Genomic DNA, 47,862 nt, shown 5'->3' with positions numbered 1-47,862 from the left:
CGTCGAGGAAATCGGAACAACCCACCGGACCCAGCAGCACCGCCCCCAGCAGGGCGATTTTGCTCACTTTACTAACTATATGTTTCATCGTCAACTGTCTTTTGAATACCTTTTAATCAATTAAAACCCAATCTGCAGACCGAACATGTACGTGGTCGGTTTCGGATAGTTGTGCCAGATCATGCCTTGTGAGAAGGCACTGTTGCCATCACCCTGGTTGGTCGGCGTCACTTCCGGATCACCTACGATCTTGTCGTCAACGAGCAGGAAGAAGTTCTGCACGGTTGCGTAAGCCCGCAGGCGGTTCAGTTTGAGTTTGTTGGTTACGTTGCTCGGGAAGGTGTAGCCGAACAACAGGTTGCGGCCCCGCAGGAATGAACCATCCTTGATCCAGTGGCTGTCTACGTTGGTGACATAACCAGCGCGGGTATCCCGGATTTCAGCAATCATCGTATTCTGGTTGGTCGGGGTCCAGGCGTTCAATACCGAAGTGTAGCTGTTGGCCAGCGCCTGACGGTCTTCGCTTGGGTGCAGGTTCATCAACATGACGTCATTGCCATACGAGAACTGCAATTCCAGCGTCAGGTCGAAGTTTTTGTAACGGAAGTTGTTGGTCATAGCACCCCATGATTTCGGGCTACCGTTCCCAATGATACTCCGGTCGGCATCCGTGATGGCGCGGTCGCCGTTCACATCCAGGTATTTGATGTCACCCGGCAGCATCGTCAAACCGTTCCGGTAGCTGGTGAAACGGGCGGCTTCTTCGCGTTCGGCTTCGCTCCAGACACCCACCCGGGTCAGACCCCAGAATGCGCCAACCGGCTCGCCGATGCGGATTACGTTCGTTGGATTCGTAAAGTTCGGCCCACCCACATTGAAGATGTCCGACGGCGTCGCCAGAGCCAATACTTTGTTGCGGTTGAACGAGATATTGAAGGTCGTGTTCCACTGGAAACCACCGGCATCGATGTTGACCGTGTTCAGACCGAATTCAAAGCCTTTGTTCTGCATTGAACCCACGTTCCGGCGAATCGTGGCATATCCACTTGTGCGCGGAACCGGCGCATCCAACAGCATGTCGGTCGTCTTGCGATAGTAGTAATCCGCTTCCAAGGAAATCCGTCCTTTCAGCAAGCCCAGTTCCACACCAAAGTCGGTCTGAGCGGTTTTTTCCCAACGCAGATCCGGGTTCGCCAGACGGCTGATCCCCGTACCCGACACCCGCGCATCGCCATAAATGGTTGCGTAGTTCGAGCTGAGCAGCGACAACGACGAGTAAGGCGGTATTTCGGAGTTCCCCGTCAAACCGAAGCTGGTCCGTACTTTCAGGTTCGAGATGATGGAATTGCCTTTCAGAAACTCTTCTTCCGATGCCCGCCACGCCAGAGCTGCCGAGGGGAAGAATGCAAATTTGTGGTTTTCACCAAATTTCGAAGACCCATCGGCCCGACCGGTAACGGTGAACAGATACTTATCCATCAGGCTGTAGTTGATCCGACCGAAGTAGGAGTTAAACGCCGAACGGGAAGCACCTGATCCAACACCCGGGTTGGTAGCCCCTGCACCGAGGTTGTTGAATGTAAAATAATCGGTGGCAAAGTTGTTGACTGCCGCACTGATGCTGAACACATCCGTTTCCTGCCAAGAAATACCCAACAGGGCGTTGATGGCGTTTTTCTCGTTGATCTGCTTGTTGTAGGTCAGGTAGTTTTCCAGTGACCAGAACGTTTCTTTCCGGTTACTAGCCGATGCGTTCCCGTTTCCGCCGATGTTCAGCGTCCGGGTTTGGGACTGGTTGTTTTCCTGGGTTTGTACGTTAGCACCCAAAATCGTCCGCATTTCCAGTCCTTTCGCCAGCGTAATGTTGGAGTACAGGCTACCGATCGTCGTTTGGGTGTTCAGAATGTATTTCCGACCCATCAGGCGGTGAACCGAGCTCATGGTTCCTTCTGCAAACGGGAAATCCCGGTTGTTGGCGTAGGTTCCGTCTTCGTATTTAACCGGCAGGAACGGAAAATCTTCCACAATCTGGCGGGCAACGGCATCGCCCTGATCCACAATGTTTTCCGACTGGTTGTTGTAGCTCAGCGTACCACCCACTTTCAACCACGATTTCACTTGATCGTCGATCGTAAACCGGCCCGAATACCGTTTCATGTACGAGGTTTTAATCAACCCCTGATCATCGCGGTAACCCAGTGAAACCGAGTATTGCGTGCGGTCGTTACCCCCGCTGAAACCCAACTGGTGGTTTTGCGACAATTTGTTTTGAGTCGATTCTTCCAGCCAGTTCGTATCGAACTTGGGGCTTCCGTCGGAATTCCAGACCCGGGGGTCGATCCGGCGCAGTTTGGGGTTCAGATACGCCCATTTACCGGCTGCCCAGCCAACGGGATCGTATTTCGCCATGTTGGCCCAGGCCAGATCTTCTACCGCCATATATTGGGCAGTGTTCAATACTTCCGGCCGGTTGGGTCCGATCGTGTTTACGCTGAAATCGACGTTGTAAGTCACCTGACCTTCACCGGATTTCCCTTTTTTCGTTGTTACCAGAATAACCCCGTTGGCACCCCGCGCTCCGTAAATGGCGGTCGAGGAGGCATCTTTCAACACTTCCACCGAAACGATGTCGTTCGGGTTGATGTAGTCGATGGCCGAGCTAAACTGGTTCTGGTTCCCCTGCGGCAGCATCACGCCGTCGACCACATACAGTGGGTTGTTCGAGGAGTTGATGGAGCTAAACCCGCGAACGCGAATGGTGGTCCGACCGCCGGGACGACCCGAGTTGGTGTTAACCTGCACACCCGGCATCCGGCCCGACAACGCCTGCGTTAGCGAAGCCGCCGGGCGTTCCTTCAGTTCGGCTTCTTTCACGGAACCGACGGCCCCCGTCAAGTCGCTTTTCTTCGCCGTACCGTACCCGATGACGACGATTTCTTCCAGCACTTTGTTGTCGGCTTTCAGGCTGACATCAACCGAACTCTGAGCGCCAACACTCACTTCCTGAGACAGATACCCAACGAAAGAGAAAACCAGCGTTGCGCCCCGCTCGGGAACTTCGATTTTGTACTGACCATTAGCGTCAGTCACCGTACCCCGTTGGGTTCCTTTCAGAACAATACTGACACCCGGTAAGGGAGAACTCGTCTCATCGGTTACTTTGCCGGAGAGGGTTCTGTCAACCGTACTGGCTGCCAAAGCGTTTTTAGATGAAGCGCCCGCGTTGGGGTCTTTCGCTGCGAGAGCGACATTCGTGCAGACAAAAGCCAGCAGGAGTTGAGGAATGGATAATCTCATCATCCTGACAAGCCGGGCTTGCGGTAGTAAGAGTTTTACCATAGATGTTGTGAACCGTTGACACGGAGGTTTATTAGAGTGGTAGAATTAGTAAGAAAGAAACATGATTATCTTTTGCAAAACTAATAAATAGTAAGGTTCAAATTGCCTACGATTAGCCACTATTAATAAAAAATATTAATAAATTAATAGTGGCCTGTTTATTTGAAATTTTGAATCCGATTTATTTTATTTCCGCAGGGGTCAGTCAGGAAAGAAATCCATTCCTAAATACTCCAAAAAACACACAATATAATACTAACAATCAATCACTTAACAAATAACAGAATCGAGCATTGACTCTACAACTGCCATTTTGGCCGACTTGCTTTTGTCCATTTTTTACTTGAATGTACACCATAACAATTCGTTTTTTTTACTTAGGCAATCAAAAAAAAATACATATCGATTTGCTCATTTGTTAAAAATCAGGGCCACATTTTCCGCTCAGGCAAGTCCTGAAGAACTCCAAAAACCGCATCTGTTTATCTCGCTACCGTCCGCGTCGTGATCTGAATCCGGTCTTCCGCAACCTGATGGGGCGGTATCGTGCACCGCAGGGCCGTCAGGGTTTCGGTCAGTGAACCCACCAGAAGGGCATACCCGTTTTCATGCCGCAAATACAGTCGGGAATTCGGTTTGGCCGGAATCGGGCAAAATGCCGTTTGGCTGGCATACGCCAGCAGGTATTCCGTTCCGAAAGGTTCGGCGCAGAAAAACGACGCGTCCGGAGCAATCGGAACATACCGATTGACCTGATCCGCCCTGATTTCGAAATCATTTTCCAGCAGGGTTTTCGTGCCATCCGCCAGTACATACAGCAGCCGCAAATGACCGGGACGGTTTACCCGGGCTTCGATCGTGATCTGATTCCCCGGCCAATATTCGACCCCGGTTCGGCCCCGGTCTGTTCGAATTTCCACCGTTAGTGGCGTTGCACCGGCCACGAAATGCTGCCGGAGCGTATCCTGAAAAGCCAGCACCTGCTGGTACTGCGCTGGTTTCAGCCGAAGGTTTTGCCCACTGATCCACGCCAGCGGCAACGTAGTATTCTCAATTTTTGCCAGAACCCGATTCGTACGGGCATCAAACACCTCCGCAACGAGTCGCAGGTTGTTCAGATCTTCCCGGTAATAGCCCCGAATCCACAGCAACGAGTCGGTGCGATGCGTTGTCGGAACGACCGCCACAGCCGCCTGTTTTTGCAGACAACTGTGCAGCGTGGCAAAAATCCGGTCCGACAACGGGTCGTTGATCCCGCAGCGGTTGTAGGTAAACCGGTCCAGACCCAGCCGGGTAGAACCAGCCGGAAGCACTTTCTTTAAGCTTTCCGTGATGGACGTCAGGGTTGTAAACAGGTCGTTTTCGTTTTTCTCGGCCTGCTCCAGATCACCCGGTTTCAAGGCAAAAGCGTCAGATGGCCAGGCGTCAACTTTGGTGATGCCGGCAATTTTAAACGAATGAAACGCATTCAACGCCGGGTCGAATACAAACCGAATCCGAAATTCGACCTGGTTCTGAAATCGAAACGTCTTTCCCTGTTTACCCACACCCTGCACCCGTTTCTCGACGTATAGACTGACGAACGGAAAACCGTCTTGCGTTCGACTGATTCGGTAGCGTGCCTCATCCAGCGTCAGGGTATTGGTCACCGGTTTCCCGGACGAAAAAATACGGGCATCTTTCACGTATTCCTCAACAGTGGTGTAGGCATTAGACCCCGGTCGAAACTCATTGTATACCAGCACTTCCCGGTTCCGAAACGCATCTTTCAGCAAGCCGTTGAGCTGGCTTTGCAACACCTCAAACGGCTGGTTGGCCTCGTAATGCGTCAAAACCTCCAAATTGGTCAGATAGCGGTCACGCACCAGCCGACGGGCATTATCGGCAATTTTCAGTTGGTCGGCCCGCGAGTACGTCTGCGCCAACGCCGACCCAAACGCAGCAAAGACACTGAAAAACAGGACGATCCGAAAAGCCGCTTTACTCATTTTAAAGGCTGGAGATGCGTGTATCGAACGTTCCCGGTTACGGGCGTTTACTTTTTTTTTCGTCTTTTTTCTCACTTCTACTTTCTTTATTCCCGATTCCAATCCCTTTTTCCACGAGCCTGACATCACCCAGCAGCACCGTCCAGCGGTTTTCTTCGTAGAAAGGGTCTTTCCGGGTTTGCAGATCGACCGCCATCTGCTTGGCGGTTTTGGCCGCAAACAGTAGCTGCCCTTTTGGATTAAAAGCCTGAAAATGTTGAAAGTACGTCGCCGTGGTTTCATAACCGCTGACGGTTTTTTCCCAGTCGGCCACCAACGCCAGATCATAGAACGCAATGTCGATGTCGAAATACCGCTTTTCCAGGTTTTTCAGCCTTCTGAGGTAAATCGCGAGCGGGTAGGTTTTCACCGTCGCTTTGGGATTGGACGAACCGACCTGCATGGTGGCATCGGGCAAAAACAGCAGCAGGGCATTTTCAATGGCCAGTTCCCGGATGTTGTCTTGTTGCTCAGGATCGGCAATAACCGATAAATACCGCTGAAATTCGGTCACTTTCTGTTCCGTTAACGCCCGAAAATCAAGGAGTTGCTTTTCGGTAAGCTGGTTTTCCTCCACCACACCCTCCTGGTTCAACAAGGGCTGTTCCGGCGACGCATACACCGTCAGCCGACCCGCCGACGACCGGTTTTCGCGCAGGTTGGCTTCATACAGCGATTGTTTGAAACGCGTGGCGACGTAGCGGGACAGTTGCGTCTGGGTGTTTTTCAGCACGGTTTCCCACGACAGTTCCGCTCCTGAACGAGCCGCCAACTCCAGCACTTCATCGAATGCGCGCGTATAGAAACTGCCCGAATCCGGGTGCGCACAGGCTTCCTGCGGGGGGCGGCTGCTGGCAATCAGGACGTCGCCGGTGACGTCCAGCAGGAGTTTCCGGTACGCCTGATTCAGGGAATCGTTGGTCAGCACCAGCGGCTTTGGTGGAATCCGTTTGCGCCCGGTGGTACGGGTGGCATCAATCACTTCGTTGCAGCAATCCCCCAGGGTTATACACAGCCGCGCTCCTTTCTTTTTCAGCAGGGTATGTAGGTTCAACAGGCTCGGATTCTGCCCGGCCAGCGCATCATCCTTTTCCAGCATCAGAATCGGAAACCGGTCGGTGCGGTTTTTCAGGTTGTAGCCGTGGCCGGTATAATACAGGAAAAGAATGTCGTTCGGTTGGGGGTTGATTTCCTGCAACACGGCCTGGAGCTGTTTTTGGCCGAAATCATCCTGAGCCACAATCCGCTCGTCCAGAGGGTATTGAATGGCAGCCGCCATCTGAACAAACTGCCGGTGCATCACGTCCAGGTCCCGTTTGCAGGCATCGGTCAAAAGCGGGTCTTTGGTGTCAGCCACCACAAGGGCATAAAACGTCTGAGCTTGGCCGAATGGGCTAAAAATCAGCCAGAACAGAACTGTTGGTACGAAACAATTACCCGTTTTCATGGCATTTGAAAGAAAAATTTCCCCCGCAACCGGCCCTCGATGTAGGGTGGCTGTTTAAAACCGCGTTCTTCCAGGCCCCGATCGATCCGGTCGACCATCTCAAAAATATCGAGGTTGGGCTGGCCGATGTGTTTGACCAGTTCGCTCGTAAAAAGCCCATTTTCTTCATTGCCGTCGTAAGCGGCTTTCCCCGGCTCGGTGGCGTAGATGATCAGCGTTCCGACGGCGGGCTGAACAGGTGCAAAAGTCGGCTCGCCCGCGCCCCGGTGCCACGACCGGTAGGGATTATTCCGGCAGGCATCCCAGAAAATGACATTCGATCCCATCGGATTGGTGCCGGCCATTCGGGCCACGAGCCTCCGCAGCGGGTAACACTCAAACTCGACATCGGGCTCAGCAGTCGGGTCGGCGTCCACCGGCTGCACGTAGTTCTCGCCGTTGACCATCAAACCGTGTCCGGCGTAGTAGAAAAGCCCGATGTTGTGGTTTCCCAATTCGGCCAGAAAGGTATCGAAGCTGGTTTTCAGTTCCCGAAGCGGCAGATTTTCTTTGTAGGTAACCGCAAATCCCAGGCTTTCGAGTTGCGTTTTAACCGCTTTGCCGTCGTTTGTCGGATTTTTGAGCGGGTATTTTGCATACTTTCCGTTGGCAATGATGAGCGCCAGCCGTTTGGGAGCCGCCGACTTGGCGGCAATCTCCGTTTTTTCAGGCTGGTTGATAATCAGCCGCGTCTCCGATGTAGTCGTTCCGGCGGCATTGGTAGCCACCACATAGACCTCATTGGCACCGCTCACCAGTTGAATTTCTTCTGCGTATTCCATACCGCAGGCCACTTTGATGATACCCCGCTGTAAGCCGTTGATTTCTTTGTCGTTGTGAAAAAACAGAAGTTTGGTAACGGGCTCCGCCGACTCGATGCACACACTCAGTCGGTAAACCGGCTTGGACTCCGAAACCCGCCGGGTCAGCGGAGTTCGCCAGGTGATGCGTGGCGCGACGGCGGACGGTTTGGTCATTTTCACCCAATCGCTCTGCGCCGAAACCGCCGGAGGCTGTTGGGCCATTCCGGTTCCGGAGACGATCAGAAAGAGGAGCAGAGAACGTAACGTGTTTTTCATAAGTGATGGTCCAAATCCCGGTACAGAGCATATCTTCTAAATAGACAAAAGGTTATCAGCGGTTTTTAAAACCGCATCGAAAACCCCAGGGTTGGCGTCGTTCCCACCCAACCGGCCACGACTTTCCGGACGGATGCCCGCTTTTTCTTCCCGTTTTTCATCCCCTTCAAAAAGGCATACGTCACATCGGCGGCCCAAACCACAGCCGCCACCCGCGTCGCCACCAGATACCGGTGATGGTGCTGCGTTGCCCGGTTGTAATACGGTTCCGCCTGCGGTTCGCTGGTCTGGCTTTCGTAGGTCTGATAAGCCTCTTTCGACCGGCTGCGTTGCACCAGGCCGTAGGCGAGCAACCCGCCATAGGTTGCCGTGATGACCGGTCGCCAGCCGGTTTTCCGATTGGGCTGAACCAGTATGCTTCCCAAACCGGGTACCAGTGCCGACAGCAGCGCGTTGGCAGGACCTCCACCCGAAACCGACAGTACCACCGGTTTGGCCAGAACCGTTACCCGAATCTCATCTTCAATATTGACCCCATCCAGGCGGTAATCCCAGTAGATCGTTTGGTTGGCTCCCGATGAAACGCCTTTCCCAACGGCGCCGGTCACGGTTTTGGGCTTGAAAAACCCATTCCGGCGGCTTTCCACCTGGATGTATACCGAATCGGTCGCGATCAGATTCGCCACATCATAGACAATTTTTACCCGCTGCGTATCCAGTTCGACCCGAACGTTGGAAACCGTCAGCCGGGTATTTCCCGGAGATTGCCCGTAGGCGGTGCCGGTCAGGAGGAGAGCGAGCAAGAGGAAGAGCCGGTTCACTGCTGATAAAGGTCTTTAATTTCAGAATCCGTCAGAGCGCGGTTGTAGATGCGGATGTCGTCCATCAACCCACTGAATTCATTGAGATCGCCCTCCCACGCCACGCCGAAGCGCAACGGGCCACCCGAACAGGAGTCGATCGGACCATCCTTAAATTCTGTACTGGAAATTTGTTTTTGCCCATTCAGGTAAAAGGTGCCGGTTTTGCCTTCAAAAACGGTGACGATGTGCACCCACTGATTCAGTTGAAAGCCTGGATCAAAATACAAAACCCGCTTTTTGGTTTTGTCCTCCTGCTCACAATTGCCGTCCTGCTCAATATCCGCGATGATTTCGTACCCCGTTGTCGAACCGGTCGTGTAAGGTGGGGTAATGCGGGCCGTATATTGGTTGTTGACGTTGTCTTTAAAAACCGCTTTCGAATAGATCTGGGTCGTCGATGTGACGCGCTGCGGTTTTATCCAGAGGCTGATGGACAGGACCGCGGGCCGCAGCAGCACGTTGTCGGGAATTTCAAAATAATCGTCGATGCCGTCCAGCAACAGGGCCGAGTTTGCGTTCGATTTCCGATCCAGCCCGTACGTGGCACCGTTTTTCAGGACCCCGTGCAGGTTGTTTCCACTGGCATCGAGCGTACTGCCGTTGAGTGGATAGTTGCCTACCGGCCCCGTTGCCACCACAAATTGTTTACGCGGCAACACCCAGGCATCACAACTGAACAACAGCAGGACCACCCAAAGTACGCAAAGCGACTTTAGCGATTGGTTGCCAATGAATTGCCTGATCATAAGCTGGTTGCGGCCTTGTTTTCTGTCAGTATCTAAGGTAGTACAAAATAAAAGATAATACCTATTTTATCTTGTAATCAGACAAAAATTTAGATACAGTCTATTTCCTGTAAAAACAAAAAACCGCCCCTGGCGTCAGGGCGGTTTTTATATCGATGTGTTCACTCGAACGATGAGGTTATTGGCCGCGTAGCGACGGTCGGCCGTTGCCGTCGAATGTCTGTAGCAAATGAGACGTGTCAACGGCCCGTATTCGACTCATTATAAACTACCTAATCTCATGGTTCGCATTGAGTTATTTTACAAATTTTGTTCTTCGACATTCACTTCGACCTGCTTCTGGCTGCCGGTCAGTTCGTTCAGGAGTTCCTGCACATTGACGGTGGCGAAGCTGCTGGCGTAGTCCGACATGGCGTACGGAATGATGAGTTCATTGCCGTTGATCAGGCCCCCGCAACTGTACACGACGTTCGGTACATACCCTTCGCGTTCATTTTCGTCGGGACTCAGCAACGGTTCGGTCAGGCGGCCAATCACTTTGCCGGGATCGTTCAGATCGAGTAAAAAGGCACTGATGGCGTATTTCCGCATGGGCCCCACGCCGTGACTCAATACCAGCCAACCAGCCTCAGTTTCGATGGGCGATCCGCAGTTACCGAGTTGAACGAACTCCCAGTGGTAGGTCGGTTTCAGCAGTATTTCTTTCGTTTGCCAGAAATAGAGGTCATCCGAATACATGATGTAAATATTCTCCCCGTCCTGACGGGAAAGCATCACATACCGTCCGTTGATTTTTCGGGGAAACAACGCCATGCCTTTGTTTTGCACCTCGGCCCCGTTCAACGTACTGATGCTGAAGTGGGTAAAGTCCCGGGTAAGCAGCAATTGCGGAAAAGTAACCTGGCCGTTATAGGCGGTATAGGTCGCGTAATACGTCACTTCGCCGTCGTCTTCGACAAATCGCACGAAGCGCGCATCTTCAATTCCGTTGGTTTCATTGGGCGATGTCGGGAAAATGCACCGTTCGTCCAGGCTCTGGTCTTCGTCAAAGTCCAGTTCGTAATTGGAGCGGGCCAGCGTACGCAAACTGCTTGCAATAGCCTCGTACTCAGCATGATGCCGGTATTGACTCAAAACCCGTTTCAGCCGGTCTTCCATCTCTTCGAGCGCAAATTCCTCACCCAAACCAGTCATCATCATTTCCGAAATGGGATTCGACAACCGGAGTTCGTAGAGTTTCCGTTCAAACTGCGCCCGGTTGAACCGGTGGTTCGGCACGATTTCCGGGGAGGTCACGTAGCGCGACGGTTTTCGCAGGATGATTTTGCTGTCCTGATCGATGTAACCCATGCGAAAGGTGATCGACGAAATGTGGCCTTCGCCCGTCGCCCGCATGCTCAGAATAAACCGTTTGAAACCCGGCGGAACGTTGGTCTGGTCGGGGTGCCATACCATCGACGGATTGAACAAAGCCGCCGATTCCAGCGAGTATTCCATCGTGAAATACGCGCCCAGCAGCAGTTTCCGCTCCAGTGTCAACGGCTCGTCGGTCAGGAGCTGGGATTTAATGTGGTTGAAGCGTTTCAGAAAAAACCGCTCCAGTTTGTAATGTCGGCTGCCAAATTCGCGAATCACCTCGCCTAACTTCCGCTCGGCTTCTTCCTCAGTCATGGCATTGACCCGGGCAATAATTTTCAGGGTTCGCGTTGAGCTACTGTGTTCAAAGGGCCGGAAGAGAACGCGCGTTGGGTCAGGGCGCAGGACAATGCCGGTACGGGTTGCCTTTATCATAAGTACTAAAAGGTTGACAGACAGCAGGGTTATGGAATGAGGGAATGAACGCCTGTTTTTGAAGCAGTGCGTTTCATTCCCTCATTGTCTCTGCCTTCAACGTTTAAACTAACAAGGTTAGTGCCGTATTTGCAATTTCAGCGTCGGAAATTTGTTTTTGGGTTAAATGCAGCTCAGTCAGCGCCATTAAATACGCGAGTGTCGATTCAGCACCCTGGTTCTGGTTGACCCGGTCGACGTGCAGGCCATCGCGGCAACCACCCGTGTTGGGATCATAAACCGACAGACCCAGATCGTTATGACCGGTAAACCACTTGAATATCTTCGTGGCCCTTTTCAGCCAGACGGCTTCGCGGGTGATCCGGTAGGCCGCCAGACAGGCTGAAACCGACCCCTGCACTTCCACCGGCTGCTGATCGAAATACGCCCGTTTCCCACCTTTGGTATAAAAACCGTTGGAACCGATGGGCTGAAAATAACCGGTGCTGGCGATGCCATTCCCCGTCATCTGCAAACTGATCAGCCATTCCAGTGTTTTGATACCCAGATCGGTCACCTTCGCGTCCTGCAACGTTTCTCCGGCACAAATCAGCGCGTGGGACAATTTCGCATTGTCGTAGGTCAGATACCCTTCAAACCACGGCCAGTCTTTGGATTTACCATCCTGATACCGGAGCAGCAATTTGTCCACCAATTGCTGTAAAATGGTTTTTACCAGCCGGTCATTCCCGAAGCGTTTGAGGTACTCACAGGCGCCCATGATGCCGAAAGCCCAGGCCCGGGGTGAGGGCAGGTCGACCAGCGAAGGCAGTGCCTGGTGTAAAATCGGCATCGCCCAGGTAATCAGGTTTTTATCGGCCGAACGACCGACGCAGGTTCCCAGCGCCCAGATGGCGCGGCCCGTGCTGTCGTCGGACCCCACTTCTTCGAGCCAACGGCGGTCGTAGCCCATAAAATTCCGGAACTGACCCCGCCCCTGCAGGTAAGCATAGTTGAGAAATGCCGCAAAATCGTCGGTGAGTTTGGCCAGTTTCCGATCGCCCATACCAGCCTCTTCCACCATCACGGTCAGAATCAGCGCGCGGGCGTTGTCATCGGTGCAATAGCCTTCTTCGTAGTGCGGCAAATGGTAGCGGGCGTGCTGAATGATTCCCGTTGAATCGGTCAGGCGGTACAGGTGGTCGAGCCGAATCGGCGGCAACTTGTACGTCCCTCCCCCATTGCCATTGATCAACGCCAGCGGGCTCCCCGGTAACGCAATCGGCTGTTGACGCGCCTGTACGAACGACTGAACGTAGCGTTCCATCACGCGTTCCCAGATCATGCTGCGCCCGAGCATATACGCTTTTTTGCGCATTCCGTGCCGCAGGGGTTCATCACTCATCAGCTTGATAATGGCATCGGCAACGGCTTCCGAGTCGTTGAACGGCACCAGAACACCCCGGCCGTCGGCCAGCAATTCTTCGGCATGCCAGTAGGGCGTCGAAACCACCGCCTTGCCACAGCCAAAAGCGTAGGAAAGCGTTCCGGACGTTATCTGGGCCGCATTCAGATAGGGCGTGATGTAAATATCAGCCGCGCCCAGAAACTCAATCAGATTGTCCAGCTCAACGAACTGATTGAAAAACAGCACGTTGTTTTTGACGCCACAGTCGGCGGCCAGTTTTTTCAAACTGTCGCGATACACTTCACCCTGATCCCGGATGAGGTTGGGGTGCGTCGCGCCCAGCACGATGTAGACGGTATTCGGAAACTGGTCGACAATGCGGGGCAATGCCTTGATGACGTTTTCAATGCCCTTGTTGGGCGACAGCAACCCGAAGGTCAGCAACACCTGCTTGCCTTCGATGCCAAACCGGTCTTTGTGAAAATGCGGATCGACAAACGGCATATCGGGAATCCCGTGCGCAATGACGTCGATCTTGTCTTCAGGAACTTCATAAATATCTTTCAGGAACTGACGTCCTTTCTCGGTCATCACCACCACCCGCGCCGACAGATCAGCGATGGTTTTCAGCACCATGAGCTGGTCCTGATCCGGATTGCGCAACACGGTATGAAAGGTTGTTACCACCGGCATTGTGAGATTCCGAAGCAGGGTCAAAATATAGTTGCCCGCCGTTCCACCGTAAATACCGTACTCGTGCTGCAGGCAGACCACCTCGGTGTTCATGGAATTCAGAAATTCGGCGGCTTTTTTGTAGGAATTCAGATCGTGCTGATAAAATTCATACCGTACCTCATCCGGATAATCGTAGCCTTCCGGCACGTCGTTGACCGACACGACCATCGCCGACGATTCCGGATAATACGTTGTAAATGATTTGTATAGATCAGAAGTAAAGGTGGCAATCCCACACTTTCGGGGTAAGTAATCGCCTATAAATGCCACACTGGTGGGCATGTGCACACTAGGGGATACGTTTTGTAAGGTAGCAAGATTCATAATTATTCTTGGAAATAATGGTATAGAAATAATCCTGGCGCACTTGTAATTTAACTAAGCAAAGAATGACCGACCTTTTATGTGTGGACGCTTATAGATTAACTCCAAATAGCAAGACTTGTTTAATATATTTACGGGCGAAGTTATCCTACACCCGGTTTCCATGAAGAGACCGTACCTTTAAAGCCGAACGTTCGACCTGGGTTTTCAAAAACACACCCAAATTTTGTACCTTGCGCGCTTAACTTCTGTTCTGGCTTGATGTTCTGGCACCGCGTTTCGGATTTCATCTTAAAAAATCGCATTCTCCTGCTCATTGTTATTTTCGTAGGGACGGTATTTATGGCGTATCAGGCCACCCGCATCCAGCTTTCCTACGAAATTGCCCGGATTCTTCCTTCCAACGACCCCGACTTTGCACTCTACGAATCCTTTAAGAAACGGTTTGGCGAAGACGGCAGCGTGATGGTCATCGGGATTGAAACACCTAACCTCTATACGTTACCGGTTTTTAACGGCTGGTATGCGTTGAATCAGGCCATTAAAAAATCGGATGGCGTCCAGAACGTATTGTCGGCTGCCAGTCTGTTCCACATCGTCCGCAACGACAGCATCAAACAGTTTCAGTTTTTGCCCCTTGTTCCCCAGCCACCTACCACGCAGGCCGAGGTAGACAGCCTCCGTTTAAAAGTGGCTAACCTGCCTTTTTACAAGGGTTTTGTCGCCGACAGTGCCGGTCGGTCGCACCTGATGGCCGTCACGTTCGATCAGAAGAAGCTGAATACCAAAGACCGCATCGGGATTGTGCTGGAGATTGAGAAAAAAGTAAGAGCCTTCGGAGCCAGGCACAACATCCCGGTTCACATGTCCGGTATGCCCTACATCCGTACCAAATTTACGGGCAAAGTCAGCAACGAAATGGTGCTGTTTATGGCACTGGCGTTCGGCGTAACGGCCATCATTCTGCTCTTTTTCTTCCGGTCCATCGTAGCCGTTCTGGCGGCCATTAGCATCGTCGGGGTGGGGGTTGTCTGGTCGCTGGGCTTTCTGGTGCTCTTTGGCTACAAAATCACCTTGCTAACCGGTTTGCTGCCGCCCCTCATCATCGTCATCGGCATTCCGAACACCATCTTTCTCATCAATAAATACTTCGAAGAATTCAGCCACCACGGCGACAAAATCAAAGCGTTGAATACCGCCACGGAAGCCATCGGTGAAATGACGTTTTTTGCCAACGTCACCACCGCCATCGGTTTTTTCGTCTTCTATTTCGCCAGCAGTCCGATGCTGGCCCAGTTTGGGTTGGTGGCTTCGCTGGGGGTGGTCGTGACCTACGCGCTGTGTCTGGTGCTGATTCCGATCGTCTTCGGCTATTTGCCCGAGCCGTCGTCGCGGCAGCGTGGTCATCTGGAAAGCCGTTGGGTGGTTTCGTTTCTGAACTGGGTCAATCACACGGTTCACCACCGCCGTCGGGCCATATATGCCTTCATCGGTATTCTGGTGATCGTCAGCCTGATTGGAGCCATGCGCATCCAGGCGGTTGGCTACGTGGTCGATGATTTGCCGAAAAACGACCCGATTTATACTGATCTGAAATTTTTCGAGAAAAACTTCCGGGGCGTTCTGCCTTTCGAAGTATCCATCGACACCCGCCAGCCGGGGCGGGTTTTGACGCCCCAGACGCTGACCAAGATGCGGCTTTTGCAGCGCGAGTTTGAGAAATATCCGGAGTTCACGCGCCCGCTGTCGGTGGTCGAAGCGGCCAAGTTTCTGTACCAGGCCTATCGCGGGGGCGAGCCGAAATATTACGTCCTGCCCGGTGCGCTGGAAATGGCCAAAGTGGCCAGCTATGCGCCCCAGATGAAAGGAAAAGCCAATCTGTTCAAAGGATTTATCGACAGCACGAGCCGCTACACCCGCGTGAGTTTTCAGATGGCCGACGTCGGCACGGTGCGCATCCGGGAGTTGCTGACCACCCTCCAACCCCGGGTCGATTCCATTTTTAACATCGATCGCGAAACCGGTAAACGCGTTTCCAACGGCGATATGTACGACGTCCGGCTGACGGGCAGCAGCAGCATTTTCACGAAAGGCAACGAGTACCTGGTGGATAACCTGAAGGAAAGTGTGTACCTGGCGGTAATTCTGATCACCGCACTGCTGGCCCTTTTACTCCGCGACGTCCGAACGATCATCATCTGTTCGCTGCCCCGCATTGTTCCGCTGATCATCACGGCGGGAATCATGGGCTATTTCGGGATTCGGCTCAAACCATCGACCATCCTGATTTTCAGCGTTGCGTTTGGGATTGCGTCCGACGGCACGATCTATTTCATCGCCCGGTATCGCGAAGAACTCCGGCGGGGCCTCAGCATTTCCAAAGCCATCACCAACACCATCCACCAGGCCGGTATCAGCATGATTTACACGGCCTTTATCCTCTTCGCCGGTTTCGCCATTTTCGCCTTCTCGACCTTTCAGGGAACCGTAGCGCTCGGTGTTCTGGTGTCGATCACCCTGCTGATGGGCATGGCCGCCAACCTGATTCTACTCCCCGCCTTCCTGCTCTCGCTCGACAAACGCAAGAGCCGGAAGGAACTGCTGAACAATGAAAGTGCAGTGTAGTAATCTGTTTACAGTATTCGGTTTACCGTTTACGGTGGCTGACGCATTCAAAAATCACGAATGTCGAATGTATAATGCGTCAGCCACCGTAAACGGTAAACCGAATACCGTAAACCCTTTTCAAACTTCCTCCAGCAAACTCTGGAACGAGACGAACTGATTCCCAAACCGCTCCTGGATTTTATCCATCAGTTCATCGCCGTGGTATTTCTGAAAGCGGTAAAAATCCAGTTTGATTCGAAAGGAATACTGGAAGGTATACGTCGCGCCGTTGTTATCGACTTCGGTGAGCAAATGCAAAATTTTGTAGCTCAGCGGCAGGCCGGTTGCCATGACGGCCGGCACGTGTTCGGCCTTCATCCAGTGTAACCACTCCCGCTCAACGGTTTTGTCGATGTTAATCGTCAGGTTGTAAAGAATCATGTTTTAGAGATAAGAGAGGAGTCAAGAGATCAGTAAAAGGGTCTCTCCATCCGAATGCAACCGCAATTTCGTGCTTTTTGTCCGTAATCTTGCGGCAATTCTCATTCGTCTTAGCCACAAATGTTGTTTCTTTGCCCTACGACAAACTTACTCACTCTATGTTCTATACTATACTGGTTCGTGCCCACTCGGGTCTTCGCTGGGTTGTATTGATTCTGTTGCTTGCCGCCATCGTCACCGCATTTCGGAAATGGCAGGGCCGCGATGAATACACGCCGGGAGATAACACGCTGTACCTTTTTACCTTAATTGCCACCCATACGCAGTTTTTGATTGGTTTAATTCTGTATTTTATCAGCCCCAAAGTGCCCCTTTTTGATGCAGGAATCGATATGGGCACTATCATGAAAACAGCGTTGTACCGGTTTTACACCATCGAACACATTACCGGAATGCTGATTGCCGTGGTGCTGATCACGATTGGTCGCTCCAAATCGCGCCGGATCAGCGGCCCCGTTCAGAAACACCGGACGGTTTTCATCTTCTTTGGATTGGGACTGCTTGCCATTCTGATTTCGATCCCGTGGCCCTTCCGCATTCCCGGCGCAGGCTGGTTTTGAGAAGTGGCCAATGAACCACCGACGATTCTTGTTAATTCAGACGTTGTTCATTGGTCATTTTTCAGTAATTTCCCTGTATGCATCCCGCGCCCCAGCACCGAACCATCCTGAACTGGATTCAGCCTTCCGACGCTGAACGGTACGAGATTTATTCGGAACTGGGACTTCCGCAGGCGGTTTTAACCATCGAAGCGCACCAGTACGCAACGCTCGACTCCCGCTTTGGCAGCTACCGAATACACCGCCAGACGCCGGCCACCACCATCGCCGTGACCGACGCGGGCGGAGTATCCATTGCCACCATTCGCACCGGCTGGTGGGGTCGTCTTTCCCTGACGTTTGACGATGGGCGTGAACTGCGCTTCAATTCCTCCAGCGTGTTTCGCAGCCGCTGGCTCTGGAGCAATGCCAACGGCGAACCGCGGGCGGTTGTGCAACGCAGCCGGATTTTCTTCGCCCCCGAATGGCCCATTCGTGAAGGACTTTCGGCCCTGCTGGCCGGGCTAACCATCTATTTTATCGTCACCCGACCCAAATCGGTATTCGGTTTACGGCTTTCCGTTTTCGCCGGGCCAACGTTTTGGTAGCTGACGCATTCGTATCGCTCGCTAGTTCCGTGAACGAAAAACCGTATACCGCAAACCACAACAACTATGATCAACACCCGCTCTTTACCGGTTTCGCCGGATCAGCAACTCCGCAATATTGGCTGGAACTGGATGCTTGGAACCGACACGCTGTCGTACCTGACCAACGAAGTCGTTGTGGTAAGCCCGGCCGAAGCCGATGCCTATTATGAAGCCGGAAATCAGTTGTTTACCATGCTGGTAGAAGCCGGGCAACATGTCATCGACACCAACCGGTTCAGCGAGCTGGGAATTCCGGACAACCTCATCGACCTCATCAAACTATCCTGGAGCGACGACCGGCACATTCAGCTCTACGGGCGTTTCGACCTCGCGGGCGGCATTGACGGCCAGCCCATCAAACTGATCGAGTTCAATGCCGACACGGCGACCTGCATCCCCGAAACGGCGGTGGTTCAATACGCCCACCTACGGGCCAACGGGCTGGATGAAGAACAGCAATTCAACTCCGTTTATGAAACGCTGGTAGAGCAATTCCGCGACATCCTGCTGCACAACGAAGACAAACAACCGACGCTGTTGCTATCCGCCATGCGCGGTTTTCCGGAAGATGACAGCAACCTGGCGGTTTTGGGCGAAGCGGCCCGGGAAGCTGGTTTTACAGTCGAATTCGAGTACATCGACAAAGTTGAATTCTCGGTCGATGAAGGCATTTTCAAACAGAATCCGGAGAATGGTCAATTCGACAAATTTGATTTCTGGTTCAAGCTGGTGCCCTGGGAATACATCGGCCATGAGGAATCCGACCTGGCCCACATCCTGACCGAAGCCGTGCGCCGTCGGCAGGTGGTGATCCTCAATCCGGCGTATTCGCTTTTGTTTCAGTCGAAATACATCCTGAAAATTCTGTGGGAACTGTATCCGTTTCACCCGTTGCTGCTGAAAACCGACACCCAGTCCCTCACCGACCGGATGTACGTCGAGAAAGTGTTGTTTGGTCGCGAAGGGGCCAACGTCCGCATTCTGGACGAGCAGGGACGTGTGCAGGCCGAAGCCGATGGGGAGTATGACGACTACCCAAAAATTTACCAGGAATACGTGGCGCTACCCACCGACGGAACCGGCAAACGCTACCAGGCCGGGGTGTTTTACGTCGGCGAAAGCTGCGGTTTGGGTTTCCGGCGCGGGGGAGCTATTTTGGACAATGGCGCGCAGTTTGTCGGACATCTGATCGGCTGACCGATCAGCCCATCAGCAACGACTCCCCGCCGTCGATCCAGATGGGTGTGCCGGTAATGTGACTGGCCCGGTCGGAAGCCAGAAAAGCGACCACTTCGGCCACCTGCTCACTGGTGCCGGGAACACCGTCGGTCAGCGGAATAACGCCTTCCGGAAACTCGACCGGTTCCCGGGCCGACTCCAGTTTGCGTTTTTCGGTGCTATCATTGATTTCGGTTTCGATGGCGCCGGGGCAAACGACATTCACCCGGATCCGGTGTTTGGCGAGTTCCAGCGCGGCCATTTTGGCAAAGGCCAGTTGACCGGCTTTGGTGGTTGAATAGGCCGTAGCTCCGGTATTGCTAAAAATCCGTGTGCCGTTCACCGAAGCCGTGATGATCACCGAACCGCCGTTTTCTTTTAACATGGGAATGGCGTATTTGACGGTCAGAAACGTACCGCGCAGGTTGATGTTCATGGTTTTGTCCCACTCATCCGGTTGCAGGTCTTCAATGGGCGCCCACACGCCGTTGACACCCGCATTGGCGAAAACGATGTGCAACCCGCCAAACTGGCTTTTGATGGCTTCGAATGCCTTTTGCATGTCCTCCGGTTTTGAGATATCGGCCAGCAAAGCGATGGCGTCTCCGCCCTCCTTCCGGATTTGCTGCACGGTTTCCTGCAACTCACTGTCCGTTCGGCCCAAAGCTACCAGTTTTGCGCCGTTTCGGGCCAGAAGCAGGGCGGTCGCCTTTCCAATTCCCGAACCGGCACCGGTTACCAACGCTACTTTTCCGGTAAATTCCTTATCTTGACTGCTCATGTTGCCAATCGATTACGTTTCTTCTGACTTATCTACCTGCAGTTTGTCTCTTTTGTTAGAAAAATCAGCAAATTCTTTCCAACTCTTCCCGTAAATGCACTTTTCAGGATTCATTCAAAACCCAGGTTGTTCACCCCAAAACCGCACTCCCCGTTCATGAACAACCTGAGTCTTTACGCCATTGCCGCCGTCTACATCGTGTCGGGAATCCTGCACTTCATCCGCCCCGAACCCTACCTCCGCATCATGCCGCCCTACATTCCCTACCACCCGTTGATGGTGATTCTCAGCGGTATTGCCGAACTGGTACTGGGCCTTGGTCTGCTGTTTCCGATCACCCGGTCGCTGGCTGCCTGGGGGTTGATTCTGCTGTTGATCGCCATTTTTCCGGCTAATCTGTACATGGCGACGGCCGACAAATTTTCGTCTATACCGGCCTGGATTCGCTGGGGGCGGCTACCGTTGCAGGGCGTCCTGATCTGGTGGGCCTGGCGCTATACCTGAACCGGCGGTTGCAAACGGCGTCGTTCCCAGCGCACCCCTTCTTCCACGGCACCAACCAACTGAAAACCGTTTTTCTGCAACACCCGCTGCGATGAAATGTGTTGGGTGGGCGTATCGGCCACGACCGACTTCACATCCGGATGTTGGAAAATCCAGTCCAGAAAACAGGCAACGGCTTCGGTGGTAAATTGTTGACCCTCAAACTTTTGGTCCATAAAATAGCCAATCATCGTTTGACCCGTAGCATCCGGTGTTCCGGCTACGCCAATCCCGCCGATGGTCAGATTGAGTTCGCGATGGACGACCAGCCAGTGGGTATACCAAAACCAGTGGTCAGGGTGAGCTTTAACCTGAGGGATGATGTACTGCGGCAGTGCTACATCAAATTCCGCCATAAAATCGTGATTCCCACTCAGACTAAGGTTCGAAATTTTTAACCCACGGACCGTTTCCAGGGCAGTCCGGCTCATCGCCAGTTGCTCGAGGCTCGTGAGGGGCAATGGAATTAATTGCAGGCGTGTTGAGAAAAGAGAAGTCATTGTGGTAACTGGTAAATGATTGAAAATAAAGACAATAGAATATCACACCATCCGCATGGTGATGCGTTATCCGGACGAATCAATCAATAAACCAGTCCAGGCAGGAAGCCGGAAAGCAGTGAAGTATTCAGAGGCAGTTGTGTTAAACCGTCGTAAAGATAGAACCAAATTGATTCTTTTTCCAGTGGTTCCCGGCGAATAGGGGTAAGCCTGAGGACGCTACCGGGCCAGAAGCCCCAAAATTATACCAACGGTCAATATCACCCAATTTACGGTAGGAATAGACAGTAGTAAAAAAGTTACTTTTACCCCTTTCTGTTTGAGTCAACGAACAAACTAGTCTATGAAACTTCCAAAATCTCTCCTGCTGGCCATCGGCGGAATGGCATGGCTCACGGCCTGCAAAACTGAAAAAGACGAGACCGCCCGGACGGTATTTTTCGATAAATCGGGCATGGATACCACCGTTGTCCCCGGCAATGATTTCTTTTCGTATGCCAATGGAGGTTGGGTTAAAAACACCAAAATCCCGGAGGATCAGACCGGCTGGGGTTCCTTTTACGAGCTTCAAGAGGAAAATCAGAAAAAAACGAAGTCTATTCTGGATGAAGCAGCCGCCAGCGGAGCTGCCAACGGCAGTGTTGAGCAGAAAGTAGGGGATTTTTACGCCAGCGGTATGGATACCGTTGCCATCGAAAAACGGGGTTTCGAACCCCTGAAAGCCGAACTGGCGAAGATTGCGGGTCTGAAAGACTACAAGGAAGCCCTGCTTTACATGGCCTCCGACGAAACCAACCGGGGGGGCGTTTTGTTCGGCATGGGCGTTGGACCCGACGACCGCCAGAGCACGATCAACCGGCTGAGTTTCGGCCAGAGCGGGTTGAGTTTGCCGGAGAAAGAGTATTATTTCAAAACCGACGATGAAACGAAGAAAATCCGGGCGGCTTTTGTCGCCTACGTTACCAAACTTTTTGTACTGACCGGCACGGACTCAACGACGGCCCGGAAAAAAGCCGACGGCATTCTGGCGTTTGAAACCACCCTGGCGAATGCCCACAAAGCCGCAGCCGACCTCCGCGACCCGATCAAAAACTACCACAAACTGTCGGTAGACGAACTCAATCAACGCACGCCCAACATCAACTGGAAATCGTTTCTGACCGCGATGACGGTAAAAACCGACACGGTTCTGGTGGGGCAACCGGAATATTACCAGGCGCTGAGTGCGGCTCTGCCCGCGACGCCCATCGACGTCATCAAAGACAAAGCGGCTTTTGGCTACATCGACTTCAATGCGTCTTTGTTGAGCCGCCCGTTTGTACAGGCTAAATTTGACTTCTACAATAAAACACTCTACGGACAACCCGTTCAGTCGGAACGTTGGAAGCGGATTTCCCAAAATGTCGATGCTTATCTAGGGGAATTGCTGGGGCAGTTGTGGGTCAAAAAACATTTTACGCCCGAAGCCAAAGAACGGATGCTGACGCTGGTCACCAACCTTCAGAAAGCTTACCGGAACCGGATTGAAAAGCTGGACTGGATGTCGCCGGAAACCAAAAAAATTGCGCTGGTCAAATTGGACGGGATCATGAATAAAATTGGCTACCCGGATAAGTGGAAAGATTATTCGGATGTTACCATCAAGCGCGATGCCTATTTTGAAAACGTGCAGTCAGCCCGCCTTCATGCCTCGAAAGAAAGTTTTGCCAAAATCGATAAAACCGTCGACCGCACCGAATGGATGATGACCCCGCCGGAAGTGAATGCCTACGCCAATCCATCGTTCAACGAAATCGTGTTCCCGGCCGGAATTCTGCAGTTTCCGTTTTTCGACAAAGACGCCGACGATGCCATCAATTACGGCGCTATCGGCATGGTGATCGGTCACGAGCTCACGCACCTTTTCGACGATCAGGGCCGTCAGTATGATGTTCAGGGGAACTTGCGCGACTGGTGGCAAAAGTCGGATGCTGATAAGTTTACGGCCAAAGCCAATCAGGTGGTCGATCAGTATAACAACTACACGGTGTTGGACAACCTGAAACTCAACGGACGTTTGACGTTGGGCGAAAACCTGGCCGATCTCGGCGGATTAGCCATTGCCTTCGATGCGTTTAAGCTGACTGATCAGAGCAAAAGTGATGAAAAAATCGACGGTTTCACGCCCCAGCAACGGTTTTTTCTGGGATTTGCGCAGGTCTGGCGCATCAAAATCCGGGATGAAACCCAGCGGGCCTACGTACAGGTCGATCCACACTCACCGGCGAAATACCGGGTCAATGGCCCCCTGAGCAATTTTGCACCCTTCTACCAGGCCTTTAACGTCAAACCGGGGGAACGAATGTACAAGCCGGAAGTGGATCAAACCCGGGTTTGGTAAGTTCGTCAGCGGCCAAAGTGCAGATTGGCGCCCAGTTTGATTTGCGGGCCGCGGTTGTGGCCCGCAAATACCGGGGCCTTGTCGTAGTAGTTGTTCTCGATCATGAGTTCGAAGCTCAGCTTTTCCATCGCTTTTACGCCCAGACCCAGACCAATGTTCAGGCTGCTAAAACCCCGGTTATCGTTGGGACCGACGTCGCTGGAACGAAATTTTCCAATATTAAAACCGCCTTCGCCAAAGACGTAAAAGTTGTTTCGAACCGGGTAATACCGAACAAAGGCTCCCCCGGAATTGGCACGGTAGCTGGTGGAGGCCCGGCTTTCGAACGCGCCCCGCAGGCCGACGGACAGTCCCTGCTGAATGAAGAAACTGGCGCGGGGATTAAAAGCCGTATACAAACCCTGCCCTTTTCCCGTAGCAAAACCCAGAGCGGCACCCAGCATAAAGGCCCCCTTTTGAAACCACGGCAAGCCAGGCCGTCGGAAATAGGAAGGTTTTACGTCCGAAAATACTTCCCGGGAACGATATGTCGTATCTGGTAATGGCGTAGTGGGAATATCCCGTCGGAGGGTGTCGGTTTCCTGCGCTTGTACAACAACGGTTGTGAACAGGCAAAAAACAATCAGATGGGCCAGTCGGTTAGAGTACGGTTTCATGGAATTACGCTGAGTTGTCTTCGTAAAACCAGTTTGAGGGAATAAAGTTTATTTAAATGCAAATAGCACCGGTTTTGAACAGAAAATCCTCACAAAACGCGGGGATAGTCTGGCCCAAACCGGTGCTAATTCGTTTATCAAAAAACTAGACGTTACCCAACACCTCGATCAATCGGCCGATCTGCTCCGCATCGGTCGCCGGAAAGTTGGCAATCCGGATCTGGGTGTCTTTTAACTGTCCGTACCCACTGCCCACAACCATTCCGGATTCTTTTACTTTGCTAATGATCTCCGACGACGGTTTTTGCGTGTTAGCCACCACCACCGTCCGCGAACGGTGCCGGTCGTTTTTCACAAAAGGCGAGAATTGCGGGTGACTCTCCACAAATTTGTACAGCATTTTCGCCTTCTCCTCCGTCTCCCTCCGCAGATTTTCGACGCCGACCCGGTTAAAATCCTGTGCAATTTTACCCAGCAGGTAGATGAACAGAACGTTGGGCGTAGCCGGTGTCTCAAACGTTTTGTAGTTTTTCCAGAGCGTTGGCAAGTTGTTGTGGGCGCCAATGTGCTGATCACCGTGTTTCAGGGTTTCGGCTTTTTCGAGGCATTTCTCATTGGCAATCCACACCCCCAAACCGGCCGGCATACCAAACGCTTTCTGAACGGAGAAAAAAGCCGTGTCGATGAGCGAGAAATCCAGATCGGGAAATGGTGCCGACGACACCATATCGACCGCAATCAGTTTTTTGGCATGACTACGCTTCAGCTTATGAATGTCGACCGGTCGCATCTGTACGCCCGAGCTCGTTTCGTTGTGCGTCACCGCGATCAGTTCGGCATATTCCGGCACCTCGATCTCGCTGTAATCGAACCCTTCGCCAAACGGTTTTTCCTGCTTGTGGGCGTATTTCTGCAAAGCGGTCGCGTAATCGCAGAATTTCTTCGAAAAAGATCCGTTCACCAGGTGAAAACTTTCGTGCTCGACGCAATTGAGCAGAATGCGTTCCCATACTTCAGAAGCCGAGCCGGTGAAGAAAATTCCGTGCGATTCCGGAATCGTCAGTAGCTCGCGCAACTGTTCGTCACAAAACTGATAGATACTCCGGAACTTGGCGCTCCGGTGCGAAATCGACCCGATCTGCTCGTCCATCGCCGTCTGAAGGTGTTGGTAAACAGTGGGATACAGTTCCGCTGGCCCGGCGGTGAAGTAGGTTTGTTTCATAATTGATCAATAAAAATACTGACTAGTCCAAATCAAGCTATCCGGAAATGTAAGTCCGAAATGTCCAAACTGTTCTTCGGTTGAAAGCACAACTCCATTTGACGGATTGTTTTTTTCATAAATAACCGGCAATGGCTTTTCCAGTAATGAATGGAGCTGCCATTCCGTCAAGGAATGAAAAGCACGGCATTTCTCCGTAAATGATTTTCCATTAATCAAATACCGCACCTCGGCGCGGTAGATCCGTCTTCGATACCGGGTTTGACCGGTTTCAATACGCGATATGGTTCCTACGACAAAAGCGGGTTCTTTCCGAATCTGCCTCCGTTCGTAAATCGTATACAGCTTCGGTATGGTAGCCAGAAGGAGCAGGAGAGGAATAAACGCAATCAGAAGAGCTTTTGAAGGCGGCCATTCCATTTGCTTTTTCTTTACCTCCTCTTCCATTCCTTTTCACTAATATAAAAGTCTGAATTTGATCGTATTATCGATATTCCGCAGTTCGTTGACCACTTCGTCCGAATAATCCTTGGCGATGTCGGTTATCACATAGCCAACCTGTTCGGTTGTTTTCAGGTATTGCCCCTGAATGTTGATGTGATAGTTGGCAAAAATAGCGTTGATCTTCGCCAGAATACCCGGCACGTTGGCGTGAATATGCAACAAACGGTGCGAGTCTTTCAACAGCGGCAATTGCACTTCCGGGAAATTGACGCTGCCGTAGGTACTGCCGTTGTTGATGTATTCCAGAAGTTTTCCGGGCACAAAATTACCGATGTTTTCCTGCGCTTCTTCCGTACTACCGCCGATGTGTGGGCTCAGAATGACATTCGGCAAACCGCGTAACTCGTTGATAAACTCCTCGTTATTGGTTTTCGGTTCATACGGAAACACGTCGATTCCCGCACCTGCTACGTGGCCACTCTTGATCGCATCCACCAATGCTGCAATGTCGACAATGTGTCCGCGCGACAGATTCAGGAAAATGACCCCTTCTTTCATCAGCGAAAACTCCCGGGCACCAATCAGATTTTTGTTGCTGGCGCGGCCGTCGGTATGCAGGCTAAGAAAATCAGAAATGGCGAGCAATTCGTCCAGGGTTTTGCATTTGCGGGCATTCCCCAGCGCCAGTTTATCGACAATGTCGTAGAAATACACTTCCATGCCCAGTGCTTCGGCTACCACCGACAATTGGGTGCCGATGTTGCCATAGCCTACCAGACCCAGTTTTTTCCCCCGGACTTCGAAGCTATTTTTGGCTGATTTGTCCCAAACGCCTTCGTGCATTTTATTGCTTTTCGGGACAATGTTCCGCACCAGCATGATGATTTCGCCGATGGCCAGTTCGACCACGGAGCGGGTGTTGCTATAGGGCGCGTTGAAAACCGCAATGCCTTTTTCGGTACAGGTTTTGAGGTCGATCTGGTTGGTACCGATGCAGAATGCGCCGACGCACATCAGTTTGTTGGCGTGTTCGAGCACGCGGCTGGTCACCTGCGTTTTGGAGCGAATGCCGAGAATGGAAACGTCCCGGATTTTCTCGATCAGCTCGTCTTCATCCAGGGCCCCTTTCAGAATTTCCACATTGAATCCTTCCCCTTCAAACAGTTTTACCGCTACGGGGTGTACGTTTTCGAGCAACAGAACTTTAATGCGGCTTTTGGGATACGATTGGCTGCGACTCAGCTTGTTGTGGTATAAAAACTCGTCGAGTGACGGCGCCACATGGTCAGCTTTTTCAATGACCTTCGGTCGCATGACATTCTCAGTAAAGGCGTAAAACCGGTTGGCTAAACCTGACTCCCGAATTTCGTAGTCGGTGTAGCCGTCGCCGATGACATAAATGTCGCCTTCGAGTTTCAGATCCCGAATCAGCTTCACTTTTCCTTTGTCGGTTGAGAGCGGGTTTTCACAATCGCAGCTCACGATGTTGCCAGCGGCATCGTAGACGAACGTATTGGCAAATACATTCTCTTCCTTGATGCCCAGCGACGTCACAATCGGGACGATAAATTCTTTAAAACCGCTCGACACGATGTAAATCTGGTCGGCATGTTCCGCCAGGAATTCCCGGTTCCGTTGAAACGAGTCCGAGATTTCGGTCTTCAGCGTTTCAATCAGCGCAGGCAAATGATCCCGGTGCGCCTGCAACAGTTCGAGCCGCAATTCGATGGATTTCGACAGCGAAATCTCGCCCGACATGCCCCGGTCGGTGATGATCTTGATTTTTTCGAGAATCGCTTCCCGGTCGCGGTGACCCGCCAGGGAGATTTCTCCCAGTACATCCAGGGCTTCGACTTTGGTAAAGGTGCTGTCGAAGTCAATGACGAAATACGTCTGTTCGAGTGTTTTGGTTAACATAATTGAGGACTGCTTTCAACCCTTTTTAATGATAAATGTTAAATGGCGAATGCAAAATGTAAAAGTGCTTCAAACTCACATTCGTTACTTTTACATTCATTATTTAACATTTTACATTTGTAATTAGAAAATCAATTTAACAGCGGCTAGCTGCATTGGTACTATACATTTATTGCTTCAAAAACCGCAAGGCTCGTTCTTCCGACCAGTACACGGTTTTATTGGACCCGGTGGGTGTAAAACCGCAATGGCCGCCCTGGGTCGGAAATTCCATCCAGACATTGGGCAGTTGGCGCGCCAGTTCTTCCGGGAAACATTCGCGCGACAAAAAAGGGTCATTTTTGGCACTAACAATCAAGGTCGGAATCGCAATTTTGTCCAGGTATGGCAGGGCGCTGCTCTGCTGGTAATAATCTTCCGCATCGCGAAAGCCGTGTAAGCGAGCCGTAAACAGATTGTCAAACTCCCGCAAAGTACGGACTTTTTGCAATCCCTCCGTCTGAATGACACCCGGCATCAGGGCCGCTTTTTCAAAAACTTTGCGCTTCAGTGTCCGGTTAAACCGCTGGTTATAAACCTGACTATCCCAGGCTTCCAGCCGGCGCGATGCGCTGGTCAGGTGTAGCGGCACCGAAAAAACCACAGCTTTTTTGATAGCCGGATGAATTGCTGTTGCCTGCTCTCCCAAATATTTCAACGTCACATTGCCGCCCGCACTGAACCCCATCAGGTTGATGTGCTTATACCCTTTTTGCAGGGCGTAATCAATCACCAACTGCAAATCGCCCGTTTCGCCGAGGTGGTAAAACCGCGCTTGTCGGTTCATTTCGCCACTGCAACTGCGGTAATGCCACGCCAGGCAGTCGAAACCATTGGTCGTCAGATGCCGAACCATCCCGGCCAGATACTGCCGCCGGGAATCCCCTTCCAGACCGTGGGAAAGGATAGTTAAGAGTGAAGAGTTAGGAGTTAAGAGTTCTTTACCACTCTTAACTCCCGACAGGCTCCAGTCCAGATCCAGGAAATCATCATCCGGGGTTTCAATCCGTTCGCGGGTATACGCTGCGCTGACTTTTCGGAACAAAGCCGGGACAATGGTTTGCAAATGCCCGTTCCACAAATGAGCGGGCGGGCGGTAATCCGAAGGGGTAATCAGCGGCATAGCAATTCTCAAAAGAAGCACAAAGGTAAACGGTTCCACGGCAATGGGAAAACCAAACGTCCGGAAACACAAAAGACATTCTGCCGACCGGTTTTTTTTGTAGTATTTTTTTACCCGCTTGAACTATTTCGGCAGACCACTTAACGTATTTTATCCGCCGATTAAACCATTGCCGTATCTTTTTGCTCTAAGATTTGTTTTCTTTGTGACGAATCATTCACCAATAACTTTCTATTACCTATGAAAAAGGGATTATTAGTATGTCTGGCGTTGCTGATTACAGCAACTTCCACCCTTGTTTTTGCTCAGGCAAAAAGTCCACATTTAAAAGTTGAGAGCCCCAGTAAAAGCGTGAAGGTCGTTTATGGACAGCCATCCAAGCGGGGCCGGGTTATTTTTGGAGCCGACGGTTTGGAAAAATACGGTAAAGTATGGCGTACGGGTGCGGATGAAGCCACCGAAATTACATTTACCAAAGACGTCATGTTTGGCGACAAGATGGTGAAAGCCGGTACTTACACGCTTTTTACCATTCCTGACGAAAAAGAATGGACGGTTATTCTGAACAGCAAATTGGGTCAGTGGGGTGCCTATGACTACATTGACCCCGTAAAAGGCGTCGAGCTGAAAAAGAAAGACGTTGCCGAGATCAAAGTTCCGGCCAAAACCAACGCAACGCCGGTTGAAAAACTGACGATTACCCCAACCGATTCGCAGGTGTCGATTGCCTGGGACATGGCCTCCATCGCCATCCCCATCAAAGCGGTTGGTGGTACCAATTGAAGGAAATCCGCCGGAGCGATTCGCCGTCGTACGCTGTAACGACCGATCAATACCCCGGAAACAGAAAGCCCGACCATCTTGGCCGGGCTTTTTAACAAGTGAAGAATTAAGAGTGAAGAGTTATGAGTTGGCTGACTCATACATTTTAACTCTTCACTCCTTTAGGGCTGATCCGCATTCTTCGCGGCAGCGGTTTTTCCAGCCGACAGTGAATTGATCCAGGCGGCAATCTTCAGCGCGTCGGCTTTCGGAACCTGCGGCATGGGCGGCATTTCGGTCGAATAGTCCGGCCAGTTCTGCGGTTTTGGATTGTAAATCAGCTCGACAATTTTCTCGTTTGAATACCCTCGTTTGGCCACATCCGCAAAAGCCGGGCCTACCTGCCGTTTCTCGGCATTGTGGCAAGCCGAACACGTATGGCGGTTGAGCAACGGTTTTACCTCCTCAAACGTTGGTGCTTTGGCAACCAGCGTACCGGTTTTGGCACCGGAAACCGCCGTTGTTTTCGCACCCGCTTTTACACCCGGTTTCGCAGGAACGCCCTTTTTGGCCGGAACCGCTTTGGAAGCCGCCGAGTTGTACGTACTAACGCCCGTCATCGCCAGTTTCTGGCCTTCCGGAATGTTGTTCAGCGTGTAATAGGCCGTTGGGTGAACCAGTGAATACGACCCCTCAGCCGCCCGAACGCCTTCCAGTGTCAGGTTATGGATGTAATATTGGCGCAGGTTATCGACAATCACCCGGGCTTTCAGTCCGTCGGGCGACACTTTTACTCCTTTCACCGCGCAGGCCTCCTTGTTGACCGTCGGGCTGCCGTAGACCGGGTGGTATTTGTAAATAAAGCTTTCAACGGAATACGAAGCCAAGTCTTCTGCTGATTTGCGGTCGACTGGCGTGGTGAATTCTACCTCGAAACCGTCCGGCATGGCGCGAACCGCCCGCATTTCGAACGGCATCTGGTTGTTCCAGGTCAGACGCTGCAAGCCTTCATCGGCTTCGCCCGCCGAACCCCAGCCCCGGTTGGTTTCGCCGACAAACAGCGAGCCGTCTTTGGCCCACGCCATCCGCAACACGCCCGAGCGAAAACCGCTGCGAAAATCGATCGAAGCGCCCTGAAATTCGCCGTTCACTTTTTCCATAAACACGCGGGTAATCTTGCTCTGGCCCTGATCACCGACCAGCAATTGCCCCGTAAAAGGGCCGAATGAGCCTTCGGGAATCTGAACGATTTCCGAGTTGGAGATTCCCTGAATACCGTGAGGCAACCAAACGACCGGCAATTGAATTTCCGGAAACTCTTTTTTCATCTCGAACAGCGTGACGTATTTTTCGTCCACCACGTTCTCCGGTTTAATGGCCCGGCCCCGCTCGTCGCGGTTGTCGCGCGGGTTGATCTTCGCGTACAATTGCTCCTGCGTCAGTTTAACCGGCGATTTTGGATCCCCACTCCAGCGTAAACCTGCCGGGTGGCCCATAAACGCGCCTTTTTTTACGTGCCAAACGCCACCGGAGCCAATCCAGTCGCCCTGGTTATCCGCGTAAAACAGTTCACCGTCGATCATGCCCAAACCGGCTGGTGACCGAACGCCAGTTGCCCAGGGCTCGATCTGTCCGTCTTTGGTGATGTGCATGATCCAGCCCCGCCAGGGGACGCGACTTTCGCCCGCCCACCATTTTTCGTCACCAAACGCGACGTTCCCCGAGATGAAAAACGAACCGTCGGGGGCAATCTTGGGGCCAAACGTGTACTCGTGGTAATGACCCGACACCGGAATGTTGGTCACCGTCTCGATGATATCCGCTTTGCCGTCTTTGTTCGAATCCACCAGTTTGGTCAATTCACCACGCTGGGCGCAGTACAGGGCACCGTCTTTGTAGGCCAGACCCAGCACTTCGTGCAAACCCGAGGCAAATTTCCGGAAGAAAGGCCGACGGCTGGTCGGATTTTCGACGATAAAAATGTCACCCCGACGAGTCGCTACGCCCAGATCACCGTTTTGAAGCACGGCCAGACCGCCGACTTCCAGCAACGTCCCCTCTGGTGCCGACACCTTCAGGATTTTATAAAAATCTTCTTCCTTGGGCGATTCCTGCGCCCAACCCACCGAAAAAGCAGCCGCTGACAGCATCGTGCCAACCACCGCCCGGCGAAGAATGGATGTATACATTGGTTTCATCAGGATTTAAAACAAGATCGAATAAGTCAATTTCCCTTTTACCGGAACAATCAATTCCTGGCGGTCGCCCACTTTCCGCACGGCGGGTGTCGCCCCCCCGGCATCGTCGATCCGTACGTAATACGCTTTGCCGTCAACGAGGTACATGCCATTTTCCAGCGGAGCAATGGTGCTGCCCTCGGCCAGCCGGGCATACAGATCGGCGGACGGGTTTTGTATCGTCACTTCCCGGCGAACGCCCTGGCTGTTGTCCAGCACGCGAATGGCATCCGTAACAGTGGCGCCGTAGGTTTGGTAGCGGAACGTCGGCCGGTCGCTTTCATCGAGCACATACCCTCTCGTCCGGAAACCGCTGCCGGTTGTGTCGGTGGCCCAGGCGGCCGTCGGCGACGACAGTTTGGCGAGTCCCGGCATCGGCGCACCCAGCCGCTGCACCATACCCATCGGGCGCGATGAACCATCGCCCCGCTCGTGCCACATCGGCGTCGAATCCAGAAACTGGCCCCGCCACACCTGTACCAGTGTGCCGTTGTCCATGTCGTAGGTGTAATGCACCTGCTCGGGGCTTCCCACCGAAACCGCATGAACGACCCGCAAGGTGCGGCCCTGGGCATTTTTGTAACCGGGCATATCCATGAAACTCCGCAGAAGCGTATTCGACGACGCATCGACCAGAATCGGGTCGGTCGGATCGCCGTTGGTGGCTCCGCTGGCGTCACTGATGACGTATTCGCGAATGCCGGGTCCCGTTACGGCCAGTCCAATCGACGGTTTGGCCCAGTCTTCCATTTTGGCATACAACAACTCAAACGGGACATCTCCGGCTGGCAGGGTAACACTGCCACGCTGTCGGCGGTCGCCGGGCGTAATGACGGCTTTGTTGTTGATTTTCATCATGCCGCCACCACCCGCTGCGCCGAGGTTAAAGGCATATTCTCCGGCTTCTTTCACACGGAGCATTCCGGTATACCGAATCAGAAAGTCGTTCGGAATCCGGGTGACGTTGGCGGTCAGCATCACCGACGACCCCTGCGCTTCGGGCGGCAGTTTGCTAAAATCCGGTTCTTTGTCAAACCGTCCTTTGTAAACCGCATACTTCAGGTTCATCAGTTCCGGACGCGGTTTGTCGTAATTCTTCACAATGATATTCCGAATCGCTACCGGCCCGTGATCGCCCTGAATCCGCAGGGGGCCGCTGGCTACTTCATCTTTGCCGAGCGCTCCCCGGGTGGGGCCGGAGAGCTCCACGTTTTCGTGAATCGCTACGCCGTTCAGTTCGACGAGCAACATGCGGGCGTTCTCGATTTTCTTACCGCTGGCGTCGAAACGCGGTGCCTGAAACGACACTTTGAGGTGCTGCCACAAACCGGGTGCGCGGCTGGCGTTCTGGCGGGGCGGGTGGCCTTCGTAGCCTTTCTGGCCGTCGGGTTTGGCATCATCCCAGCGTTCGTAGATACCGCCGTTATCGCCCGCTTTGGGATTTTTGGTTCCCCAGCTATCGAGCAGTTGAATCTCGTAGCGACCCTGCAAATAAATGCCGGAGTTCGATCCTTTCGCAATCAGAAAATCCAGATCCAGATCCACATCGCCGTGTTGAAAATTCGACACCAGATCGATGTTCCCGTCTTTGGCGGGCAGATTAGCCAGAATGCCGGTTCCTGGCGTGCTTTTCAGAACATTCTTCTGGTTGAGATCAGCCGTTACATCACCGACGATCCGCCAGTTGTCGCCCGGTTTTTGAAATGCACTTAAATCGTTGAGCGGAAGAGCCGCTGGCTGGTCGGCTTTCGGCTGGGCCATCACCAGTCCGGCGCTAAAGACCCACCCGACCCCCATTACCAAACGGGCGAACGTTGTGTTCATAGAGTTTGACTTCATTGGATTTTATTTTGAGTCGGAAAGTTACCATATTTTAAATTTTTTAAAAAATAGATTCCCTCCCCAGTGAAACAGTATTTTTTCAATATACAATTTTACATTACCGGCACCGCGAATTTCAATCACAATTTTTAAGAATCTATCTGAAAATAACAATTGCCCTGTTCTGTTCTGCCCCCACCCCCCTGAAGGGGGCTTAGCTTTGCCATTTTTAAGCCCCCTTCAGGGGGGTGGGGGCAGAACGAACAACCTGTTTTTCAGAACCGGTTTTTTAAAAGAGTACCATCTTCCCTCCTAAAACCGTGGCAATGACCTTCCTACGGTTTTGAACACACTTGAATTGATTTTGAACACGGGATGAGTTGTCGAATTTACTCTCCTTCTGAAATCAGTAACAATGGCAAGCAAGTTATGGAGGTAAAACGAGCAATGCGGTGACATTTCGCTATCTTTGAAGGCGGTATTTCGTGCAAATCATTGTTCACACAATCCTATTTTTACGAATGAAAAAAAGTACTTTAGCCTTTGCCCTGCTTCTGGGGCTGGCCCAATGGGCAGTAGCTCAGGAGAAACCCAAACAAAATCCGGAGTCGTCTGAAATCTGGGAACCGGTTCCGCGTGTGGTCACACCGGGTGTTTTGTCGCCCGCTACGGCTTCCGGCACCACGGCTCCTTCCGACGCCATCGTGTTATTCGACGGCAAGGACGGCAGCAAATGGGTGTCTGTTAATGGGTACAGCGCGAGTAGCTGGAACGGCGTTACGGAAGGGTCCAATCCCTGGCCGATCCGGGATGGAGCCATGTATTCGGCCAAAGGGGCTTCCCTTCGGACCAAACAGGAGTTCCAGGATTTCCAGCTTCACATCGAATTCCGGACGCCGGACAAAGTGGAAGGCAGCGGACAGGGACGCGGCAACAGCGGTATTTTCCTCCAGGGCCGCTACGAGTTGCAGGTCCTCGACGGCTACAACAACCCGACGTATTCGAACGGGATGGTGGGTTCCATCTACAAACAGGCGATTCCGCTGGTCAACCCCAGCCGGAAACCGGGGGAGTGGCAGACCTACGACATCATCTATTTTGCGCCCCGGTTCAACAAAGACGGCATGATGCTGGAACAGGGCAAAGTGACGGTTTTGATGAACGGTATTCTGGTGCAGAACAATACCAACATTAAAGGCACGACGGAATACATCGGGTATCCGAAACTGCAACCCCACGGCAAAGGACCGCTCCTGTTGCAGGATCACGGCAATCCAGTGGGCTACCGGAACATCTGGATTCGGGAGTTGTAATCTTTTAGAGTTAAAAAGGGGTTATTTCGCAGAGTTAAGCAGAGTTAAAAGGAGTTACGCAGAGTTTTTCTCTGATTGACTCTGATGTCCTCCGCTCAACTCTGCGAAATAACCCTTTTTTATTGCCATACCTCGGCCAACCTTGTTTATATTGCGTCTAAATAAACACCAGACGATGAGATACCTGCTCCTGTTCCTCCTTCCCTGTTTTGCCTTTACCAGCGATAAACCGGCTTACCAGTTTTACAACCAGAAACTAAAAACCACGAGTTATCAGAAAGTTCTGAAAGAAGCGGCCGGAGCCGATGTTGTCTTTTTTGGTGAATTGCACAACAATCCGATCTGCCACTGGCTGGAATTGCAGTTGACGAAGGATTTATACGAGCAGAGAAAAGAACACTTGATCCTGGGTGCCGAAATGTTTGAAGCAGATAACCAGACAGCTTTATCGGATTATGTCTCCGGCAAAACGACGGACAAGGAATTCCCCAAACAGGCGCGGCTCTGGAACAATTACAAAACCGATTACCGCCCGCTGGTCGATTTTGCGCGGGAACACAAGCTATCGGTGGTGGCAACGAACGTCCCCCGCCGGTATGCCAGTGCCGTCGCGCGGCACGGACTGGCGTCGCTCGATACGGTTCCGACGGCCCAAAAAGCCTGGATGGCCCCCCTGCCCCTAACCGTCGATCTGACCCTGCCCGGTTACAAAGCCATGCTGGACATGATGCACGGCGATGCGGTTTCGCCCTCCGCCAGCAAAGGCCCCTCCGACCAGGCTGCTAATTTTGCCCGTGCGCAGGCCATCAAAGACGCGACGATGGCCCATTTTATCCTGCAAAACCGCAAACCCGGCTCCACTTTTCTGCATTTTAACGGTTCCTACCATTCCAACAATTTCGAAGGGATTATCTGGTACCTGCGCCAGAAACAGCCGGATCTCAAAATCGTGACCATCGCGTCGGTCGAAGTACCGGATGTGGCAAAACCCGACAAAGCCAACCAGAATCTGGCGAGTTTTATCCTGCACATTCCAGCCGATATGACGAAGACGTATTAAGTCACCCCATCCACTCAGCAGCCCCAAATCCCCCGGAACACCCCAAAAAACCAAGCCTGAAAGGATTCAATCAATAGCCCCGGATGAAATCCGGGGAATGCGGGGATATGCCGGAATGAACGGGAATACGGGGGGAATGCGGGGTTATGTCGGGGAGAGGAGACAACCCTACCGGCAAACCATCATCAAAAAAAGCACAAAACTATAATCCCGCAGTTGCGTCCGGAGCAGTTTGAGGGCCTTCGAAAGGTGGTATTCGACGGCTTTGTCGGTTAGGGCGAGTTTTCGCGAAATTTCCGGGATGGTCCGCCCCTCGAAGCGGCTCATCCGGAACACTTCCTGCGTTTTGGGCGGGAGTTTCAGCAACTCGGTTTCGATCGTTCCCAGCAAGTCATTATACGACAGTTGGTCTTCGGTCGAAAAATCGGCCTGTGGGGCGAAGAACTGCTGGTATTCCTGAAATTTCTCGTGAACGATGCGGCTTTTGATGGCATCGATGATCGAATATTTCAAGGCCCCGAACAAATAATAATCGACCCGGCGAACGGCCAGCGATTCCCGTTTCTGCCAAAGCTGAACGAATAAATCCTGCACCAGTTCTTCGGCCATTTCCGGCGATTTTGTTTTTTGAAAAGCCACCCGGTAGAGGGCATACCAATACCGCTCGTACAGTTCCGCCAGTGCCAGCCGATTGCCATCGGTTAACGCCCTTAGTACCTGCTCATCATCCCACTCTTTCAGCGAAGAAAGTCGTAAATCTGCCGACATGTGTGCACCCGCGTCGATTAAAGAAAGACCAAATTACCATTTTTTTACAAAATAGTGCCAAAGGAGTTTAACCGCCCTGAAGGATACGGCTTTGCAATAGCCCGGCCAATTGAACTAAAGAAATAATATATCGCCAAATTGGGCTTATTTCTATAAACAATCCCCTATTTTATAAAAACATTTAGGGTAAACCGGGGCCTTGATCGACATAGGCAGTACATGACAGCGTCAACGGCCCATGCAAAAAGAAGAATTCGCCCGATTGCTTACGAAATACAACGCCGGTCACTGCACGGACGCGGAAATCCGGCTGATCGATCGGTGGTACGATCAATTGGGAACCGGCAGCGCACTGGCGTTGAGCGAAGAAGACCGGCAGAAGTTAAAGAAAAAACTTTGGCATCAGATTGATTTACAAACGAATGATGATCTTGCAGCGTCTACAAATGCAGAAGAGAACGTACTCCGGTGGCCGTGGTTCCGGCGGTGGGTTGCGGCTGCGGCCGTGGTCGCGCTCATCGGTTTTGGCTCTCTAATTTTCTACCGGTATCAGTCAGTACGTGGAACGATAGAAAACCGTCCGGTTGCTGCCGGGGATGGTTTTGTCGAACAAGCCAATAAAACCGCTAAACCCCTGATCATCGAACTAGAAGACGGCAGCATCGTTCACCTGCAACCGCAAAGTACGATCCGCTATGCCACCCAGACACTTCCCCACAAACGGGAAATCTGGCTCAACGGGAAGGCCTTTTTCCGGATTCACAAAGACGCCAGCCGTCCGTTTCTGGTCTACAGCGGTGCCATCGTGACCCGCGTTTTGGGTACGAGTTTCTGGATCACGGCCCCCACCAACGCCCCAACCGTGGAAGTGGCGGTTCATACCGGCAAAGTGGCGGTGTTTAAAAAGAATCAGCAGTCCACGCCAAAAACGGAAAACGCCGACGTCCGGGAAGCGTCGGTGGTGTTGACGCCCAATCAGAAAGTAACCATTTTTCTGGATGAAAACCGCCTGACCCGCGGTTTAATCGATCAGCCCGAACCGATTCAGACGGCCATCCGCCCCGAACCGGCCACGTTTGCCTTCGAAAACAGCACGTTGCCAGACGTGCTGAAGCAACTCGAAAAAACGTACGGTATTGAGATGGTGATCGGCAACGACTCCCTGACCCATTGCCGGTTTACGGGGAAGATCACCCACCAGCCGCTCTACAGCAAACTGGAACTGCTCTGCCGGGCGATCAATGCGCAGTATGAAGTGCAGGGAAACCGCATTCTCATCACAGGTGTCGGCTGCGACCCATCCTCTTTTGACCCACTTTAACCCACCTTGAACCCTATGAAGTAACCAACAGCTACCAAAAAAAGGCCGAAAGTGCGGCTACACAGTCGGCCCGGAATTTTCCCTTGATGCGCATCATCATTCATCTGCCAGGATGAACAGGGATTTGTTTTGTCGAATTCATTCATTTTCTCCCAACAAAACATACAAAAGTATGAAATTTTGTCGAATGCTCGGTTTGACCCTTCTAACCGTCATGAAAATCTCGTTATTCCCTATTTTCCTCAGCCTGCTGCTGGCCGGATCGACTCTGGCCTACGACAGCAAGGCGCAGGATATGCTTCAGCGCCCGATCTCGATCAAGGCGGATGAGGTGGCCCTGAAGAACATTCTTACCCGGCTGGAACGGCTTGCTAAGGTCGATTTCGTGTATAGCCCCAACACCATTCCGGCGGCCCGGAAAGTGTCGCTGAATGCCCAGAATCAGAAACTGGCCGCCGTGCTCGAATCGCTCCTGAAACCGCTGGGCCTGACCTATCAGGTCATCAGTGGCCAGATCGTCATTCAGCTTCCGCCAACGGCTTTACCGGCTTCCGAATCGAATGCCTACCTGAATACTGACGGTGTTCCGGAAGCGGTCGACCGGACGATTACCGGAACCGTCACTGCCGAAAATGACGAAGGGTTGCCGGGCGTTAGTGTGGTGATCAAAAACACGACACGCGGCACCTCGACCGACATGGATGGCAAATTTCGGCTGTCGATACCGGACGGAGGGGCTACGCTGGTGTTCTCTTTCGTGGGATATGAGAATCAGGAAGTTGTCGTTGGCAACCAGTCGACTTTCGCGATCCAACTGGTTCCGGACCTGAAAACGCTGGAAGAAGTCGTCGTGGTGGGCTACGGAACCATGCAGAAAAAAGACCTGACCGGGGCTGTTGCGTCGATTCAGGGCGATGCGATCACCACCCGCAAAACCACCCAGATTTCCCAGGCGTTGCAGGGGGCCGTACCGGGTGTCACCGTGACGCGCAACAACAGCGCCCCCGGTGCCACCGCCACCATCCGGGTTCGGGGCATCACGACGATCAATGACGCAGGGGCCAACCCACTTTACATCCTCGACGGCGTTCCGATCGATGATATCAATTCGATCAACCCCAACGATGTCGATAATATTTCGGTTCTGAAAGATGCCGCGTCGGCTTCGATCTACGGTTCCCGGGCGGCTGCAGGGGTCATTCTGATCACCACCAAACGAGCCAAAACCGGTCAGCTCAGCCTCGATTACACGGCAGAATACGGTTTTGAAAAAGCAACGCGACTGCCGGACTACGTGAATGCCAAACGGTATATGCAGCTCACCAACGAGCTTCGGTGGAACGACAATGGCAACAACGCCAATGCCTACCCAACCTACCCCAAAGACCTGATCGATAACTACGACAACCTGCACGCGCAGGACCCCGACCAATATCCCAATACCGACTGGCGCAGTCTGATGCTGAACGAGTATGCGCCCCGGCGCACCCATTTGCTCAGCATTTCCGGTTCCGGCAAATCACTGCGGTCGCGGGTTTCGCTGGGCTACGACAAAACCGATGCGTTGTATGACGGCCGGAGTTACGAGCGGATTACGGCCCGGGTCAACAACGACCTCACCATCACGAAATACCTCTCAGCCAGCGTTGATTTCAACTTCCGGCGGGCGTTTTCACCCCAGCCCATCACCGACGACCGAAGCGGCTCTTACCCGTTTTACAAAATGGGCATCATGCCCCCGGTGTATGCCGCGACGTTTTCGGATGGGCGCATCGGTTCCGGGAAAGACGGCGCCAACATTTACGCCCGGCTGAAAAACGGCGGTTTCAACAACGCCTGGTATAATCAGGTCGGCGGCAAGATCAGCCTGGATTTTACCCCGATTAAAGGACTGAAAATCACCGGTGTGCTGTCGCCCTTCTTCAATTTCGACAAGGTCAAGGTCTTTACAAAGAAGGTTCCGTATACGCTCTGGAACAGCCCGAACACCATCGCCGGGTACATTGAAGGGCAATCGCAAACCCGGCTGGACGAAAGCCGCAACGACAGTTACCGCTACACCACCCAGGCACTGGCCAACTACACCCGCCAGTTCGGTGATCACAACCTGAATCTACTGGGCGGTTACGAATATTTCTACGCGTTCAACGAGTCCCTGGGTGCGTCGCGCGGACAATATATTCTGAATTCCTATCCCTACTTGAACCTCGGCCCGCTCGACTTCCGCGACAACAGCGGCAGTGCCAGTGAAAATGCGTATCGCTCGTGGTTCGGGCGGGTGATGTACGGCTACAAGGACAAGTATCTGCTCCAGGCCAACATCCGCTACGATGCCTCCTCGCGGTTTGCTTCGGCCTATCGCTGGGGTTCTTTCCCTTCGGTTTCGGCGGGTTGGGTAATTTCGGAAGAACCGTTTCTAAAAACCAGTGCCTCCTGGCTGTCGTTTCTGAAATTCCGGGCCTCTTGGGGTACGCTGGGGAACGAACGGATCGGCAGTAACTTCTATCCGTACCAGGCCATTCTGAATTTTGAAAACTCCTCCCTGTTCTATCAGGGCAACACGGTGGTTTCGGCACAGTCGGCAGCCCAGTTTCAGTATGCGATTCGGGATATTACCTGGGAAACGACCTCGTCCTACAACCTCGGTCTGGACGTCAATTTCTTCCGCGACCGGCTGCGGGTTACGGCGGATTATTTCAAAAAAACCACCCGGGATATGCTGCTGGAACTGGAAATCCCCGATTACGTCGGCTTTGATAACCCGTATCAGAATACCGGAAAAATGCACACAACGGGCTGGGACATGCAGGCAAGCTGGAACGACCGCGCCGGTGATCTGACCTACAGTGCGTCGGTCAACCTCTCTGATTTTAAGTCCGTTATGGGCGATCTGGGCGGAACCGTCTTCACCGGCGACCAGATTATCCGGCAAGGCAGCCAGTTCAAGGAATGGTATGGGTATGTCTCCGACGGCCTTTTTCAAACCGCCGACGAGGTGGCCAACTCGCCCAAACTGAACGCCAACGTCAAACCGGGCGATGTGCGTTACCGCGACATCAGCGGCCCCAACGGCGTACCGGACGGTCGGATTTCACCCGAGTATGACCGCGTGCTGTTGGGCGGCTCGCTGCCCCGGCTCACCTACGGGGCCAACTTCAATGTGGGCTACAAAAACTGGGATTTCGGGCTGGTGCTTCAGGGCGTGGCCAAACAAAATTCCCGGCTGGGCGCGGACATTGTTCAGCCCCTGCGCGAAAATTTCGGCACCTTTCCCGCCATTCTGGACGGCAACGCCTGGAGCACTTATAACACCGCTGACCAGAATTTGCAGGCGCAATACCCCCGGTATTCGAACACCTCGGCGGGCAACAACTACGCCCTCTCCGACTATTGGCTGATCAACGGCGGTTATTTCCGGCTCAAAAACATCAGCCTGGGCTACAACATTCCGAAAGGATTCACCCAGAAACTGAAAATGCAGAGCATTCGTGTTTACAGTTCCGTGACCGACCTGCTGTCCATCAGCAAGTTTCCCAAAGGCTGGGACCCCGAAATGACGTCGCTGGGCTATCCCATCACCACGTCCTTTGTCTTTGGAGCTTCTGTCAAATTCTAACCCGATCCGCCATGAAACTAAATGTATTGATTTTCCTTTTCGGGCTGTTTTTCATAACCGCCTGTGATAGCCTGGACCTGAATCCGTTGTCCGACGGCTCCGGTGAAACCTGGAATGCCAACGCCGAGGAAATCGAGATGTCGTTAAACGGTTTGTACAAAGATGCGTTCTGGATGCAGGACTCCGACGAGTGGACCGACGACTGGACGTACCGGGATGCCACCACGGCCATTACCGGCGCCACCCTCAACGGCGAAACCGACTTTGTCGGCACCTGGTGGACCAATACCTACAAGGCCATTGCCAGGGCCAACCTCGTGATTCAGAGCGTGGACCGGGCGGCCGCCGTTTTGTCGAAGGAACAAATCGACCGCTATGCCGCCGAAGCCCGGTTTATTCGGGCGTGTCAGTATTCGCGGCTGCTTTCGCATTATGGCAATATCGTCTATACGGAAAGTACGCTCACCATCGACGAAGCGCTGGCCCTGAAACAGACGCCCAAGGAGACGGTTTTGCAAAAAATCTACGCCGACTTCGATTTTGCGGCCGCCAACCTGAAAACCACCTACAGCACCTCGGAACTCAAACGGGCGACGGCCGGCGGTGCCTACGCCATGAAAGCCCGGATTGCGTTGCAGATGAGCGACTGGAAAACCGCACGTGATGCCGCCAAAGCCTGCATGGATCTGAAGGTGTACCGGCTTCACGACAGTTTTGACAATCTGTTTTTATCGAAAACCAAGAATTCGCCGGAAACCATTTTCGGCCTGCCCCGCTCGGTGGCGCTGAAAGTGACCCTGGGCGGACTCCAGGATTACGTTCCCCGGAACGCGGGCGGTTATGCGGCCAAAGATCCTTCGTGGGATCTGTTCTGTGCGTTCCTCTGCAAAGACGGTTTGCCCATCGACGAATCCCCGCTGTTCGATCCGCGGAAACCGTTCCTGAACCGCGATCCGCGCTGCACGGCCACCATTGTTGAATTCCAGACACCTCACCTCGGTTTTATTTTTCAACCGCACCCGGATTCGGTCAAGGTTCTGAGAACCAGCAACAATACCTTGGTCAACAACAACGACACCCGGTCGATTGCGCAGTTTGCGTCGTTCAATGGGCTGATCTGGAAAAAAGGCATCGATGCCGACTGGCTGCTGAACTCCTGGACCGCCGAGCCCGACAAAATCCTCATCCGCTACGCCGACGTGTTGCTGATGTATGCTGAAGCCAAAATTGAACTGAACGAAATTGACCAGTCTGTGCCGGACGCCATCAATGCGGTTCGGGCGCGGGCCTATGGCGTCAGTGCAACGGCAACGACGTATCCGGCGGTAAAAACCGGTACACAGGCGGCCTTACGCAAAATCCTGCGGACGGAACGGCGCATGGAATTTGCCCTGGAAGGCATCCGCTACATGGATTTGATTCGCTGGAAACTCGCCGAAAAAGTGCTGAACAAGCTCAATTACGGCCTGCTCGACCCGGCTGATCTGCGGACGAAAGTGGTCAAACCGGGTCTGTGGTTTTTCCCGCAGGTACCGCAGATCGACGACGACGGCGTGGCGGATTTCTCGCCTATGTTCAGCGCCGGACTGATCAAACAACTGACCATCCGGAAGTTCGACGCCACCCGGCAATACCTCTGGCCCATTCCATCGAAAGAAGTCCTGACCAGTGGCCTGGTTCAAAATCCCGGTTATTGATAGGAACACGGATCAGACGGATTGAACGGATTTACACCGATTAAAATCCGTTTTGATCCGTTCAATCCGTCTGATCCGTGTTCCTATAAACAGCTTAACGATTACAACAATCTATTCCTTCAAGGATGAAAAAAAACATTCTTTCCGCATACCTCATCGGCACGTTAATCGCCGGAACGGTCAATTTTAGTCCGGCAAACGCCCAATCCAAAACCGGGAAATCCTATAGCGGTATTTACCCGCATCTGGCCATGTACAACAACGAAGGCGAGTGTGGCACGGGCGCAGTGGTGCCCTGGGCCGGCAAGCTCTGGGCCGTGACTTACGGCCCGCATTTGCCCTTTGGCTCGTCGGATAAACTCTACGAAATAACGCCGGATCTGAAGCAAATTATCCACGCCGAAAGTACAGGCGGCACCCCGGCCAACCGGATGATCCACCCGGAAAGCAACCAGCTTTTCATCGGTCCCTACGCCATCGATGCACAGGGAAAATTGCGGGTCATTCCATACACCGCCATGCCGGGACGCCATACCGGCAACGCCCGGCACCTGACCGATCCGAAAGGCAAAATCTATTACGGCACGATGGAAGAAGGGTTTTATGAAGTCGATGTCAAAACCCTGACCCCCACCCTGCTCTACGAAGACGGCAACGTCAAAACCAAAAAGGGAGCCGACGAATCGAACAACCACGCGGGGGCACTGCTCCCCGGTGCGCACGGCAAGGGGCTATATTCCGGTCAGGGCGTTCTGGTGTATTCCAACAACGGCGAACCCGGCCCCCAGGCACTCAAGCAATTCGACATTGAAGCCGGTTCACTGTCGGAGTGGGATGGTAAAGACTGGAAAGTAGTGCGCCGGAATCAGTTTGTGGAAGTAACAGGCCCGGGCGGTATTTACGGCAACAAAAACCCGGCCACCGATCCAATCTGGGCCACGGGCTGGGATCATAAATCGGTTTTGATGGGCGTTCGTGATGCCGGTAAATGGAGCTTTTTCCGACTGCCGAAAGCGAGCCACAGCTACGACGGTGCCCACGGCTGGAACACCGAATGGCCCCGCATCCGGGACGTCGGAACCGCCCAGCAACCGGATTATCTCATGACGATGCACGGCCTGTTCTGGCGGTTTCCCGGCAATTTCACCTCCAGAAGCACCGCTGGCATCCGGCCCCGGTCGGCCTATCTGAAAGTGATTGGCGACTACACCCGCTGGAACGACCAACTGGTTTTTGGCTGCGACGATTCGGCGCAAAAAGAGTTTTTGAACAAACGAAAGGCAAAAGGCGACATCGAAGGTCCCGGCCAGTCGAATTCCAACCTGTGGTTTACGTCCACCAGTCTGCCCGATCAACTCGGCCCGAACACCGCCGAAGGGGCCGTCTGGCTCAATGAAGCCGTCAAAACCGGAGAGACCTCGGAGCCGTTTCTGTTTGCGGGCTGGCCCAACCGCTCGGCCTGGATTCAGAACCACGGCGACGCTAACGTGAGCTTTGTTTTTGAGGTGGACAAAACCGGCAACGGTTCCTGGACGACCCTGAAAACCGTAGCGGTTGGTGCTAAAAAAGCCGTCAATCTGGAGTTTACAGCCAACGATCCCGGCGAATGGATTCGGATCAAACCGAGTCAGGGAACCAACGCATCGGCGCACTTTTTCTATTCGGCAAACGACACCCGTTCGACCAGTCAAAATTCCATTTTTGCCGGTTTAAGCAGCGTAATAGCCGCCAACACCTCCGGTGGGTTGATCTACGGTTTGGGCGATAACCGGCGCGCGCTGGGCATGGCCGCGCTGGACTACACGGGCGGAAAAGCCACCGAAGTGGGCTACTACGAACTGGACGGCGACATGAAACTGGTTCGCAAGGAAGATAAGAAAGCCATGGCGTTTATCCAAAGCAAGTTTGCCATTCCGCAACAGGCCGTGACCGTCGAAGAATCGTCAGTATTGGTGGTCGATGGCAAGGGCCGACGCTGGCGGCTACCGCTCGGAAACGACGCCTATACCAACCTGACCAACCAGGGGGCTCTGCGGATTTGCCGGGAAGTGGCCACGGAGCGTGATTTGTTCAATGCGCATGGTACCTTCTACGAACTGCCCGCCGAAAATGCCGACGGGTACGCTAAAATCCGCCCGGTTTCGTCGCACAACCTCCGCATCAACGATTACGCATCGTACCGGGGACTGCTGATTATGACCGGTTTAGATCCTAATTTGGCCACACAGAACGACCACATTGTGGTTTCGGATGACAAAAAAGCCGCCGTCTGGGCCGGTGCCATCGATGATCTCTGGAAACTGGGAAAACCGACCGGCCATGGCGGTCCGTGGAAAAACGCCACCGTGAAAGCCAATGACTCCTCCGACCCGTACCTCATCGGTTTTTACGACCAGCGTAGTCTGCAACTTTCCCACAAAGCAACGTCCCCCGTTACGTTCACCATTGAAGTCGATCCGGTGGGCAATGGCCCCTGGATGACGTACCAGGAAGTGACGGTTAAACCCGGTCAGACGTTCAGCCACACCTTTCCGAAAGGTTTTCAGGCCCGCTGGATTCGGTTCAAAAGCAACAAAGATTGCGAGGCTACGGCTTTTTTTCAGTACAAGTAAAAAAAGTTTTTCGATCTATTACCCTAACTATCAATTGGTTAACAAAAATAATTTCACACAGAATAATTTTTTTTAACTTTTTTCAAATCTCCGCAATCTAAACAGCGGGGTCGTTCGTAGGTATTGGACACGCGATGAAGAGTACTATGGAGGTAGCGCGCTTCATCAGCCATACACGTTTCCGACAGAAAGTCCAGAGGCTCAGCTACTGGACTTTTTCGTTGGCAGACGGTTCGTTTTTCTGACCCTTCGTGCGAAATACTTTTGTTATCTTTGTTATAGCCGGTCTTCCCGTAATCCGCCGGTTTTCTATGCACGAGATTGAGCCTTTTTACAATTGGGAGAAGTGGTATAACGCGTCGGAAGATCCGAATTCGCCGTTTTTTGGCCGCGTCTACAACATGACCCAATACACCAATACGATTTATGGGTATTACATTCACCCCCTCTGGGACGAAATCGGGTCGGAGACGCTGTACTGCAAAATTCTCTTTGCCGATTATGACCGCCGGTTTGTGGTGATCGAACTCTTCGGCGAGTGGAACGACACACTGCACAACGACATCATGTACCTGAAACGGCAGGTGATCGATCCGCTGGTGAATGAACAGATCAACAAATTCATTCTGGTGGGCGAAAACATCCTGAATTTCCACGGTTCCGACGACAGCTACTACGAAGAGTGGTTTGAAGATGTGGAGGACGGCTGGATTGCCGCCGTCAATTTCCGGGACTTTGTCGAGAGCGAATGGAAACGCTTTCGGCTCGATTACTACATGAATTTTGGCGGTACACTGGATGAGATCGACAACTGGCGTACCTTGAAGCCAGCCGCCTTCTTCGACCTCGTTAATAGTTTAATTATTAGAAGATTAGGCTAGTCATTAATGCTTTAAGTATTGTATTTTAGGCGGTTTAGGCTAACTTTTTTTCCATTGGCTCGTTTTATTTTTGATTAATGGCCTGAATTACATTTCATTTTTTGAAACCATGACCGGCCCCTTATCGATCTTACTCATCGGCTCCGACACCCCTGACCGCCAGGCGCTGGCTGACGCTTTTCGGAGCTATGGCGTTCCACACCGGTATCTGTCGGCCCAGGAAGACGTTACCCTGAATGCCTATTTTCAGAAGGGTTTGGCGGATGCGCTGTTTGTTCCGACCCTGATTATGCTGGACCGGGACACCGGCAAACCGGCGAAAATACTGGAACTGTTGAAACAGCATCCGGTGCTTCGGCGGATTCCGGTAATTGTTTACGGGAGCGGCAATGATCCGGAGCAGGTCAGGCTGGCCTACCGGTGGGGCGCAACCTGTTACATGCCCAGGCCGGAAAACTGGCAAGCATCGATGGCGCATTTTTGCTCCTACTGGAAAAAACGCGTTGCCCTGCCCACTATCAAGGCAGAAGACAGTTTATCATCAACCCAAAATTCGAATCAGCACAACCGCAGGCGTTGGGCCTGATGGTCCCGACCGGGTCTGCCAATAGCTGGCGGTTGGTTGGTCAATAGCATATGAAAAACAAACAGATTATAGCCGTCGTAGACGACGACGATGATGATCTATTTTTGATACAGGAAGCCTTCAAAGTGTGTTTGAACGAGGAGAAAGTATTGATTGCAACCAGTGGAATGGATTTGTTGTCACGGCTGGAAACCGTAAAGACTTTACCTTCTTTTTTGCTGCTCGACCTCAACATGCCCTTGATGAGCGGTTTTGAGGTGCTGGGAAAACTGCGCGCCGATCCCCGCTACA

The 47,862-nt window shown here is 52.7% G+C and carries 35 protein-coding genes (1 of these 35 running past the window's edge); 16 read left to right on the top strand and 19 right to left on the bottom strand.

The features are described from left to right. Positions 1-120 precede the first annotated feature (120 nt). The 8 genes from F0P93_RS28530 to F0P93_RS28495 all read right to left on the bottom strand — a co-directional run bounded on the left by F0P93_RS28530 (position 121) and on the right by F0P93_RS28495 (position 13,777). Positions 121-3,300, bottom strand: a complete 3,180-nt coding sequence (locus F0P93_RS28530; protein WP_374756790.1) for a SusC/RagA family TonB-linked outer membrane protein — start codon at positions 3,298-3,300, stop codon at positions 121-123. 521 nt (positions 3,301-3,821) lie between these two features. Then, entirely contained in the window at positions 3,822-5,327 is a 1,506-nt protein-coding gene (locus F0P93_RS28525) for a DUF4384 domain-containing protein (protein WP_191908946.1), read from the bottom strand. 37 nt (positions 5,328-5,364) lie between these two features. Continuing rightward, the gene (locus F0P93_RS28520) at positions 5,365-6,813 is read right to left on the bottom strand and encodes a caspase family protein (RefSeq protein ID WP_150881208.1); all 1,449 of its coding nucleotides are present in this window, start codon (positions 6,811-6,813) and stop codon (positions 5,365-5,367) included. Then, positions 6,810-7,931, bottom strand: coding sequence for a caspase family protein (locus tag F0P93_RS28515; RefSeq protein WP_150881207.1), 1,122 nt, complete (start codon positions 7,929-7,931; stop codon positions 6,810-6,812). Before F0P93_RS28515 ends, F0P93_RS28520 begins: the two co-directional genes overlap by 4 nt. Positions 7,932-7,996: 65 nt before the next feature. Further along, positions 7,997-8,734, bottom strand: a complete 738-nt coding sequence (locus tag F0P93_RS28510) for a hypothetical protein (protein WP_150881206.1) — start codon at positions 8,732-8,734, stop codon at positions 7,997-7,999. A 14-nt stretch (positions 8,735-8,748) separates the two neighbouring features. Further along, the gene (locus tag F0P93_RS28505) at positions 8,749-9,540 is read right to left on the bottom strand and encodes a LamG domain-containing protein (RefSeq protein WP_150881205.1); all 792 of its coding nucleotides are present in this window, start codon (positions 9,538-9,540) and stop codon (positions 8,749-8,751) included. A gap of 300 nt (positions 9,541-9,840) precedes the next feature. Then, positions 9,841-11,331, bottom strand: coding sequence for a glycoside hydrolase family 130 protein (locus tag F0P93_RS28500; protein ID WP_191908945.1), 1,491 nt, complete (start codon positions 11,329-11,331; stop codon positions 9,841-9,843). Between the two features lie 103 nt (positions 11,332-11,434). Then, complete coding sequence (locus F0P93_RS28495) at positions 11,435-13,777, bottom strand: glycosyltransferase family 4 protein (RefSeq protein ID WP_225309687.1); 2,343 nt, start codon at positions 13,775-13,777, stop codon at positions 11,435-11,437. A gap of 261 nt (positions 13,778-14,038) precedes the next feature. Between F0P93_RS28495 and F0P93_RS28490 the strand changes: the two genes are divergently transcribed. Beyond that, positions 14,039-16,402, top strand: coding sequence for an efflux RND transporter permease subunit (locus F0P93_RS28490; RefSeq protein ID WP_150881204.1), 2,364 nt, complete (start codon positions 14,039-14,041; stop codon positions 16,400-16,402). A gap of 120 nt (positions 16,403-16,522) precedes the next feature. On the opposite strand, the gene F0P93_RS28485 is transcribed toward F0P93_RS28490, so the two are convergent. Next, positions 16,523-16,825 (bottom strand): DUF4286 family protein, encoded by a 303-nt coding sequence (locus F0P93_RS28485; protein ID WP_150881203.1) that lies wholly within the window; start codon positions 16,823-16,825, stop codon positions 16,523-16,525. A 158-nt stretch (positions 16,826-16,983) separates the two neighbouring features. Between F0P93_RS28485 and F0P93_RS28480 the strand changes: the two genes are divergently transcribed. The 3 genes from F0P93_RS28480 (at position 16,984) to F0P93_RS28470 (ending at position 19,271) form a co-directional block, all read left to right on the top strand. Beyond that, positions 16,984-17,445 (top strand): cytochrome B, encoded by a 462-nt coding sequence (locus F0P93_RS28480; protein WP_150881202.1) that lies wholly within the window; start codon positions 16,984-16,986, stop codon positions 17,443-17,445. A gap of 77 nt (positions 17,446-17,522) precedes the next feature. Continuing rightward, positions 17,523-18,032, top strand: a complete 510-nt coding sequence (locus tag F0P93_RS28475; RefSeq protein WP_150881201.1) for a hypothetical protein — start codon at positions 17,523-17,525, stop codon at positions 18,030-18,032. Positions 18,033-18,098: 66 nt separating this feature from the next. Further along, a complete protein-coding gene (locus F0P93_RS28470; RefSeq protein ID WP_150881200.1) occupies positions 18,099-19,271 on the top strand; it encodes a glutathionylspermidine synthase family protein in 1,173 nt (390 codons plus the stop codon). A 4-nt stretch (positions 19,272-19,275) separates the two neighbouring features. On the opposite strand, the gene F0P93_RS28465 is transcribed toward F0P93_RS28470, so the two are convergent. Next, positions 19,276-20,073 (bottom strand): SDR family oxidoreductase, encoded by a 798-nt coding sequence (locus F0P93_RS28465; protein WP_150881199.1) that lies wholly within the window; start codon positions 20,071-20,073, stop codon positions 19,276-19,278. Positions 20,074-20,229: 156 nt separating this feature from the next. Between F0P93_RS28465 and F0P93_RS28460 the strand changes: the two genes are divergently transcribed. Then, entirely contained in the window at positions 20,230-20,577 is a 348-nt protein-coding gene (locus F0P93_RS28460) for a DoxX family protein (RefSeq protein WP_150881198.1), read from the top strand. On the opposite strand, the gene F0P93_RS28455 is transcribed toward F0P93_RS28460, so the two are convergent. Continuing rightward, positions 20,568-21,116, bottom strand: a complete 549-nt coding sequence (locus tag F0P93_RS28455) for a GNAT family N-acetyltransferase (RefSeq protein WP_150881197.1) — start codon at positions 21,114-21,116, stop codon at positions 20,568-20,570. The two genes, F0P93_RS28460 and F0P93_RS28455, sit on opposite strands and share 10 nt — an antisense overlap. Before the next feature lie 343 nt (positions 21,117-21,459). Here F0P93_RS28455 and F0P93_RS28450 point away from each other — a divergent pair, with 343 nt between their 5' ends. Next, positions 21,460-23,496: a M13 family metallopeptidase gene (locus tag F0P93_RS28450; RefSeq protein ID WP_150881196.1), complete on the top strand. Its 2,037-nt coding sequence runs from the start codon at positions 21,460-21,462 to the stop codon at positions 23,494-23,496. 5 nt (positions 23,497-23,501) lie between these two features. Here F0P93_RS28450 and F0P93_RS28445 read toward each other — a convergent pair whose 3' ends face one another. The 5 genes from F0P93_RS28445 to F0P93_RS28425 form a co-directional block, all read right to left on the bottom strand. After that, positions 23,502-24,152, bottom strand: a complete 651-nt coding sequence (locus F0P93_RS28445) for a hypothetical protein (protein WP_150881195.1) — start codon at positions 24,150-24,152, stop codon at positions 23,502-23,504. 145 nt (positions 24,153-24,297) lie between these two features. Then, on the bottom strand, positions 24,298-25,374 hold the full coding sequence (locus tag F0P93_RS28440; RefSeq protein WP_150881194.1) for an aminotransferase class V-fold PLP-dependent enzyme: 1,077 nt from the start codon (positions 25,372-25,374) through the stop codon (positions 24,298-24,300). A gap of 6 nt (positions 25,375-25,380) precedes the next feature. Continuing rightward, positions 25,381-25,821, bottom strand: coding sequence for a hypothetical protein (locus tag F0P93_RS28435; protein ID WP_150881193.1), 441 nt, complete (start codon positions 25,819-25,821; stop codon positions 25,381-25,383). A gap of 9 nt (positions 25,822-25,830) precedes the next feature. Continuing rightward, a complete protein-coding gene (gene serA / locus F0P93_RS28430; protein ID WP_150881192.1) occupies positions 25,831-27,735 on the bottom strand; it encodes a phosphoglycerate dehydrogenase in 1,905 nt (634 codons plus the stop codon). A 169-nt stretch (positions 27,736-27,904) separates the two neighbouring features. After that, positions 27,905-28,897 (bottom strand): YheT family hydrolase, encoded by a 993-nt coding sequence (locus tag F0P93_RS28425; RefSeq protein WP_150881220.1) that lies wholly within the window; start codon positions 28,895-28,897, stop codon positions 27,905-27,907. A 240-nt stretch (positions 28,898-29,137) separates the two neighbouring features. Here F0P93_RS28425 and F0P93_RS28420 point away from each other — a divergent pair, with 240 nt between their 5' ends. Then, complete coding sequence (locus tag F0P93_RS28420) at positions 29,138-29,680, top strand: DUF2911 domain-containing protein (protein WP_150881191.1); 543 nt, start codon at positions 29,138-29,140, stop codon at positions 29,678-29,680. 161 nt (positions 29,681-29,841) lie between these two features. Here the strand turns inward: F0P93_RS28420 and F0P93_RS28415 are convergent, their stop codons facing one another. After that, complete coding sequence (locus F0P93_RS28415; protein WP_374756792.1) at positions 29,842-31,809, bottom strand: c-type cytochrome; 1,968 nt, start codon at positions 31,807-31,809, stop codon at positions 29,842-29,844. A 54-nt stretch (positions 31,810-31,863) separates the two neighbouring features. Next, positions 31,864-33,720: a 3-keto-disaccharide hydrolase gene (locus tag F0P93_RS28410; protein ID WP_225309686.1), complete on the bottom strand. Its 1,857-nt coding sequence runs from the start codon at positions 33,718-33,720 to the stop codon at positions 31,864-31,866. Between the two features lie 518 nt (positions 33,721-34,238). Here F0P93_RS28410 and F0P93_RS28405 point away from each other — a divergent pair. Together F0P93_RS28405 and F0P93_RS28400 are read left to right on the top strand one after the other, a co-directional pair. Next, positions 34,239-35,030 (top strand): 3-keto-disaccharide hydrolase, encoded by a 792-nt coding sequence (locus tag F0P93_RS28405; protein ID WP_150881188.1) that lies wholly within the window; start codon positions 34,239-34,241, stop codon positions 35,028-35,030. A gap of 175 nt (positions 35,031-35,205) precedes the next feature. Beyond that, the gene (locus F0P93_RS28400; protein ID WP_150881187.1) at positions 35,206-36,090 is read left to right on the top strand and encodes a ChaN family lipoprotein; all 885 of its coding nucleotides are present in this window, start codon (positions 35,206-35,208) and stop codon (positions 36,088-36,090) included. A 168-nt stretch (positions 36,091-36,258) separates the two neighbouring features. On the opposite strand, the gene F0P93_RS28395 is transcribed toward F0P93_RS28400, so the two are convergent. Continuing rightward, entirely contained in the window at positions 36,259-36,858 is a 600-nt protein-coding gene (locus F0P93_RS28395; RefSeq protein ID WP_150881186.1) for an RNA polymerase sigma-70 factor, read from the bottom strand. Between the two features lie 238 nt (positions 36,859-37,096). Here F0P93_RS28395 and F0P93_RS28390 point away from each other — a divergent pair, with 238 nt between their 5' ends. The 7 genes from F0P93_RS28390 to F0P93_RS28360 form a co-directional block, all read left to right on the top strand. Further along, on the top strand, positions 37,097-38,179 hold the full coding sequence (locus F0P93_RS28390) for a FecR family protein (RefSeq protein WP_150881185.1): 1,083 nt from the start codon (positions 37,097-37,099) through the stop codon (positions 38,177-38,179). Positions 38,180-38,393: 214 nt separating this feature from the next. Then, the gene (locus tag F0P93_RS28385) at positions 38,394-41,795 is read left to right on the top strand and encodes a TonB-dependent receptor (protein WP_150881184.1); all 3,402 of its coding nucleotides are present in this window, start codon (positions 38,394-38,396) and stop codon (positions 41,793-41,795) included. Positions 41,796-41,806: 11 nt separating this feature from the next. Next, the gene (locus tag F0P93_RS28380) at positions 41,807-43,492 is read left to right on the top strand and encodes a RagB/SusD family nutrient uptake outer membrane protein (RefSeq protein ID WP_150881183.1); all 1,686 of its coding nucleotides are present in this window, start codon (positions 41,807-41,809) and stop codon (positions 43,490-43,492) included. Positions 43,493-43,617: 125 nt separating this feature from the next. After that, positions 43,618-46,104, top strand: a complete 2,487-nt coding sequence (locus F0P93_RS28375) for a hypothetical protein (protein WP_150881182.1) — start codon at positions 43,618-43,620, stop codon at positions 46,102-46,104. Positions 46,105-46,415: 311 nt separating this feature from the next. Further along, a complete protein-coding gene (locus F0P93_RS28370) occupies positions 46,416-46,985 on the top strand; it encodes a hypothetical protein (protein ID WP_114409129.1) in 570 nt (189 codons plus the stop codon). Between the two features lie 109 nt (positions 46,986-47,094). Beyond that, on the top strand, positions 47,095-47,571 hold the full coding sequence (locus F0P93_RS28365; RefSeq protein ID WP_150881181.1) for a response regulator: 477 nt from the start codon (positions 47,095-47,097) through the stop codon (positions 47,569-47,571). A 50-nt stretch (positions 47,572-47,621) separates the two neighbouring features. After that, positions 47,622-47,862, top strand: the 5' portion of a protein-coding gene (locus F0P93_RS28360) for a response regulator (RefSeq protein WP_150881180.1). The gene runs 188 nt beyond the window's last position; the window shows 241 of its 429 coding nt (coding positions 1-241); the start codon lies at positions 47,622-47,624; its stop codon lies off the right edge, out of view.

The sequence above is a fragment of the Larkinella humicola genome (genome assembly GCF_008727875.1).
GTDB lineage: Bacteria > Bacteroidota > Bacteroidia > Cytophagales > Spirosomataceae > Larkinella > Larkinella humicola.
The sequence above is the reverse complement of the archived record's forward strand: the minus strand, read 5'-3'. Positions and strand labels throughout refer to the sequence as shown.

Excerpts from the sequence above, each read along its gene's own strand:
- F0P93_RS28530 (WP_374756790.1), bottom strand. The coding sequence starts at position 3,300 with ATGATGAGATTATCCATTCCTCAACTCCTGCTGGCTTTTGTCTGCACG.
- F0P93_RS28525 (WP_191908946.1), bottom strand. The coding sequence starts at position 5,327 with ATGAGTAAAGCGGCTTTTCGGATCGTCCTGTTTTTCAGTGTCTTTGCT.
- F0P93_RS28520 (WP_150881208.1), bottom strand. The coding sequence starts at position 6,813 with ATGAAAACGGGTAATTGTTTCGTACCAACAGTTCTGTTCTGGCTGATT.
- F0P93_RS28515 (WP_150881207.1), bottom strand. The coding sequence starts at position 7,931 with ATGAAAAACACGTTACGTTCTCTGCTCCTCTTTCTGATCGTCTCCGGA.
- F0P93_RS28505 (WP_150881205.1), bottom strand. The coding sequence starts at position 9,540 with ATGATCAGGCAATTCATTGGCAACCAATCGCTAAAGTCGCTTTGCGTA.
- F0P93_RS28500 (WP_191908945.1), bottom strand. The coding sequence starts at position 11,331 with ATGATAAAGGCAACCCGTACCGGCATTGTCCTGCGCCCTGACCCAACG.
- F0P93_RS28495 (WP_225309687.1), bottom strand. The coding sequence starts at position 13,777 with ATGAATCTTGCTACCTTACAAAACGTATCCCCTAGTGTGCACATGCCC.
- F0P93_RS28490 (WP_150881204.1), top strand. The coding sequence starts at position 14,039 with ATGTTCTGGCACCGCGTTTCGGATTTCATCTTAAAAAATCGCATTCTC.
- F0P93_RS28485 (WP_150881203.1), bottom strand. The coding sequence starts at position 16,825 with ATGATTCTTTACAACCTGACGATTAACATCGACAAAACCGTTGAGCGG.
- F0P93_RS28480 (WP_150881202.1), top strand. The coding sequence starts at position 16,984 with ATGTTCTATACTATACTGGTTCGTGCCCACTCGGGTCTTCGCTGGGTT.
- F0P93_RS28475 (WP_150881201.1), top strand. The coding sequence starts at position 17,523 with ATGCATCCCGCGCCCCAGCACCGAACCATCCTGAACTGGATTCAGCCT.
- F0P93_RS28470 (WP_150881200.1), top strand. The coding sequence starts at position 18,099 with ATGATCAACACCCGCTCTTTACCGGTTTCGCCGGATCAGCAACTCCGC.
- F0P93_RS28465 (WP_150881199.1), bottom strand. The coding sequence starts at position 20,073 with ATGAGCAGTCAAGATAAGGAATTTACCGGAAAAGTAGCGTTGGTAACC.
- F0P93_RS28460 (WP_150881198.1), top strand. The coding sequence starts at position 20,230 with ATGAACAACCTGAGTCTTTACGCCATTGCCGCCGTCTACATCGTGTCG.
- F0P93_RS28455 (WP_150881197.1), bottom strand. The coding sequence starts at position 21,116 with ATGACTTCTCTTTTCTCAACACGCCTGCAATTAATTCCATTGCCCCTC.
- F0P93_RS28450 (WP_150881196.1), top strand. The coding sequence starts at position 21,460 with ATGAAACTTCCAAAATCTCTCCTGCTGGCCATCGGCGGAATGGCATGG.
- F0P93_RS28445 (WP_150881195.1), bottom strand. The coding sequence starts at position 24,152 with ATGAAACCGTACTCTAACCGACTGGCCCATCTGATTGTTTTTTGCCTG.
- F0P93_RS28440 (WP_150881194.1), bottom strand. The coding sequence starts at position 25,374 with ATGAAACAAACCTACTTCACCGCCGGGCCAGCGGAACTGTATCCCACT.
- F0P93_RS28435 (WP_150881193.1), bottom strand. The coding sequence starts at position 25,821 with ATGGAAGAGGAGGTAAAGAAAAAGCAAATGGAATGGCCGCCTTCAAAA.
- serA (WP_150881192.1), bottom strand. The coding sequence starts at position 27,735 with ATGTTAACCAAAACACTCGAACAGACGTATTTCGTCATTGACTTCGAC.
- F0P93_RS28425 (WP_150881220.1), bottom strand. The coding sequence starts at position 28,897 with ATGCCGCTGATTACCCCTTCGGATTACCGCCCGCCCGCTCATTTGTGG.
- F0P93_RS28420 (WP_150881191.1), top strand. The coding sequence starts at position 29,138 with ATGAAAAAGGGATTATTAGTATGTCTGGCGTTGCTGATTACAGCAACT.
- F0P93_RS28415 (WP_374756792.1), bottom strand. The coding sequence starts at position 31,809 with ATGCTGTCAGCGGCTGCTTTTTCGGTGGGTTGGGCGCAGGAATCGCCC.
- F0P93_RS28410 (WP_225309686.1), bottom strand. The coding sequence starts at position 33,720 with ATGAACACAACGTTCGCCCGTTTGGTAATGGGGGTCGGGTGGGTCTTT.
- F0P93_RS28405 (WP_150881188.1), top strand. The coding sequence starts at position 34,239 with ATGAAAAAAAGTACTTTAGCCTTTGCCCTGCTTCTGGGGCTGGCCCAA.
- F0P93_RS28400 (WP_150881187.1), top strand. The coding sequence starts at position 35,206 with ATGAGATACCTGCTCCTGTTCCTCCTTCCCTGTTTTGCCTTTACCAGC.
- F0P93_RS28395 (WP_150881186.1), bottom strand. The coding sequence starts at position 36,858 with ATGTCGGCAGATTTACGACTTTCTTCGCTGAAAGAGTGGGATGATGAG.
- F0P93_RS28390 (WP_150881185.1), top strand. The coding sequence starts at position 37,097 with ATGCAAAAAGAAGAATTCGCCCGATTGCTTACGAAATACAACGCCGGT.
- F0P93_RS28385 (WP_150881184.1), top strand. The coding sequence starts at position 38,394 with ATGAAAATCTCGTTATTCCCTATTTTCCTCAGCCTGCTGCTGGCCGGA.
- F0P93_RS28380 (WP_150881183.1), top strand. The coding sequence starts at position 41,807 with ATGAAACTAAATGTATTGATTTTCCTTTTCGGGCTGTTTTTCATAACC.
- F0P93_RS28375 (WP_150881182.1), top strand. The coding sequence starts at position 43,618 with ATGAAAAAAAACATTCTTTCCGCATACCTCATCGGCACGTTAATCGCC.
- F0P93_RS28370 (WP_114409129.1), top strand. The coding sequence starts at position 46,416 with ATGCACGAGATTGAGCCTTTTTACAATTGGGAGAAGTGGTATAACGCG.
- F0P93_RS28365 (WP_150881181.1), top strand. The coding sequence starts at position 47,095 with ATGACCGGCCCCTTATCGATCTTACTCATCGGCTCCGACACCCCTGAC.